39 protein-coding genes (1 of these 39 running past the window's edge) are annotated in these 57,671 nt (G+C 39.0%); 19 read left to right on the top strand and 20 right to left on the bottom strand.

The annotated features are described in order from the left end of the window. Both R1T16_RS18005 and R1T16_RS18010 read left to right on the top strand, forming a co-directional pair. On the top strand, window positions 1-187 hold a 187-nt coding region (locus R1T16_RS18005), incomplete at its 5' end, for a hypothetical protein (protein WP_317502527.1). Then, window positions 144-815 carry a hypothetical protein gene (locus R1T16_RS18010; protein WP_317502528.1) on the top strand — a complete coding sequence of 224 codons (672 nt, stop codon included), beginning with the start codon at window positions 144-146 and terminating at the stop codon, window positions 813-815. The genes R1T16_RS18005 and R1T16_RS18010, both read left to right, overlap by 44 nt. 32 nt (window positions 816-847) lie before the next feature. On the opposite strand, the gene R1T16_RS18015 is transcribed toward R1T16_RS18010, so the two are convergent. Then, window positions 848-1,705, bottom strand: coding sequence for a LysR family transcriptional regulator (locus tag R1T16_RS18015; RefSeq protein ID WP_317502529.1), 858 nt, complete (start codon window positions 1,703-1,705; stop codon window positions 848-850). Window positions 1,706-1,887: 182 nt separating this feature from the next. On the opposite strand from R1T16_RS18015, the gene R1T16_RS18020 reads away from it, so the two are divergent. Next, window positions 1,888-2,757 (top strand): alpha/beta hydrolase, encoded by an 870-nt coding sequence (locus R1T16_RS18020; protein WP_317502530.1) that lies wholly within the window; start codon window positions 1,888-1,890, stop codon window positions 2,755-2,757. Between the two features lie 79 nt (window positions 2,758-2,836). On the opposite strand, the gene R1T16_RS18025 is transcribed toward R1T16_RS18020, so the two are convergent. From R1T16_RS18025 to R1T16_RS18040, 4 genes are read right to left on the bottom strand one after another with little or no spacing between them, the layout of a single operon-like run. Continuing rightward, complete coding sequence (locus R1T16_RS18025) at window positions 2,837-4,204, bottom strand: alginate export family protein (protein WP_317502531.1); 1,368 nt, start codon at window positions 4,202-4,204, stop codon at window positions 2,837-2,839. Window positions 4,205-4,209: 5 nt separating this feature from the next. Further along, window positions 4,210-4,641 carry a DoxX family protein gene (locus R1T16_RS18030; protein ID WP_317502532.1) on the bottom strand — a complete coding sequence of 144 codons (432 nt, stop codon included), beginning with the start codon at window positions 4,639-4,641 and terminating at the stop codon, window positions 4,210-4,212. Between the two features lie 3 nt (window positions 4,642-4,644). Beyond that, complete coding sequence (locus R1T16_RS18035) at window positions 4,645-6,516, bottom strand: amidohydrolase (protein ID WP_317502533.1); 1,872 nt, start codon at window positions 6,514-6,516, stop codon at window positions 4,645-4,647. A 21-nt stretch (window positions 6,517-6,537) separates the two neighbouring features. Further along, entirely contained in the window at window positions 6,538-7,227 is a 690-nt protein-coding gene (locus tag R1T16_RS18040) for a hydrolase (protein WP_317502534.1), read from the bottom strand. A 617-nt stretch (window positions 7,228-7,844) separates the two neighbouring features. Between R1T16_RS18040 and R1T16_RS18045 the strand changes: the two genes are divergently transcribed. Next, complete coding sequence (locus tag R1T16_RS18045; protein ID WP_317502535.1) at window positions 7,845-8,606, top strand: NUDIX hydrolase; 762 nt, start codon at window positions 7,845-7,847, stop codon at window positions 8,604-8,606. 27 nt (window positions 8,607-8,633) lie between these two features. On the opposite strand, the gene R1T16_RS18050 is transcribed toward R1T16_RS18045, so the two are convergent. Further along, complete coding sequence (locus tag R1T16_RS18050; protein WP_317502536.1) at window positions 8,634-9,188, bottom strand: NAD(P)H-dependent oxidoreductase; 555 nt, start codon at window positions 9,186-9,188, stop codon at window positions 8,634-8,636. A gap of 186 nt (window positions 9,189-9,374) precedes the next feature. Here R1T16_RS18050 and R1T16_RS18055 point away from each other — a divergent pair, with 186 nt between their 5' ends. Continuing rightward, the gene (locus R1T16_RS18055) at window positions 9,375-11,189 is read left to right on the top strand and encodes a hypothetical protein (protein WP_317502537.1); all 1,815 of its coding nucleotides are present in this window, start codon (window positions 9,375-9,377) and stop codon (window positions 11,187-11,189) included. Here the strand turns inward: R1T16_RS18055 and R1T16_RS18060 are convergent. Beyond that, window positions 11,181-11,858: a Crp/Fnr family transcriptional regulator gene (locus R1T16_RS18060; RefSeq protein WP_317502538.1), complete on the bottom strand. Its 678-nt coding sequence runs from the start codon at window positions 11,856-11,858 to the stop codon at window positions 11,181-11,183. The two genes, R1T16_RS18055 and R1T16_RS18060, sit on opposite strands and share 9 nt — an antisense overlap. Before the next feature lie 427 nt (window positions 11,859-12,285). Here R1T16_RS18060 and R1T16_RS18065 point away from each other — a divergent pair, with 427 nt between their 5' ends. Both R1T16_RS18065 and R1T16_RS18070 read left to right on the top strand, forming a co-directional pair. Further along, on the top strand, window positions 12,286-13,281 hold the full coding sequence (locus tag R1T16_RS18065) for a bifunctional methionine sulfoxide reductase B/A protein (protein WP_317502539.1): 996 nt from the start codon (window positions 12,286-12,288) through the stop codon (window positions 13,279-13,281). Further along, the gene (locus R1T16_RS18070) at window positions 13,281-13,784 is read left to right on the top strand and encodes a peptide-methionine (S)-S-oxide reductase (RefSeq protein ID WP_317502540.1); all 504 of its coding nucleotides are present in this window, start codon (window positions 13,281-13,283) and stop codon (window positions 13,782-13,784) included. The genes R1T16_RS18065 and R1T16_RS18070 overlap by 1 nt, the downstream gene beginning before the upstream one ends. A gap of 56 nt (window positions 13,785-13,840) precedes the next feature. Here R1T16_RS18070 and hisIE read toward each other — a convergent pair whose 3' ends face one another. The 8 genes from hisIE to hisG are packed head-to-tail and all read right to left on the bottom strand — an operon-like array spanning window position 13,841 to window position 20,715. Continuing rightward, complete coding sequence (gene hisIE / locus R1T16_RS18075; protein ID WP_317502541.1) at window positions 13,841-14,434, bottom strand: bifunctional phosphoribosyl-AMP cyclohydrolase/phosphoribosyl-ATP diphosphatase HisIE; 594 nt, start codon at window positions 14,432-14,434, stop codon at window positions 13,841-13,843. Then, the gene (hisF, locus tag R1T16_RS18080) at window positions 14,431-15,183 is read right to left on the bottom strand and encodes an imidazole glycerol phosphate synthase subunit HisF (protein WP_317502542.1); all 753 of its coding nucleotides are present in this window, start codon (window positions 15,181-15,183) and stop codon (window positions 14,431-14,433) included. Before hisF ends, hisIE begins: the two co-directional genes overlap by 4 nt. Further along, window positions 15,177-15,890 carry a 1-(5-phosphoribosyl)-5-[(5-phosphoribosylamino)methylideneamino]imidazole-4-carboxamide isomerase gene (gene hisA / locus R1T16_RS18085; protein WP_317502543.1) on the bottom strand — a complete coding sequence of 238 codons (714 nt, stop codon included), beginning with the start codon at window positions 15,888-15,890 and terminating at the stop codon, window positions 15,177-15,179. The genes hisF and hisA overlap by 7 nt, the downstream gene beginning before the upstream one ends. Next, a complete protein-coding gene (gene hisH / locus R1T16_RS18090; protein ID WP_317502544.1) occupies window positions 15,887-16,465 on the bottom strand; it encodes an imidazole glycerol phosphate synthase subunit HisH in 579 nt (192 codons plus the stop codon). Before hisH ends, hisA begins: the two co-directional genes overlap by 4 nt. Next, window positions 16,462-17,550: a bifunctional histidinol-phosphatase/imidazoleglycerol-phosphate dehydratase HisB gene (gene hisB, locus R1T16_RS18095; protein WP_317502545.1), complete on the bottom strand. Its 1,089-nt coding sequence runs from the start codon at window positions 17,548-17,550 to the stop codon at window positions 16,462-16,464. Before hisB ends, hisH begins: the two co-directional genes overlap by 4 nt. Beyond that, window positions 17,547-18,569 carry a histidinol-phosphate transaminase gene (gene hisC / locus R1T16_RS18100; RefSeq protein WP_317502546.1) on the bottom strand — a complete coding sequence of 341 codons (1,023 nt, stop codon included), beginning with the start codon at window positions 18,567-18,569 and terminating at the stop codon, window positions 17,547-17,549. The genes hisB and hisC overlap by 4 nt, the downstream gene beginning before the upstream one ends. Next, complete coding sequence (hisD, locus tag R1T16_RS18105) at window positions 18,562-19,851, bottom strand: histidinol dehydrogenase (RefSeq protein WP_317502571.1); 1,290 nt, start codon at window positions 19,849-19,851, stop codon at window positions 18,562-18,564. The genes hisC and hisD overlap by 8 nt, the downstream gene beginning before the upstream one ends. Window positions 19,852-19,857: 6 nt before the next feature. Further along, window positions 19,858-20,715: an ATP phosphoribosyltransferase gene (hisG, locus tag R1T16_RS18110; RefSeq protein ID WP_317502547.1), complete on the bottom strand. Its 858-nt coding sequence runs from the start codon at window positions 20,713-20,715 to the stop codon at window positions 19,858-19,860. A 405-nt stretch (window positions 20,716-21,120) separates the two neighbouring features. Here hisG and R1T16_RS18115 point away from each other — a divergent pair, with 405 nt between their 5' ends. The 5 genes from R1T16_RS18115 (at window position 21,121) to R1T16_RS18135 (ending at window position 36,309) form a co-directional block, all read left to right on the top strand. After that, window positions 21,121-21,447: a DUF6660 family protein gene (locus R1T16_RS18115; protein ID WP_317502548.1), complete on the top strand. Its 327-nt coding sequence runs from the start codon at window positions 21,121-21,123 to the stop codon at window positions 21,445-21,447. 93 nt (window positions 21,448-21,540) lie between these two features. Continuing rightward, the gene (locus tag R1T16_RS18120) at window positions 21,541-25,881 is read left to right on the top strand and encodes a CusA/CzcA family heavy metal efflux RND transporter (protein WP_317502549.1); all 4,341 of its coding nucleotides are present in this window, start codon (window positions 21,541-21,543) and stop codon (window positions 25,879-25,881) included. A gap of 7 nt (window positions 25,882-25,888) precedes the next feature. After that, the gene (locus R1T16_RS18125) at window positions 25,889-27,157 is read left to right on the top strand and encodes an efflux RND transporter periplasmic adaptor subunit (protein WP_317502550.1); all 1,269 of its coding nucleotides are present in this window, start codon (window positions 25,889-25,891) and stop codon (window positions 27,155-27,157) included. Between the two features lie 79 nt (window positions 27,158-27,236). Further along, window positions 27,237-29,036, top strand: coding sequence for a tetratricopeptide repeat protein (locus R1T16_RS18130; RefSeq protein ID WP_317502551.1), 1,800 nt, complete (start codon window positions 27,237-27,239; stop codon window positions 29,034-29,036). A 181-nt stretch (window positions 29,037-29,217) separates the two neighbouring features. After that, entirely contained in the window at window positions 29,218-36,309 is a 7,092-nt protein-coding gene (locus tag R1T16_RS18135) for a choice-of-anchor L domain-containing protein (RefSeq protein ID WP_317502552.1), read from the top strand. Window positions 36,310-36,607: 298 nt separating this feature from the next. Here R1T16_RS18135 and R1T16_RS18140 read toward each other — a convergent pair whose 3' ends face one another. The 4 genes from R1T16_RS18140 to R1T16_RS18155 all read right to left on the bottom strand — a co-directional run bounded on the left by R1T16_RS18140 (window position 36,608) and on the right by R1T16_RS18155 (window position 41,512). After that, window positions 36,608-38,035: a TolC family protein gene (locus tag R1T16_RS18140; RefSeq protein WP_317502553.1), complete on the bottom strand. Its 1,428-nt coding sequence runs from the start codon at window positions 38,033-38,035 to the stop codon at window positions 36,608-36,610. Then, window positions 38,007-39,356: an HlyD family secretion protein gene (locus R1T16_RS18145; protein WP_317502554.1), complete on the bottom strand. Its 1,350-nt coding sequence runs from the start codon at window positions 39,354-39,356 to the stop codon at window positions 38,007-38,009. The genes R1T16_RS18140 and R1T16_RS18145 overlap by 29 nt, the downstream gene beginning before the upstream one ends. A gap of 4 nt (window positions 39,357-39,360) precedes the next feature. Beyond that, complete coding sequence (locus R1T16_RS18150; protein ID WP_317502555.1) at window positions 39,361-41,016, bottom strand: peptidase domain-containing ABC transporter; 1,656 nt, start codon at window positions 41,014-41,016, stop codon at window positions 39,361-39,363. Window positions 41,017-41,116: 100 nt separating this feature from the next. Continuing rightward, window positions 41,117-41,512 (bottom strand): hypothetical protein, encoded by a 396-nt coding sequence (locus R1T16_RS18155; protein WP_317502556.1) that lies wholly within the window; start codon window positions 41,510-41,512, stop codon window positions 41,117-41,119. 728 nt (window positions 41,513-42,240) lie between these two features. Here R1T16_RS18155 and R1T16_RS18160 point away from each other — a divergent pair. From R1T16_RS18160 to R1T16_RS18185, 6 genes are all read left to right on the top strand, one after another. After that, window positions 42,241-43,083 carry a hypothetical protein gene (locus tag R1T16_RS18160; protein ID WP_317502557.1) on the top strand — a complete coding sequence of 281 codons (843 nt, stop codon included), beginning with the start codon at window positions 42,241-42,243 and terminating at the stop codon, window positions 43,081-43,083. 451 nt (window positions 43,084-43,534) lie between these two features. Then, window positions 43,535-44,725 carry a HEAT repeat domain-containing protein gene (locus R1T16_RS18165; protein ID WP_317502558.1) on the top strand — a complete coding sequence of 397 codons (1,191 nt, stop codon included), beginning with the start codon at window positions 43,535-43,537 and terminating at the stop codon, window positions 44,723-44,725. A 76-nt stretch (window positions 44,726-44,801) separates the two neighbouring features. Continuing rightward, window positions 44,802-46,256 (top strand): glycosyltransferase, encoded by a 1,455-nt coding sequence (locus R1T16_RS18170; RefSeq protein WP_317502559.1) that lies wholly within the window; start codon window positions 44,802-44,804, stop codon window positions 46,254-46,256. 4 nt (window positions 46,257-46,260) lie between these two features. Continuing rightward, a complete protein-coding gene (locus R1T16_RS18175) occupies window positions 46,261-49,110 on the top strand; it encodes a tetratricopeptide repeat protein (protein ID WP_317502560.1) in 2,850 nt (949 codons plus the stop codon). A 6-nt stretch (window positions 49,111-49,116) separates the two neighbouring features. Then, a complete protein-coding gene (locus R1T16_RS18180; protein WP_317502561.1) occupies window positions 49,117-51,243 on the top strand; it encodes a DUF4838 domain-containing protein in 2,127 nt (708 codons plus the stop codon). 6 nt (window positions 51,244-51,249) lie between these two features. Then, complete coding sequence (locus R1T16_RS18185) at window positions 51,250-51,768, top strand: DUF1573 domain-containing protein (protein WP_317502562.1); 519 nt, start codon at window positions 51,250-51,252, stop codon at window positions 51,766-51,768. Window positions 51,769-51,785: 17 nt separating this feature from the next. Here R1T16_RS18185 and R1T16_RS18190 read toward each other — a convergent pair whose 3' ends face one another. Next, window positions 51,786-53,183, bottom strand: a complete 1,398-nt coding sequence (locus R1T16_RS18190; protein ID WP_317502563.1) for an NAD(P)/FAD-dependent oxidoreductase — start codon at window positions 53,181-53,183, stop codon at window positions 51,786-51,788. A 442-nt stretch (window positions 53,184-53,625) separates the two neighbouring features. On the opposite strand from R1T16_RS18190, the gene R1T16_RS18195 reads away from it, so the two are divergent. Next, window positions 53,626-57,671, top strand: the 5' portion of a protein-coding gene (locus tag R1T16_RS18195) for a fibronectin type III domain-containing protein (RefSeq protein WP_317502564.1). 3,628 nt of this gene lie beyond the right edge of the window; only the first 4,046 of its 7,674 coding nucleotides appear in the window; its start codon is at window positions 53,626-53,628; its stop codon lies beyond the right edge, outside the window.

Genomic DNA, 57,671 nt, shown 5'->3' on the forward strand with positions numbered 1-57,671 from the left:
TAAAGAACAAAAGAACCGGGCTGCCATTGGCAGCCCGGTTTGTTTTAGGCCTAATATAGAGAAGACTGAAGTTCAAAAAAGGAGCGTTCAGTTATCGCTTGTACCTGCCGGCAGGCATTGCGCAATATTCTGCCCTTATGGTTATGGAAAAAGAATATGGAAAGGACAAAATGAAAAAATTCCTTGAGTATGAAATGGATAGCTACCTTAACGGACGCAGCAGTGAGAGCGAAGAGGAGGAGACACTTATGAAAACCCAGGGGCAGCAATACATTCATTATAACAAGGCGAGTGTTGTGATGTACTACCTTAAGGAAATGATAGGGGAAGATAAAGTTAATCTAACCCTAAGCAACCTGGTAAAAAAGTATGGCTATAAAAATCCGCCGTACTCAACATCTATTGCTGCGGTTAATGAGTTTAAAAAAGTAACGCCGCCAGACATGCAGTACCTGATTAAAGATATGTTTGAGAACATAACAATTTTCTCTAACCGAGCTTTAAAGGTTACCTCTAAAAAAGTAGACGGAGGTTATGAGGTTACGCTTAAAACGACTTCTGAAAAGTTCAGGGTAGATGGCATGGGTCGTGAAACAGCAATAGCTGTCAATGATTATATTGATGTAGGTGTATTTACTGAGCCTGATAATGACCTGAATGCAGGAAAAGTGCTTGCGTACAAAAGGGTAAAAGTGAATAAAAAAGACAATACCTATACTTTTACAGTTGAAGAAAAGCCATATCAAGCGGGTATAGATCCTTATAATTATTTGATAGACAGAATACCGAGCGATAATCTTGAGCTGGTAGATTAAACGTAAGCGGCTGATGAAAATCAGCCTTTTTTTTATTTAAACATTTCTGTAAATATTTTTAAAGCATTTGATTTTGGTATATCATTTCGTGATACTATCACAGTTGTCATTAATCCAAGTTCTCCTTTAACAGTAAACGAATTTATATTTCGGTTATAATAAAGCTTATTAATTACATCTTCGGGTAAAAGTGTGATGCCAATACCTGCTTCTACAAAATTGATCATGCCTTCAAGGGTATTGATAATAGTGTATTGATAGTTTAGAATACCATTGGTCTTAAGCCATACTTCAAGTCGGGCGCGATAGCTGCAACCTTGGTCAAATACAACAATTTTTACAGTATCCTTTTTTAAGTGGCTCTTTAAATTGTTATAAGCTTTAGAAGTCACGAGTACCAGTCGTTCTACATTTACTTTAACAGTATCCAGTTCAGGCATTATAACAGGCGCAACAACAAATGCCGCGTCAAGTTTATATGTAAGAACGTCGTTAATAAGATTAGTGGAATTGTCAGCTTTAAAACTGAGGTTTATCTTTGGATATAAATCGGTGAAATGATTGATCAACCCCGGTATTTTAAGTGCCATTGTGGTTTCAATACACCCTATTTTTAGGTTTCCTGATATCTCTTTATCATTCTGTAATTCGTTTTTAATCTCTTCAGTCAGAAGAGTTATACTCCGGCAATATTGTAAAAATAGTTTGCCCTGTTCTGTAAGCTCTACTGATCTGGAAGTCCTCTTAAAAAAAACAGCATTAAATTCCTGTTCAAGATTTTTTATTCTCGAAGTCACATTAGATTGTACCGTATACATCATCTCTGCCGCTTTAGTGAAATTAGCAGTCACTGCGACAGTTTCAAATATTTTCAAATCATTACTATTCATCTCTAATTGTGATTTTACTTATAATTATTAATCGTTTATAATAATTAAAAGTACAACGTAGATTTGTATTATCAAAATCAAGTTAAATGAAACCAAATAAATTGATTGCTACATTCATAGCAATAATGAGCCTTTGTCAGCTATACGGGCAAAAACAAATAAATAATAAAAACGGAAATTTAATGAAATCAAACACGATTCACTACCGTACCATAAAAGCGGGAGACATGAATATTTTTTACAGGGAAGCGGGATCCCAGGATGCACCGGTTATCTTACTATTACATGGTTATCCTACATCGTCATTTATGTTTAGGAATCTTATACCCCTACTTGCGGAAAAATACCATGTCATAGCACCGGATCTTCCTGGTTTCGGGTATTCTGATTCACCTTCAGCTACGGATTATAGTTATACATTCGATAATCTTGCAGAGGCTATGCAGGACTTGATAGATACGCTGAAGCTCAAAAGATTTGCTCTTTATGTCTTTGATTACGGAGCACCAACAGGATTTCGTTTGGCTATGGCTAATCCAGAAAAGATTACAGGTATCATTTCACAAAACGGAAATGCTTATGAAGAGGGATTAGGGGCAGCCTGGAGCGACGTAAAAAAGTACTGGGCAGATCCTTCTCAGGAAAACCGTGATGCACTCAAAGATTTTGTCTCTATAAAGATGACACGTTTTCAGTATGAGGAAGGTGTTGCGGATGTTTCGCTAATAGAACCGGAAGCTTACACATTAGACCAATATTTTCTTGATAAACCCGGGCACCTGGATATCCAGTTGGACCTTATGCTGGACTACCGGAACAATGTTGCGATGTATCCGAAATTCCAGCAATACTTTAGGAATAAAAAGCCAAAATTACTTGCTGTTTGGGGTAATAAAGATCCTTTCTTTTTGCCTATTGGCGCAGAATTGTATAAGAGGGATATTCCTGATGCAAAAGTTAAATTTTATAATACCGGCCATTTTGCTCTCGAAACGCATGCAAACGAGATAGGCCATGAGATCCTGGATTTTATGAATGGTTTAGATAAATAAAATCCGCACAGAAAAAAGAGCCTGAAGTTTCCTTCAGGCTTTTCAATTTTAATTCAGTGGGTAATATCTATCTATCGGCTTAAAATTTAATAGTTGTCGTAAACGCTCCGTATAAATAGTCTTTGCCTGACCCTGCTTCTTTTAAGAACGAGCCCGAACCGAACCAGGCGCCTTCTAAAGCAAACGATACAAATGTGTTTAGGCTATATTCAAAATCGGCGGCTAATTGTGTGCCTATAAAACTGCTGTTTGTACCGTCACCGGAATATAACAACTGCATATTCGGTGCATAGATGCCATCGTTATTGCTCAGTCTCCAGAATATGTCATAATCCACGCCAAAACTAAGGTCATCAGTCAGTTCAAGATTTACCGACGGGTGTATGTCACAAAGGTTGGCAGGGCCTATAAGGGCAACGAGGCCAAAATAAGCACCTCTGGGGTATAGGGCATTAAAGGTTTGTATCTTGTTATCATTCTTATTATTATCTCCTGAAATTATTTCAGTCTTCAATCCAAATGTAGGTTTAAACATTACACTTTCCAGATTGTAATTGATGTTGGAAGACACCGTCCATGCAGCAATATCTTTACCTGCCAGTCGGCCAAATTGGTAAACGGCTTCAAAGTCATATTGAAAAGGCCCTTTGTTCTTCCATACTCGTGTTCCGAAGGTATGCCTCATTTCACCTCCTGTAGCGTCATCAATCCTGACTTGTCTTTTCCATAAACCAAAGTAATACAGGTCTATATTTTTCAGGAATTTTATATTATTAAGTACAGTGTAGCTTCCCCAAAGCTTTGCATTATCGTTAATTTCATCATTAAAAGCTCCCGGTATATTTGCAACGGGCTGCATGTAAAATGCATCGGTCTGGAAACTTTGCTTTGATAAAATAAATTTTAAACCATCCATAGCCAGCCTGTTATTTGGTTTTTCGCGTACACCTATGAGACGCTGAGAACCGTACTGCATTTCCTGTCTTCCTAAGCGGGCAAGTAACTGAGTATTTTCAGTATTCAAAATTTTATAGTCTGCAAAAAGCTGGTGCACTTCCGCCGTATTTTTATCTATTGGGCTTGGGTCTGGCAAACTATGCGACAAACTGCTCTGAAACTGTCCAAATACTCTTAAATTGCCCAAATGAATATCTGTGTGAAAAAGATATCGCGACAAGAAATAGCCATTTTTAGCGTCAGGTTCATCACCCCATTTGTTATTTTTAGTACTGATGTACTGGCCACGGGCTTCACCTCCTAATGAGATATAATATTTACCTGATGTGCTTAGCGGAATATACTTTATGCTTTCGTACCAGTTTTTTACGCTGTCATTTTGCAGGTAACTAAAATCGTCATTAAAGCGAAGCGGCTTAAAGCCGGGGTGTTGCTGTGCCCATCCTGATATACATGATACCAGAAATAAACAGAGTAGTATTTTTTTCATGACGTTTAGTTTAATTTCTTCGTCAGGTAACCATCTACCGAATATTTTCCTCCGCCTACAATTGCTATTGTAAGCATAGCGATGCTGTACATGAATGGGATGTCCCGCTCTATGAGTGAGTCAGTTCCATGCATAATAAAATATCCGGTGGCTGTAACAATCAGCGCGGGAATGGCAGCAAGCCTGGTAAATAATCCTAAGACGACAAATACAGGCAAATAAACATTAGCCGCTATGGCTAAAAAGTCATTTAGTATTGACGGAAATCCGAAAGGATTAGGGATGTCTTCCGGAACCGCTACGCCAATACCAATTTTTTTGAGTCCGTGTACCACAATTAGTTCTGTAGCCACGGCAACTCTAAAGAATAAGATTCCGAAATTTGCGGTTGTAGAATGCAGGTCAGAACTTAATATAAGTTTGATAATTTTTTTCATGGCTTAATTTTTTTGGTATCCGCCAAAATAATTTACAGGACTCCATGCCGGAATTGCTTTTGGAAGTGGAGCTGCAAAACTCCTGAAGTCATTATCGGCATACACAACTTTACCGTTTACAACGGTAAGCTTAGCTTCCATAGTAAGAATGTTATCTTCAGCAGTTGTAAAGTAGTCATCGCTAAGAATTACAAAATCGGCGAGGTAATTTTCGGTAAGTACTCCTCTGTCTTTATCAAGATCTATAAGCTGTGCACTGCCTTGTGTGAAGAGTTTAAGTGCCGTGGTACGGTCAACGATATTTTCAGCTGCCATGTATTTTAATCCTCCAAGCGATTTTCCGGTAGTCAGCCAGTATAGTCCAACCCATGGGTTATAACTTGCCACACGTGTACCATCTGTACCCATGCCAACCTTAATACCCATGTCCATAATCTTTTTAAGAGGAACGGTGTTTGCCGCAGCTGTTTTACCGTAACGTTTTATAAAGGCTTCAGCCTGATAAGCCATCCTGTGCTGTATTGCAATACCTCCATTAAGCACCTTGATACGTTTAAGATTATCCTCAGAAACCGTTTCGGCATGGTCAAAGAACCATAACAAACCATTTAAAGGAGTGTCCTTATTTATGTCTTCTATAACATTAAGGAATTGGCTAATGCTTTCATTGTAGGTTGCGTGTATCCTAAATGGCCACCTGTTTTTAATCAATAATGACAAAACCGATTTTAGCTGTCCTTCCATAGCAGGGCTAAGTTCCGGCCTTGGCTCATCAAAATTCTCAAAATCTCCCGCGCTCATTACAAGATTTTCTCCGCCACCCTGAACGTGGTATTCCATTTGTGGCATCTTACCGAATTTCTTTATACCGTCGTTAGGTATATCGCAGCCGGCACCTATTTCTACAGAACTGATCCATCGTGTGTAATCGGCAAGTTCGTTTCCTGCTTTCTGTGCAAAAAGGTAGTAAGGCATACGGATGGTAAGTTCGTTGTTCTCGCAAAGTTTAGTGGTTACGCCGTAATCGTCAGGGTAATTCTGGAAACCACCTCCTGCGTCCATAATAGCAGTTACGCCAAGCCTGTTCATTTCGCTCATGAACTGTTTTGTTGAATTTACTTTTTCGTCCGGAGTAAGTTCAGGAAGCTTAGAAAGTGTTGAGTAAAGAATAAAAGCATTTGGCTCAGCTACAAGCATGCCTGTAGGGTTACCGTTTATGTCTCTTTCTATAAGTCCGCCATTTGGGTTAGGTGTATTGGCATCAAGCTTAAGAGCTGCGATACCGGCTTTATTTAAATATGCATGGCCGTAAAGGTGCAGTACAAATGCAGGTACATTTCCTGTAGCTTCGTTTATTTCTTCAAGGGTTGGCAGTCTTTTTTCTTCAAACTGGTAGGCATTCCAGCCACCAACAACACGTACCCATTGCCCGGCAGGTGTTCTTTGTGCCTGTTCTTTCAGCATGGCTAAAGCTCTTTTTAATGAGCGGACGCCATCCCAACGAAGTTCTGTATTAAAAAAACGGCCACCGCGGATGATGTGCATATGCGAATCAAACAATCCCGGAATAATAGTTTTTCCTTTGGCATCAATTACTGTAGTACTTTTTGTTTTTAGCTTAAGGATATCGCTGTTTGTCCCTGTCTTTATTATTTTACCATTGGCTACAGCGATAGCTTGTGTAATAGTGTTTTTAGTGTCAAGGGTATGCACTTTTGCGTTGTGCACAATGAGGTCAGCTTTTTTTTGTGCCGATACTGCTGCAGTAACTATCAGGCACAGGAATAGATGTATAAATGTTTTCATTATGGTAATCTTAAAAATGATAGTTGTGTTGTTGTAGTGAAAGGCTGTATGCTTCCTTACGACGGTCATACAGCCTTTTAGGTTTAGCTATTAATGCTTAAGCATTTCATGAGCATACTGAACACCTACACCGTAAGCGCCGCCATATTTCTTAACAAGGTCGGTTACCGCTTTGTATGATTCCTGGCGTGCCCAGTCGCGTTGAAGCTCTAATAAATATTGTAACGATGTCATAGGGTGTGCACCTGCCTGAACCATACGTGTTATAGCCATTTCGTGAGCTTCTTTAGAAACGTCTGCGCTTGCATCTGTTATAATATAAACATCATACCCTTCACCTATAGCCGATAGCGCCGGACCTACAATACATACGCTTGTCCATAAACCTGCAAAAACAAGTTTCTTTTTGTTCTTTCCTGTTATAGCTTTATAAGCAGCTACATCTTCCCAAGTGTTCATAGAAGTACGGTCAATATAATTTGAAGTTTTTTGAGGATAGAATTCTTCTACTTCACGGAATACCGGTCCGCTGAATGATTTTTCAGCCACAGTCGTAACGACTGTAGGTACATTAAAGATTTTAGATGCACCCGCTACAAGCGCTACGTTGTTGCGCAGCTGGTCTATTGGAGAACTCCCTACTGCAAATGCCATCTGGCTCTCATGATCTATTAATACAAGTGCGTGGTTTGACGGGCTAAGTAATGCCGCTCCCGGTTTTTGTGCTACTGCTGTAAGCGATACTACTACTGCCGCTACTGATAAGAATAAGTTTTTCATAATGATTAAGATTTGTGATTACTATTGATAAATGTTTTTGTTTTGTTTTAATATGCTGTTTATTGTTTTGTTATTACATTGCAAAGTTGCGATATGGTGATCAGCCATACATTGAACTGGGACAAGAAAACAAAAAGCAAAACTTTAAAATGGAAATTGCTACAGGCCTGTTACTTATTTCATCAAAACATTTACCATATGCCAAAATCGATGCCTTACAAATAACTTATTGATATACAGTTTTTTGTGTTTTATGGTTGATTTAGGGAATGACGGTATATCGTTAAATTTTTGGTAAGTTTAGATATGCTACACAGATTTGAGCCGAAGCCAGAAGGATTTTTAGTATTTTTATGTGAGAGGTAAATACAAATAAAAAACCATCGACTCCGGGAGCCGATGGTTTTTAAACAAATAACAATTTTAACTTAACGACAAAACCTTTACGGTTTGGCAGTCACACACTGCTTATGAACAGATAAGCAGTGCATTATGCAAATATAAGATAATAATTTGTTAATGCTTCATTTTAAATCAATATTAGTTTTAATATTTAATAATTGACCGGCAGAATTTTAATATGTAAGGGAAAGATGTAATTAACTACCTTTGTACTAATGGAAAGAGAAGAAAGTTTGAGAGAGATATTAGAAAGAAGATCAGAAACAGCATGGAAAGAATTCATGCCATCTGTATCTATTGATTGTGTTGTGTTTGGTTTTAACGACGGTGCTCTGAAAGTACTGCTTTTAAAATTAAAAGGTCAGGATTTATGGTCGCTTCCCGGCGGATATATGGGTAAAGAAGAAGATGTAAATACAGCTGCGGGACGTATCTTATTTGAGCGTACAGGAGCACAAAATATTTTTTTAGAGCAGTTTAATGTGTTCACATCCCTAAATAGAAGTGAAGGATTCTTTAAAGACTACCCTGACACGCTATGGCATAAACAACGATTTTTATCCATAGGGTGTTATGCCCTTGTTGATTATACTACGGTGGAACTTGTTACAGATGAACTTTCATCGGTAACTGAATGGTGCGATATAAACAGTATTCCCGAGATGATGATGGATCACCGCCAGATTTTTGATGAAGCACTTATTACCTTAAGAAGGCAGCTAAACTACAAGCCTATTGGCTATAATTTGTTGCAGGATGAATTCACTATGCCCGAACTACAAAAGCTATATGAAATCATTCTTGGCAAAAAGCTAAACAGGGGTAATTTTTACAGGAAGATGACGGCTTACGATATATTAGATAAAATGGACGAGCCCCGAAAAGGAGGGGGGGCGCACAAAGCTCCAAATCTCTACAAATTTAATACAGAAAAATACCAGGCTGCCCTTAAAGATGGTTTAAAGGAAGGCTGGTAAATGCTGTTTTGAGGATGTTTATCTCTCTTACGATTGATTGTTGGCTATCCAATTTGTAAAAGCGGCAATAAATTTATTCAAAAATTCGGTAGTTGAATCATTTTTAATGTTTCCATTGCTGTCAAATAATTTATCAGCTTTGCCTATATAGGCTTCAGGCTGCTGCAATACAGGTACATTTAAAAATACAAGCGACTGCCTTAAATGATGGTTAGCACCAAATCCGCCAATGGCTCCAGGACTTACACTTATTACTGCTCCGGGCTTCCTGTCCCAAACACTTTTACCATAAGGACGCGAACCTACATCAAGTGCATTTTTAAGCGCTCCGGGAACAGATCTGTTGTATTCGGGTGTAACAAATAGAACGGCATCAAAAGTGATCATTGCATTACGGAATGCTGTCCAGGCTTCAGGGACGTTTTCCTCAAGATCTTCGTTGTATAGAGGAAGATTTCCAATTTCTACGATTTCTGCTTCCAGATTTTCAGCAGAAAGTTTGATGAATGCCTGTGCCATCTTTCTGTTTAGCGATTCTTTTCTAAGGCTCCCTACCACTATGGCCGTTTTGTATTTCTTCATGTTACTGTTGTTTGTTGATTACTCATAAAGTTACACACCAGTGTGCTGTACACTCTCAAAATTAACATAAGTTTATTCCTGTAGGCGTAACTTAATTAATAAGCCAAAACTTTAATTGTATGATATTTATCAGGTTTTAAATAATCACAGAGTGTCATATTTGCAGATTACTTTTAATCAGGAAATATGATAAATAATAAATTGCACAACTTCCACATTCCCGTAATGGGCTTGGCATATACCATAGACAGCCCACTACGTGTGGCGCATTTTGGAATAGATTCTGTTGTATCCATAGTAGATGATGAGCTTATCGAAAAAATGCACGCTTTCTACAGTAAAAAATTCAGCCTTCCATATACTGAGATTACTCAAAAAATGCAGGATTACAGGGCTAAACGTATTACAGCTTACCTTAACACCCTTGATACCCTTGTAAAAAATAAATTTGAAGCTTTTTGTAATGAATTGGCTGAAAGTAAAAATTCCCTTGACAATTTTATGCAGATGCTTCCCTCTACATCAGAAATTAAAAAAGGATTTCAGGAGATAGTATCGGGAGGACTTGATATGGCTGATTCGCTGAAAAATTTTATAAGTGAACATTTGCAATCCGGTAGTATCGATGTAAATATCATGACAAAAGTAGATAAGACCAATTTTAATAAAAATATGCCATTACCAGCTATATACAACGATGCCCACGCAGCATTGAGGGGTTTTGCCAATAGCAGGCTAAATTCGTCACTTGTTTTGTCTGCAGGCATGAACCCGTCATTGTTTAGCTACATAGCAGAATTTAGTGACTTTTTACCTGATGCGAAGCGGCAACTAAATAAAAAGATAATCCTGAAGGTGAGCGATTTTAGATCGGCAATGATACAGGGAAGTTTTTTGGCTAAGAAAGGCGTGTGGGTTTCAGAATACAGGATAGAATCGGGACTTAATTGTGGTGGGCATGCTTTTGCTACCGATGGTCTGCTTCTTGGACCTATTATGGAGGAGTTTAAGAACAGAAAAAAAGAACTTGTAACATCTACCTTTCAATTGGTACAAAAAGCACTGCAGCAAAAGGACATCGTATTGCATGAACCGCCTCAGGTTAAGATTACTGTGCAGGGTGGTGTAGGTACAGCTGAGGAGCATGAATTTTTATTGGAACATTACGAGGCAGATTCAGTCGGCTGGGGATCGCCGTTTCTTTTGGTACCCGAAGCGACAGCTACAGATCCCGCAACGCGTAAACTTCTTGCAGAAGCCAAAGAAAATGATTTTTACAGAAGTAATATTTCGCCGCTTGGCGTACCTTTTAATACCGTTAAAGGTACCACCAACGAAAAATTAAAAAATCAGAGGATTGATAACAACATGGCAGGTAGTTCCTGTCCAAAAAAATTACTGGCACTAAGCAGGGAATTTGATGAGAAAGGGATATGCACAGCTTCACGCAAATACCAGCAGCTTAAATTGCATGAGCTGGAAAAACTGCAGGATAATTTATGTATAGAAGAATATGAGAGCAGGGTTGAAGATATTACAGTAAAATCGTGTCTTTGTGTAGGACTTGCCAATCCCGCTTATCTTGAGAACAATATAGTAATAAAAGGAGAAGCGCAGGGCGTTGTTGTTTGCCCGGGACCTAACATGGCCTACTTTGATAAGGAGGTTTCGCTGAAAGACATGGTATGTCATATCTATGGATATAAGTCTGTACTTGCAGCTACATACCGACCAAATATGTTTATTAAGGAACTGGTTTTATATATAGATTATCTTATAAAAGATATAGAAGCAGCAGCAGGATTCTGTACTTCAGCACAAGTTAAAAAGTGGAATTTGTTTAAAAAGAACCTACTGGAAGGAATCAGCTACTATAAGAATGTATTTAGTATATCAGGTTTCTTTACGCAGTCAAAAATTGAGATATTGGAACAATTCCAATACCTGTATGAAAAAGTATCTTTTCTGCACATCCCATGTCAGGAGGAGATACTAGCTTAATTTTAAAAGTTTATTCCTGTCCGGTATAATGATCTTTTTGCCGGACAGTTCTACGACACCCAGCTTATTGAATTCTGACAATAACCTGATGCAGCTCTCTGTTGCAGTGCCTACCATCCCTGCAATCTCCTCGCGGGATAATTTTATATTCAGGCTTTTATCGGGATTGATGCCAAATGTGTCAAGGAGGTAAACAAGTGTTTCTGCAAGGCGCTGCTTAACTGATTTTTGTGCCATGGTTACTAAATGCTCGTCGGCGTCTTTAAGGTCGCCGCAAATAGCTTTCATAACATTCATAGAAAACTGGTTGTTTTGTTTAAAAAGTCCCATAATCTCAGTTTTCGGAATAAAGCACACTTCCATATCTTCTATTGCAATGGCACTAAGGTTTACAGGTTCTTCACTTATCATGGAACGCTGACCAAGCAGTTCTCCTTTAGTAATGAGCTTTACGATTTGGTCGTTGCCGTTTGCACTCAGTTTGGTAAGTTTGCATACGCCATCTTTAATACAAAAAATGCCATTTACATTTTCACCTTCGGTAAAAATGGGTTCACCTTTTTTAATGATATACGATGATTTACAATCAGCAATTTTGAGCAGTTCTTCTTTATTCAGCGCCTTTAGCGAGCTGAATTCCCTAACGATACATTGTTCACACTTACTCATAATCATTACCTCAATTGGTTATGCAAATTTACTGAAGCTGCATGACATATATCATAGTTTATTGCAGGTAATTAAGGCAATTTTGTGTCAGGTAAAATTGAGCAGATATGAACACACAACATTGTTATCATTGTGGGTTGCAAATTGTAAAAAGGGAAGAGGTTCTTTCTTTTGGAGCTAAAGAAAGCAGGCGTGCCTCCGCCTAAATGAAGTTCTTTTATGAGTGGGAGCCGGGGCAGTAAATCGCAGTATAAAAATATGCGAAACGATAAATCAGGTTTTAAGTTAAAGGTTAATTTCTATGACATGATTGACAATAACCTGACATTATAGCGGTAATAAAGTCGTTAGATCATATATGAGTTTTTTGGCATAGTATTTATACTTAATGTGGTAACTTCACATTAATAAAAGAAAGGAAATTATCATGCTAAAATGGATTGATATTGTAAAGTTTGCAAGTACAGGTAACCCAAAGCCGGATCATCGTGTTGAAAAAACAGAGAAAGAGTGGAAAGCACTTTTGAGCGATGAAGAATTCAGGATTACGAGGCTTAAAGGTACAGAGCGTGCTCATAGTTCTGAAATGTGTTCGCTTTTTGAACCAGGAATATATTCCTGTGTTTGCTGCGGCACGTTGTTATTTGATGGAGGAGAAAAATTTGAGAGCGGTACAGGATGGCCTTCATTTACCCAGCCAATTAAAGAAAACGCTGTTGCCTACCATAAAGATGTAAGTTATGGAATGGTTCGTATTGAGGCATTATGCAATACCTGCGATGCGCACCTTGGGCACGTTTTTCAGGATGGGCCTCCACCAAGCGGCCTTCGCTACTGTATGAATGCAGTTGCTCTGAAAAAGGTAACCACAAACGATAAGAAAGCTACATTTGGAGGTGGCTGTTTTTGGTGTACTGAGGCTGTATTTACATTGCTCAAAGGCGTAAGTAAAGTTGAAAGCGGATATACCGATGGTAAGATTGATAACCCAACCTATAGGGAAGTATGCAGTGGATTGACCGGCCACGCCGAAGTTATCGAAGTGACATATAATCCTGACGAAATATCTTATGAAGATTTGCTGCGCATACATTTGAGTACGCACAATCCTACTACGCTAAACAGGCAGGGTGCCGATGTGGGTACGCAATACCGCAGCATCATCCTGTACCGCAATGAGCAGGAGAAAATGGCAGCCCAAAATGTTGTTGAAGAATTGCAGGAAGCGTATGCGGAGCCAATCGTAACAGAGCTTAAGCCGTTCAGCCATTTTTACAAGGCCGAAGAATACCACCAGGATTATTACAAAAACAATTCGCAGGAAGGTTATTGCCAGGCTGTGATAGACCCTAAGCTTAAAAAATTCAGACAGCTGTTTAAAGAAAAGCTAAGGGATGAAACGGACACGGAAGTAAATAAGTAATGGTTAAAAAAGCGGGATTTGGTGGTGGCTGCCATTGGTGTACCGAAGCTGTTTTCATGGCTTTAAAAGGTGTGCAGTCAGTGCAGCAGGGATGGATTGCCTCAGATGAAGGGAATAATTCCTTTTCTGAAGAAGTAATTGTTGAATATGATCCTGAAGTTATCGGCTTTGATACATTAATCGCTGTACATTTATATACGCATGGCAGCACCTCACAGCACTCAATGCGCGGTAAATACCGCTCTGCGGTATATACTTTTCAGGATGAAGATAGTACTGAAGCAAAATCGGCAATTGCCAGGTTACAATTAGAATTTGAGCACCCTATAATTACACAGGTTCTCTCTTTCGCCGACTTTAAAATGAGCCGTTATGAACTGTTGAATTATTATTTCAGCGATACGCAAAAACCGTTTTGTGAAAATTACATCAACCCGAAGCTAAAGCTGCTGATGAAGAAATTTGCATCGGTCACCCGCGTAGATAAACTTAGACATTTATAATATAAGAACAAGAATAAAAACCGCAGCTGTAAACTGCGGTTTTTTTTGTCCCTGTTTTATTTACTACCGGCTCTCTTTTGCAATACATCTTCAATAGTATTGAGGTTCATTTTTTTAGCTTTTAAAAGTATAAGGAAATGGTAAAGAAGGTCGGCGGCCTCATTCTTAAATAAATCATCGTTATCATCTTTAGCTTCTATTACCAACTCTACCGCTTCTTCGCCCACTTTTTGCGCAATCTTATTAATACCTCTTTTAAATAAGGTGTTTGTGTATGATGTATCCAAATCCGATGCAATCCTGTTTTCAATTTTTTTTTCAAGGGTATAGAGAAAACCTTTACTGCCTTTGTTACCAAAGCAGGAGATATTTCCGGTATGGCATACCGGCCCTTCCGGATAAACAGTTATAAGCAGCGTATCATTATCACAATCTAAATTGATAGTAGCTACGTTTAAATAATTTCCGGAAGTTGATCCCTTGGTCCACAACTCGTTACGGCTGCGGCTAAAAAAAGTAACTCTTCCTTCGGCCTTAGTCTTTGCAAATGCTTCCTTGTTCATATAGCCAAGCATCAGTACTGTAAGGCTAACGGCATCCTGAATGATAACAGGAAGCAATCCATTTGTTTTTTCAAAATCAGGTATCATCGTATGGGGATATTTTGTTGGTTTAGATATTCTTTTAGTTGGGGAATGTTTATTTCTCCATAATGAAAAATGCTTGCGGCCAATGCAGCAGTAGCTTTAGTATTGGTAAAAACTTCTTCGAAATGTTCTTTACATCCGGCACCTCCTGAAGCAATTACGGGAATGCTTACAGCATTGCAAACGCAGTTAACAGCGTCCATTGCAAATCCGTTTTTAGTGCCATCATTGTTCATAGAAGTAAGCAATATTTCACCGGCTCCCATTTTCTCGGCGTGTTTCGCCCAACTAACGAGTTCTATGGAAGTTGCCGTTTGCCCGCCATTAATAAAAACCTGCCAGGTACCATTTACAAGTTTTGCATCTATAGCAACAACCACGGCCTGACTTCCCAATGACTTTGCGATATCATATATAAGCTGTGGATTTTTTACAGCAGATGAATTCAGGCTTACCTTATCGGCTCCGCAGTTAATGAGCAGTTTGGCGTCTTCAACGCTGTTTATTCCACCGCCTACGGTAAAAGGTATGTTTATCTCTTTGGCAATTGCCGAAACGAGCACAGCCAATGTTTTTCTTTTTTCTATAGTGGCGCTTATGTCAAGAAAAACAAGTTCGTCGGCACCCTGATCTGCATAAAGGGCTGCCAGCGTAACAGGGTCTCCGGCATCTTTAAGGCCTAAAAAATTTACGCCTTTTACAACCCTGTTATCTTTAATATCAAGGCACGGAATTATTCTCTTCTTTAGCATAGTTTACTGATTTGTTTTAAACTGATCTTTCCTTCGTATAAAGCCTTGCCTATTATTACCCCATCGCAGCCTATCTGTTTCATGGTATAAACATCTTTGATGGATGATATGCCACCGCTGGCAGTAAGTTTAACTCCCGTTGAGGTTATAATTTCCAGATATAGCGGAGTAGAAGGACCTTGCAACATTCCATCTTTCGCGATATCAGTACAAATTACATTTTTGATGCCCAGTTTTTCATACTTTTTTATAAAGCTCATAATATCAATATTGCTGTCTTCTTCCCAGCCGTTAATGGCAATTTTTCGATTATTACAGTCGGCACCCAGCACAATTCTGTGCGATCCATATTTAGATATCCATTGGGTTACAAGTTCAGGGTTTTTTACAGCAATACTGCCTACAGTAACTTTGTAAGCACCGCTGTTAAAAGCCAGTTCAATATCTGTGTCTGATTTTATGCCCCCGCCAAAATCAACTATAAGTTTTGTCTGGCTGCATATTGTTTCCAGTACCTTATGATTAACTATTCCACCAGATTTTGCACCGTCAAGGTCAACAAGGTGTAAATATCTTATACCGGCATATTCAAATTGTTTTGCTACTTCTACCGGGTTTTTATGGTATACCTTTTCGGTCGCATAATTACCTTTAGTGAGGCGCACACATTTGCCATTTATTATGTCTATAGCTGGTATTATCTTCATAGTTCTAAAAAGTTTTTAAGTAATTGCTCACCTGCACTCCCTGATTTTTCAGGATGGAACTGCACTCCATAAAAGTTATCTTTTTTCAATGCTGCGCTAAAGGGTAAAATGTAATTGCATTCGGCTACAGCATATTTGCTTATTTCAGCATAATAGCTATGAACAAAGTAGAAGTTATCATCTGTGTTTATATTATAGAAAAGATCTAAATTGTCGGCTTTAATTCTGTTCCAACCCATATGAGGAACAATATCCTGTGGAGGAAATTTTTTAACCTCCGCGTTAAAAATGCCAAGTCCGTTTGTGTTTCCTTCTTCAGAAAATCGGCACATAAGCTGTAAGCCAAGACATATTCCCAGTACAGGTTGTTCTAGCGACTTAATAATTGTATCAAGGCCATTCGCTTTTAAATGAGCCATTGCCGATCCTGCTTCGCCCACACCTGGAAAAATGACTTTATTGGCGTTTACTATCTCGTTTACATCGTTGGTCACTACACAGTTATAGCCCAGTCTGGTCACTGCATTCACTACAGATTGCGTGTTGCCGGCGTTATATTTTAGTATTGCTATCATAATATTCCTTTTGTGCTGGGTATGTTGTAATTATCTGTTTGTTTAACGGCCATTTTAACGGCTTTTGCAAACGCTTTAAATATCGCTTCTATCTTGTGGTGTTCGTTTGCACCTTCGGCTTTGATATTGAGGTTGCATTTTGCGGTATCGCTAAACGATTTAAAAAAATGCAGGAACATTTCGGTAGGCATTTCTCCAACCTTTTCACGGGTAAAATTAGCATCCCAAACTAACCACGGCCTGCCGCCAAAGTCAATTGCCACCTGTGCCAGGCAGTCGTCCATAGGCAATAAAAAACCATAGCGCTCAATTCCTTTTTTACTGCCCAGGACTTGCAGGAAAGCATTACCAAGTGCCAATGCGGTATCTTCTATGGTGTGGTGCTCATCTATTTGCAGATCACCAGCAACTTTTATGGAAAGATCAATACCGCCGTGGCGTGCCAGCTGATCCAGCATGTGGTCAAAAAAGCCTAATCCTGTGGTAATATTACTCTGGCCTGTACCATCAAGGTTTACCGTAATGGCAATATTGGTTTCATTTGTCTTGCGTACAACACTTGCTTTTCGGGGCAGTTGTTTCAGGTGCCTGTAAATTGCTTCCCAACTTTGTGTCACTAATGTTGCGGTTTCACATTCCTGACCCATAAAAACAGACTTACACCCCAAATTTCCTGCAAGTTCAACATCGGTAAGCCTGTCACCAATTACATAAGAGTTTTCAAGGTCATAATTTCCTTTTATAAAGTGGGTGAGCAGGGCAGTTCCCGGTTTTCTTGTAGGCAGGTTTTCGTGCGGAAAGCTTCTGTCAATAATTATTTCGCTAAAAACTATACCCTCATTCTTAAAAGCTTGTATCATTTTGTTGTGTGCAGGCCAAAACGTATCTTCAGGAAAAAAATCTGTTCCTAAGCCATCCTGGTTCGTAACCATAACCAATTCATAATCGAGTTCTTTCACGATTTTTGAAAGTCCCTGAAAAACACCCGGATAAAACTCCAGCTTTTCAAGGCTGTCCAATTGATAGTCAACAGGGGGCTCTATAACCAGCGTGCCATCCCTGTCTATAAATAATACTTTTTTCATGATTCAATAGTTTTCAAAGCAGCTACTAATTCCTGATTTTCCTGTGGAGTACCTACAGAAATTCTCAGGCAGTTGTTAACTACTTTGTTTCGGTTCCTGATAATTATGTTTTTTGCTGCCAAGGCATTGTAAATCTTGTCTGCATCGGTAACTTGTATCAATAAAAAATTAGCCTGAGATGGATATACTTTTTTGACCATTGGCAGATTTGCTAAAGCCGCAGTGAGTTTTTCCCTTTCTGAGATTATCGTAGACTTTTGTAATTTGTAGATTTCTAACTTATCCAGGGCATCCACGGCTGCAGTATAATTGAGCCTGCTGATATTGTAAGGTGGTTTAACTTTATTGAATAGTTTTATTATGTCAGCAGATGCAAAGGCAATCCCTATGCGGGCTGCTGCAAGTCCCCATGATTTACTAAGGGTTTGCAGTATTATAAGGTTAGGGTATACATCAATTTTATCGATTAAAGATGTATTGCTAAAATCGGCGTAGGCTTCGTCTACAACAACAATTCCATTAAAGCTCTTCACGATATCCTCAACGTTATTAATCGTGTTTCCGGTAGGATTATTTGGCGAACAGATAAAGATTAGTTTTATCATATTGTCTTCTAATGCATCTTTTGCGGTATCGCTATCAATCTGGAAATTAGAATCCAATTCAACTTTTATCAGTTCGATATTGTTTACGTTTGCCGAAACCTCATACATACCATAAGTAGGGGTAAAGATTAGCGCTTTGTCCTTACCCGGTTTACAAAAAATACGGAAACACAGGTCTATGGCTTCATCGCTGCCATTGCCAGTAAAAATATTTCCGGTATCAACTGATTTTATTGCCGATAACTTTTGTTTAAGTTCTTTTTGCAGAGGATCAGGATAACGGTTTAAGTTTCCAAAAGGATTTTCGTTAGCGTCCAGAAAGATGCCTTCACTTCCCGAAAACTCATCCCTTGCCGAAGAATAGGCTTCAAGGGCAAGGATATTTGGGCGTACAAGTGTATTTAAATTAAACATTTTTAAGATCTTTTAATCGTATTGAAACTGCATTTTTGTGGGCATCGAGCTGCTCAGCTGCGGCCATTATCTCTATGGCCGGGCCAATGTTTTGTAAGCCTTCAGGGGTTATCTTCTGGAACGTTATTTTCTTAATGAAACTATCCAGCGACACGCCGCTGTAATTTTTTGCAAAGCCATTTGTAGGGAGCGTGTGGTTTGTTCCGCTCGCATAGTCACCAGCACTCTCGCAACTATAGTTGCCTAAAAACACAGATCCTGCATTAGTAATATACTTAGTATACTTTTCGGCATCATTACAGGCGAGTATGAGGTGTTCGGGAGCGTATTGATTGCTAAATTCAGCGCAATTTTCGATAGTGTCTAACACAATAGCTTTACTGTTTTGCAATGCTTTAGTCGCCACCTCTTTTCGCGGAAGCATTTCAATTTGAACAGATAGTGCTTTAAGCGTTTCATTAATTATATTCTCGTTATTGCTAAGAAGGATGACCTGGCTGTCTGCACCGTGTTCTGCCTGAGACAATAGATCGGCAGCTATATATTCAGGATTAGATGAGGCATCGGCTATTATTAATAGTTCGCTCGGTCCGGCGGGCAGGTCTATAGCCACGCCAAAGTCTATGGCGGTTTGCTTTGCGGCAGTTACATATTGATTGCCGGGGCCAAAGATCTTATCTACTTTTGGAACACTCTCTGTGCCGATTGCCATAGCACCGATGGCCTGGATACCGCCAATGCAGTATATGCTTTCTATGCCTGTAAGCTGTGCTGCATACAGTATTGCATCGTTGATTTTTCCGCTTTTATCAGGCGGTGTACACAGAATGATCTCTTTACATCCTGCAATTTTAGCAGGTAAGCCCAGCATAAGTACTGTAGAAAATAATGGGGCAGAGCCTCCAGGAATATAAATGCCTACCTTTTCTATTGCACGGCTTTCTCTCCAGCAGCTAACTCCCGTAGTTGTTTCAATTATGTTCTTCTCTTCTCTTTGTGAAAGGTGAAATTTTTCTATGTTGGCCTTTGCTAATTGTATGGCAGCCTGTAATTCCTTAGAAGTCTGCGATGCCCCGGTACTGATCTCTTTTGGTGTAAGCTTAAGGTTTGGCGGAATTGTACCATCAAAAAAACCTGTATATTTTTTTACAGCTTCGTCACCTTTGGTTTGTATTTCTTTAAATATCTGGTTTGTGAGTTCCTCAAGATTAGCGGCAGGCAGTTTTGGCCTTATGCTTAAAGAAGCCCAGTTTTCTACGGTAGGGTTTATTATCTTTTGTATCATAGCTTAAAGGATCATTTTTTCTACATTAACAATCAGTATACCTTCGGCACCAAGGGTTTTAAGGCGGTCGATGTTATCCCAAAAATCATCTTCATTAATTACAGAGTGGATGCTGCTCCACCCGGCTTCCTTTAGCGGAAGTACAGTAGGGCTCTTCATACCCGGCAATATGCCTGATATTTTTTCTATTGAATCATTTGGCGCATTAAGCAGTATGTATTTGTTTTCAGATGCGTTTTTTACAGACTGTATCCTGAAAAGCAGTTGATTCAAAATATCCTGCTTTTCGTTATTGAGGTTTATATTGCTTATCAGGACCGCTTCACTTCTAGTAACAGTTTCTACTTCTTTCAACCCGTTCATTTGTAGCGTACTGCCTGTACTCACGATATCAAAAATAGCGTCGGCGAGCCCTATACCGGGAGCAATTTCCACGCTGCCGCTAATGGTCTCTATTTCGGCTTCAATATTATTTTTATCTAAAAATTGCTGGAGTATTAGCGGATAGCTGGTAGCAATTTTTGTTTGATTGAAATAGGCAGGACCGGTATAGTTGACCTCTTTAGGAACAGCTAACGACAACCGGCAGTTTGCAAACCCAAGTTTTGTTGTTACCGATACGTTCTTATCCTTTTCCCAAACTTCATTCTCGCCAAGTATGCCTATATCGGCAACGCCCTGCTCGACATATTGCGGAATATCGTCGTCTCTCAGGAAAAGTATTTCTATAGGAAAATTAGAAGATGTGGCTTTTAGGGTACGCTCTCCGTTAGAGAGTTTTATGCCACACTCTTTTAGAAGCTGAAGCGACTTTTCGCTTAGCCTGCCATTCTTTTGAATAGCTATTTTTAATGTACTCATCGTATTATTTAGAATAATGCCTGAGTAAAAAAAGAAGGGGAGCGCAATTAAATAAAAAACCCGTCTGATTTTACTCAAACGGGTTTAGAAAATATCTTAGTTAACTACATATCATTTCCTTCTCGCATCTGAGCCAGTGTGAAAATGATGATGATGTAGCTGATTAAAAATCATATTTATTATTTCTGTGAGCTGCAAATGTATGTAAAATCAAATTACAGTTTATGTAAAATGATTACAAAAAACTTTTGCATGACTATTTAATTTGTGACAAAACTACATTTTTTGAATTTTTATCGCAGCTGTAATATAGTATGATAAGGAACTCTCGTAGTTTATCATACTATAAAATAAATAGGCACCTAAAATTAGAATTATAGCAAAATCTTACTAATTTTACAACCAATGAAAAAAACAAGGCAGATATTAACCGCTATCTTATCAGTTTATTTACTGATACTTATGGTTATGCCTTGCAGCGATGCCCATACACAAATGCAGCGCAGAACCGAAACCTATTTATCTCATAATGATAGTGACCAGCATCATGACGTAGAACTGTGTACGCCTTTCTGCGTTTGCGGAAGCTGTGTTACTGCAATTGTATTGCAGTCTACTTTAGAGTTTGAGACATTGCATTTTGAACCTCAGTTTCAGGAAGCACAAAGTTTTTACCAATCGGTAAAATCTACCTTTCATGGCACCATCTGGCAGCCGCCCCAGTTAGCATAATGAAATACCGGCGATGAGCCGGGTAAAAAGGCGTGGATAATTTTCACGTAAGGCATTGCCTTAAACCCTATTCATTATACTAATACATAATCTATGTTAGATAAGATTATTCACTTCAGTATCAATAATAAATTTATTATTGGGCTGTTCACCTTAGCATTAACCATAGCTGGAATTTATTCGTTATATAACCTTCCGATTGATGCCCTGCCTGATATTACGAATAATCAGGTGCAGATAATAACAACCTCCCCCACACTTGCCACCCAGGAAGTAGAGCAGTTTATTACCTATCCTATTGAACAGGCCGTAAAACCGATTCCTAAAGTTATTGAGCTTCGCTCCATAAGCCGTTTTGGGTTAAGCGTTGTTACCGTTGTTTTTGAGGAAGATGTAGATATCTATTGGGCGAGGGCCCAAATTTCTGAACGCATTAAAGAAGCTGAAGATATAATTTCTAAAGACCTTGGCACTCCCGAGATGGCTCCCATAAGTACCGGATTGGGTGAAATATACCAATATGTGGTTTTTCCTGAGAAAGGATTTGAAGAAAAATTTAATGCGACAGACCTGAGGACTATTCAGGACTGGATTATTAAGCCCCAGCTTATAGGTACTAAGGGTGTCGCCGAAGTAAATACTTTGGGAGGTAACTTAAAACAATACGAAATTGCAGTACAGCCCCACAGGCTTAAAAGCATGAACACTACCATTGCCGAAATTTTTCAGGCGTTGGAAGCTAATAATGAAAATACCGGCGGTGCCTATATAGATAAAAAGCCGTATGCCTATTTTATAAGGGGTATCGGGATGGTAAGCGGTATAGAGGACATAAATAAGATCGTTATCAAAAACCAGAACGGAATTCCTATCCTTGTGCGCGATGTGGCTACGGTACACATAGGCAGCAGCATTCGCTATGGTGCTGTTACTAAAGATGGCAAAGGCGAAGAAGTTAGTGGGATGGTCATGATGCTGAAGGGGGAAAACAGCGGACAGGTAGTTGAGCGGGTGAGAAATAAAATGGAGCAGATAAAGAAATCACTGCCTAAAGGTGTTTCTATAGAACCATTTATGGACAGGACAAAGCTGGTAGATAATGCGATAAGCACTGTCCAAAGAAACCTGATTGAAGGTGCCCTGATTGTAATCTTTATACTTGTACTATTGTTAGGTAACTGGAGGGCTGGTCTGGTAGTAGCTTCTGTTATACCATTAGCGCTATTATTTGCCATAACAATGATGAAGCTGTTTGGCGTAAGTGGTAATCTTATGAGTCTTGGCGCGATAGATTTTGGTATTATAGTAGATGGCGCAGTTATTATTGTGGAAGCCATTATTCACAGGCTGCAAACCAGAAAAGCAGGACAGTTGACTTCGCAGGAAATGAATGATGAGGTTTATGAAGCCTCTTCTAAAATAAGGAGCAGTGCTGCCTTTGGCGAAATTATAATACTTATAGTTTATTTGCCTATTCTGGCGCTTGTAGGTGTTGAAGGTAAGATGTTTGGCCCAATGGCGCAAACCGTCTCGTTTGCGATTTTAGGCGCCTTCATGTTGTCGTTAACATATGTACCAATGATGAGTTCTCTCGTGCTTAAACGGGAAGCAGGGCATACACCAAACATAAGTGACAGGATTATTAATTGCATCTACAATTTTTACAGGCCATTACTCAACAAAGCTTTAGAATTAAAGGGCATTATAGTTGGTGCTTCGGCTGCGCTCTTTGTCATTTCGTTATTTATATTCAATTCTCTTGGAGGCGAATTTATCCCGACACTTGATGAAGGCGACATCGCAACGCATTTGATTATAGCTTCAGGCAGTTCGCTATCGCAGGAAATTGAAGCAACCACTAAAGCAGAGAAAATACTTAAGGCAAAATTTCCTGAAGTAAAAATGGTGGTAACGAAAATAGGAAGCGCAGAAATACCAACCGATCCTATGCCAATTGAAGCAGGGGATATGATAATTATATTAAAAGACAGGAGCGAATGGACATCGGCAGAAACAAAGGAGGAGCTGATGGAGAAGATGGAAGAAGCGCTAAACGATATTCCGGGTGCTGCAACCGAATTTTCGCAGCCGGTACAAATGCGTATGAATGAGTTAATGACTGGAGTGCGCAGCGATGTTGCTATAAAAATATTTGGAGAAGATATCGATTTGCTGGTAAGTAAGGGCGATGAGGTACTGGAACTGATAAAAGGTGTTGAAGGTGTTTTTGATGCTAAAGCAGAAAGAGTATCGGGCTTGCCTCAAATAACAGTACGTTATAATAAAGACAAAATGGCTTTGTATGGCCTGAACACGGGCGACTTAAACAGCGTTATCAGGATGGGTTTTGCAGGAGAATCTGCTGGGCTTGTGTATGAGGGAGAAAAACGTTTTGACCTTGTAGTGCGCCTTGACGCCGACAGCCGACAGGATATTGCCAATGTAAAATCGCTATTTGTTACGCTGCCTTCGGGAAGCCAGATACCGCTGGAACAGGTTGCTGATATACAATATGAAAATGGCCCGATGCAGATTAGCCGCGAAGATGGAAAACGAAGAATTGTTGTAGGCTTTAACGTTAGGGGTAAAGATATTCAGGGAGTTGTTGAAAAGGCTCAGGATAAACTGGAAGATCACCTTAAGCTGCCCGATGGTTATTATGTGACCTACGGCGGACAGTTTGAAAATCTTATTGATGCAAATAAACGCCTTATGATTGCAGTACCTGTGGCTTTGTGGTTAATATTTGTGCTGCTCTACTTTACATTCCATTCCATAAAACAATCAATATTGATTTTTACTGCGATTCCGCTATCTGCCATAGGGGGAATATTTGCCTTATGGCTAAGGGACATGCCGTTTAGCATTTCGGCAGGAGTAGGGTTTATAGCCCTGTTTGGGGTATCTGTATTAAACGGAATTGTATTGATAGCTTATTTTAACCAATTAAAAAAAGAAGGAATGGATAGTATCTACGAGCGTATTAAACAAGGTACAAAAGTAAGGCTGAGGCCGGTTATCTTAACGGCATCGGTTGCTTCACTGGGCTTTTTGCCAATGGCACTAAGCAGCAGTGCAGGTGCAGAAGTGCAGAAACCACTGGCTACTGTGGTGATAGGCGGGTTAATAACCGCTACACTCCTTACGCTTATAGTATTACCTATAATATATTACTATTTTGAAAAAGGCTTTACAGCTAATTCTAAAAGAAATTCAGTACTACCGGCTATTATTTTGTTTCTGGTTTCTTTTGGCGGAAATGCGCAGGAGAAGTTAACCCTTGAAGGAGCTATAGAAAAAGGGCTAAAGAATAACCAATTGGTACAAGCATCGCAACTGGGTGCTAAAATGCAGGAACAGCTTGAAGGAACGGCTTATGAACTCCCTAAAACAGAGGTCAACGGGATGTTTGGTCAAATGAACACCAAAGCACAGGATAAGAACATAAGTGTTTCGCAGAGCTTTAGCCCGTTCCAGTTTGGAGCCAAAAGGAAACTTTTTACGGCAAACAGCAATGCAGGACAGTTAAGATTAGCTGTTACTAAACAGGAGATCACATTCAATATAAGGCAGTCATGGAACACTATTTTGTATTACTCCAAGCTTAACGCAATCCTGCAAAAACAAAATACGCTTATGGAACGGTTTGTAAGAGCAGCTGTCTTAAAATTTGAAACTGGCGAGACTGGTTCACTTGAAAAGGTAACCGCTACAGCAAGACAGCAGGAATTGCAGCAGCTCATTAAGCAAAACGAAGCGCTGCTTAAGGTGGAAAAATCTAAAATGAATGTTTTTTTAAACAGTAATGATGACTTCATTATTGCCGATACATCATACTCAGCACTTCCTTCTCTTATTGAAATTGATACTATACGTATTAAACAAAATGCAAATGTGCTTTTATCTCAGGAGGAAGTTAAGGTTGCAGAGGCAAACAGCAGGGTAGAAAAGTCCACCCTTTGGCCCGACCTGTCGGCAGGATATTTTATCCAATCGCTAAAGGGCAACCAGGAAGTTGATGGGCAAACGCACTACTATGATGGTTCGCTGCGGTTTCAGGGATTTTCTGTAGGTATTACACTGCCCATTTTTGCGGGCGGCAGTATCTCCCGCATAAATGCTTCAAAAACAAATGTAGAGATCCAGCAGAAGAATGCCGAATACATGGAAAAACAGCTGAAAAGCCAGTACCAGCAGCAAATGGAACAATTGATTACTTATCAGTCATTGCTTGATTATTATAAATCTACTGCATTGCCTAACGCAGAAATCATAACTAAAAATGCAACAAAGGCGTACATGAACGGAGATATTGCCTATGTAGAATATGTACAGGGACTGGAAACGGCCCTAAACATCAGGCTGAACCACATTAACGCAATCAATAAATTTAATGAGACTGTAATAAACCTTCAGTACTTATTAAACCAATAATTTAAATATGAAAAATATAAAAATAGCAACTGTATTTTATGTCATTCTTGGAATGGTGATAGGAGGACTTATGGGTTTCTATCTGTTGAAAAAAACGAATGAACCGGCAAGTGTAAATGAGGCAGAACATATTGAGCATAAGGAAGAAGCAGCCTCGACGATTAAAGAGGTGGCGCTTAATGAAGCGCAGTATACTGCATCTGATATAGTGTTAGGCGGCTTTAGCATGAAAAACCTGAGTGACGTCGTTAATGCTAACGGCTATACGAAACTGCCGCCACAAAATCAGGCTGATATTTCGGTACATTTATCGGGTGTGGTAAAGACTATAAATGTCATAGAGGGTCAATTTGTAAAGAAAGGCCAGTTGCTTGCCACACTTGAAAGCCTTGAATATGCCAAGTTACAGGAGGCATACCTTACCTCAAAAAGCAATCTTGAATTTCTTGCTTTAGAATATGACAGACAAAAGATACTAAGCGATGAAAATGTCAACTCGAAAAAGGTTTTCCAAAGGACTAAATCAGACTTTGAGATTGAAAAGGCCCGGTTTAGCTCGTTGCAAAAACAATTGAGCATACTTAATCTGGGTCACGATAAAAATGCAGCATCGGCAATGCCGGTCATAGCATCTATCTCTGGATATATAACGGAGGTAAATGTAAAAATTGGCAGTAACGCCGAAGTAGGCAAACCATTGTTCAACATCGTGGATAATTCAAAATTACACGTTGATCTTTTAGTCTATGAAAAAGATCTTGGTAAAGTAAAAGCAGGACAAAATATCCGTTTTACGCTCACAAATCAGGATAATAAAGAAATTACAGGAAAGGTATTCAATGTTAGCAAGTCTTTTGAGAACGACACGAAGTCGGTTGCCGTGCACGCAGATATAACCAATAACAATCAGGTACTTATTCCCGGTATGTATGTCAATGCTCTAATTGATGTAGGGACAAGGGAAGTAAAAGCCCTGCCTGCGGAAGCGGTTGTTAAGGCCGACGGAAAGGAATTTATTTTTATTCTTGAAGAAGAGCACGAAGATCATGAACATGAAGAAGCAGATCATGATGACGCAAAAGTACATTCTCACAATTACGAAAAAGCTTTTCACTTTCAGCGTATTGAAATAAAGACAGGTACTGCCCAGTTGGGTTATGTTCAGGTTATGCTCTTACAGCAAATTGACAGCGATACTAAAATTGTATTGAAAGGAGCATATTATATTCAGAGTCATTTACTTAAGAGCGAAGGTGGCGGGGGGCATCAGCACTAGGAAAGTTATATTCGCAACAAATTAACTAAAATTTCATTGGAGTAATTAAAATATTACTGTAGACTCCTATCTTTGAAAAATGAATCGGAGAGTGTTCAATTTTTTATTATCGTTATTTGCACTTTTGCTGTTTGCAACACTTTTTTCGTGTTCGGACGGGACAAAAGATACCAGTGTCCAAAAAAATAATGACGTAATTGATTTTGAATCTATAGCTGCGACGAATGTAAATGAAGCCCGTAAGATCACTGATGCTACTATTCGCGAAGCTGAATCAACAGGTAATGATTCTCTTTATTTAAAAGGATATTATTACAGGACACTTCTGGATGTAAACACCGGACTTACAGATCGGGTAATAAAAGATAGTGACCGTGCATTAGAATATGCTGAACGGCTAAATGAGAGTTATTATAAGTTCAAGATATTTATCATACTGGGCAAGTATTACGTTTTAAAGAACGAATATACTATTGCCTTAAACTATTACCTCAAATCAAGGGACTATTTTGAACAAGCCGGTGACATTAAAAATCTGTCATCGGCTTATAATGGCCTTGGTGTACTGTATTTTGAGATGGGCGATTATGATAACTGTATTCTTAATTTTAATAAAGCCTTTGATATTTATAATAAGTTAGGGGATACAAGGGGAATTGGCGTTTTTTATGGCAACATGGGAAACGTTTACATGATAAAAGAGGAATTTGCAACTGCAAAGGAATACCAGCAAAAGTCGCTTGCTACATTTACAAAGCTTAAGGATACTGTAAATATCCTTAGCATAATGGTAAACATAGGCAACATAGAGGCCAACTTAAAAAACTATGATGCTTCGTTCAGGATGCTTAATGAAGCACTTGCATTATCTGAAAAAATAAATAACAAAAGACTAAAAGAAAGGATACTTCTCAATTTGGGGAACAATCATTTTGAGAAAAATAACCTTTTGTTGGCGAGAAAGTATTTTAATGAAGAGATTCAGATGTCTGAAGATATAAATTATCCTAAGGGCAGGCTTGATGCTTTAAAACAATTAGCTGAACTATCCAGGATTGAGCAGAAATATGAGCAGTATGCACAATATACACGCTCATATTATAACCTTAAGGATAGTTTGTATGGGTCTGAAGTGAAGCAAAAGATAGAAGAGCTCAAATGGTCCAATGAGTTTGAAAAATCAGAACTTGAAAAAAACCTCCTTAAGAGTAAATATGATATCGAAAAAGAGAGGAGCAATTACCTTACAATCTCAATTATTCTAACCTCTTTCTTATCGCTGCTTATAATCGGTTTTGTATGGCTGTTCTATCGTAACAACAAAAAGAATTTAAAGATTAGCGAATTTGAAAATGAACGCTTACAGGAAAAAATTGCAAGAGAGCTTATAAATACAGAAAAAGAAAAGGCAGAAAACGAGATTTTAAAGCTTAGATCACAGCAGCAGGAACTGGAGCTGGATTCTAAAAACAGGGAGGTTACATCCATAAGTCTTCAGCTAATTGCTAAAAATAAACTGATGTCTGAAATCTCAGAGGTTTTAGAAAGCAGTAAAAAAACAAAGTCAGATATTGAGTCTGACCTCAAATCGATTTTATTCCAGAACCAGAATCAGGAAAAAGACTGGGAACAATTTAGAGAAGTATTTGAAAAAATACATCCCGGTTTCTTTGAAAAAATAAAGTCGGAATACCCACAACTTTCTACTACCGATGTAAGAATATGTGCATACGTAAAAATAAGAATGTCACTGCACGAGGTAGCCGGACTTCTAAATATTTCCTTGCAAAGCCTTCATACTTCCCGATACAGGATTAGGAAAAAGTTAAATTTAGCTTCAGATCAAAATCTTGATGATTTTATCTTTACTATCCAGTAAAACGACTTTGTATATTGTACTAAATATTTAATTATTTATTAAGTATTTGATTATTAAATAATTATATCATTTTTATTTTTTTGTTGTTCAGTATTTGTCTAGGAGCAATTTAATCTTGCAGACAAGTAAAAATTTATTTTTGGATTCTATTAACTACACTAGATTTAAAGATAAATTAACTATGAAAAAAATCACACTGCTCATCATGGTGTCGCTGCTTTCATTTTTGGGCTATGGACAGCTCCCTAATGAAAGTTTTGAAGACGCCTGGGTGACTCAGCCAAATGGCTACCCCGCAGCGCCTCCCGGAGGGTGGATTGTTGTTAAGGAAACAGCAACCGCAAATACCACATGGGTAAGAAGTCCGTTTAACAGTACAGCTATAACACCTCATTCAGGAAGTTATGCTGCATATCTCGATAGGGAAGGTGCATGTCCAACGTGTGCTGCTCCTAAGAACTGGCTGATCTCTAAATCATTCAATCTTCCTGAAAATGGCGAACTGCACTTTTGGTCAAGGCTTACCATTGCAGGAGCACAGGGAGGAGTTTACAAGGTAAAATATCTTTTAGAAACACCGGGATCTGACCCTTATGATCTTTCTGCCTATGTTGATCTTGGCACCTGGAGTGACTGGACGTTAAATCCTACGCAAACAGAGTATTTTGAAAAAGTGATAACCATGCCAAACGTTACAGGAAATGTGCGTGTGGCTTTTGTTATGGAGGCTGCTAACCAAGATCGCTGGCTTATAGATGATGTATCGTGTACGTCAGTATGCGCTGCTCCTACAGGAGTTGTGGCATCAAATCCTACGCTCAGTACAATTACGCTGAACTGGACAAATAACAGCAGTGCGCAAAAATGGAGAATAGAAGTTCTTCCTGCTGATGGTACGCCTACAGAAAATGGCGGTATCATTTATGAGGGAGCTAGCCCTCAATATGTTTACGGACTTAATGCAGGAGAAACATTAACTGCTGATACTAACTACAAAGTTTATATACAGGCAATTTGCCCTGATGGAGGGAAAAGCACAGTACCAACACCCACTTTCTTTAAAACAGGTAAGTTGGGGCAAACATGTAATGATCCAATAGTAATACCATCTGCGTTGCCTTATACTACGTCTAACAACACTACAAATTTTGCCGATGTTTATGAAGGTATTCCTGGAACAGGCTGTAATGCGATAGGAAGCTACCTTGATGGTAATGATGTTGTTTATAGATATACTCCTGCTGTAACAGGAAACATATATGTAAGCGTAACAGGAAATACTAGTTATACAGGTATGTTTGTGTATGCAAACTGTGCCAATATAGGAACTTCTTGTATTGCTGGCGTAACAGTAAGTTTTACAGCTGCGCCACTGATTATACCTTCGCTGGCAGTAACAGCGGGTACACCAATTTATATAGTTATTTCGAGTACCACTTCTTCGCAGACAACACCTTACACGTTGAGCCTTCAACAGGTAAACTGTGCTGCGCCAACAGGTGCTTCGGTAAGCGCTACAACTCAAAATTCAGCAACACTGTCATGGACAGCCGGAGCCTATACTGAATGGCAGGTTGCCGTGCAAAATGTTGGCAGTGGACTTCCTGCAGGCGCCGGACAAACGGTTACAACTGTAACGCCAACAGTTACGCAAACGACAGGAGCGTCGCCAGCAAACCTTGTACCATCATCAAACTACGAGTATTATGTCAGGGCAAGATGTACTGACGGAAGTTATAGTATCTGGACAGGCCCAATCGCATTTGCTACGACACAGATATCTGCACAATTGCCGTATACTGATGATTTCAGTGCGCCGCAATGGACATTGAATAATGGAACACAGGTAAATACCTGGCAGATAAACGCTACGGCAAATACCGGAGCCTCAGGCAGTGCCTTATTTGTGAGTAACGATAATGGGTTGAATAACCTTTATACCATAACGGCAGGATCTGTTGTACAGGCCTACCGCGACATACAAATTCCGGCAAATGCAACTTTTTGCGATTTTGCGTTTGAATGGAAAGGTATAGGCCAGGCAGGATCTGACTATGTAAGGGCGTATCTTGTTCCTACAACATTGCCATTAGTACCAGGTACGCAAATAGTAGCTAATACTACAACAAACATAAAACTTGCAGGCGATTTTGCTAATGGTCTAAACTGGACAACATTTAATGGTGTTGTTAACGTTGCGCCATTTGCAGGCACTACAAGAAGACTTGTTTTTGAATGGCGAAACGACACTTTTACAGGATCTCAGCCTCCGGCAGCAATAGATAACGTTTCTTTTGTAATAAGTGCATGTACTCCTCCACTTAATGTTGTTCCGTCTGCCATAACAGATACTTCTGCAACAATATCATGGAACCCTAACGGGAGCACGGCAACTTCATGGGAAGTTGTATTGCGTCCTGCGGGATCACCTGCTCCGCTTGGAGATGTTACTGGTTCAGTTGTTGCTAATCAGGCTTCGTATCCTTACACAAACCTTCCTAATACTACTTCGTATGACGTGTATGTAAGGGCGATATGTTCTCCTACTAATAAGAGCTACTGGATAAAAGGAACTTCGTTTATGACGGCTTGCGGTATTATTACACCTCCGTTTACTGAGACATTTAATAACGGATCGCCAAGCGAGGTATGCTGGACCGTTGTAGATGCAAATGCTGATAACCTTACATGGAACCTTAATACAACCTATTTTATGTATGAGGGAGACCAGGCAGCATCACTTACAAAATACTATAACAGTACAAGCAATAATGATTGGCTGATAAGCCAGGGTATTCAGCTTAATGGTAACCAAAGGCTTAAATTTAGGTACAGGGTAGTTTCTGCAACCTATCCTACAGATATGGAAGTGCTGCTTTCTACTACGGGATCTGCTCCTGCAAACTTTACCAATGTGCTGATGCCTCAGCAAACGATAAATAATCCGGCTTACCAACAAAAAATAGTTTATCTTGACAATTACACAGGTGTTGTGAATCTTGCTTTCCACGTGCCAAATGTTTCTACAAACTCATGGACACTGTTTATCGACGAAGTTATTATAGAGGATATACCGGCCTGTCCAGATCCTACTGCACTTACAGCATCTAATTTAGGGAACAACAGTGCAACCTTATCCTGGACTCCCGGTCATAACGAAACACAGTGGGAAGTAGCAGTACAGCCTCAGAACTCCGGAGTGCCTACGACAGATGGTACATTGGTTTCTTCTAATACCTATAGTGCAACAAACCTTAGCCCGGCTACTATTTATGAGTATTATGTAAGGGCAGTATGTTCTGCAACTCAAAAAAGTCAGTGGGTGGGGCCATACGTATTCAATACATTAGTTTGTCCTGCCGCCGACAGATGTAATTACAAACTTGTAATAAACGCTACTTCTGGCAGCGGAACGTTTGGCAGTATAAGAGTCCTGCAAAATGGAATACTAGTTGGTACTGTAAGTGCATTCTCCCTTACTAACACAGGTACTATTGCCATATGCCCTAATATACCGTTTACACTTGAGTGGGACTATGCGAACTGGGCTACATATACAGCAAGTGTAACGCTTTTTGATTCTTATGATGAAACCGTTTACAGCTATGTAAAAGATGTAACGCCTATAAACACACCATTTTATTCGGGTGCTGCAACGTGTACCCCTGTAGAATGTCCTAAACCTCAAAGTACAGCGGTTACTGCAACGACGACTACCACTGCAACTGTAGAATGGACAGAGCCGGGAACTGCGTCTTCGTGGGAATTGTATGTAGTGCCTACAGGGCAACCAGCTCCTGATGCAAATACAGTAGGGCAGGTGGTAACATCTCATCCATATACAATTGCAAACCTTACGCCGGGTACTCGTTATTCTGTTTATGTAAGGTCAGTATGCGGCGGTGCTTCAGGAAAAAGTACATGGACGCTGGAGAAAATATTTGTAACCAAAATTACAAATGATAATTGTGATACTGCTTATGTATTACCTGTAAGCACATCTGCTTATTGCGATACGCCATATCATGCGACACTAGCGGGTGCAACGGCATCACCACAGGGCAATGTGTGCGGTATAGCTACCTATGCTAATGATGACGTATGGTTTGAGTTTACAGCGTCATCAACATCACATATCATATATATCAACAACAGGGCAGGTTCTAATACAAACCTAAACTTAAGTAAGGTGTTATACAGCGGAAGCTGTACGAGCCTTCAGCAAGTACTGTGTACACAGGGAACGACTGTAGCTTATAATACCAACTTGTTCCTTACCGGTACAAATAATAATAACGATATACTGGTAAATAACCTTATAGTAGGTACAACCTACAAACTTAGGATATTCTCTAACTATAGCACGGCAAATGATACACGTTTTGATATTTGTATAGCTACGCCTGCCAAGGCAATAGCTATCAACGAAAGTACATATACGCCATCGCAATTAGTGACAGATGTTCTTATAAACGAAAATTGTGCCCAGATTGCAAATGTTACTTCTTCAACAGGAACTAATTTCGGTGCACCGCATAATGGTATCGCTTATTTTAATAAGAATGGTTCTGAGTTTCCTTTTAATGATGGTATAATATTATCAACAGGTAAGGCAAGTAATGCTACAGGACCTAAAACGGCTATACAGTCTGTTACCTATGCACAGACAACACCGCCATATTCTATATTATGGCCGGGCGACCAGGATCTGTTTGATTATATAACAGCAACGGGAACGTCGCAGGGACTTGAGAATTTTTACAATGCATCGTCACTGGAATTTGATTTTATGACCTATGGGAATGAATTGTCATTCAACTTTCTTTTTGCATCAGAAGATTACGGACTTTTCCAATGCCAGTGGGGTGATGCATTTGCCTTCTTCCTTACAGATGAAAATGGTAATACTACGAACCTTGCAGTAGTTCCGGGTACAGACTCTCCTGTATCGGTGACAAGCATCCGTGATAAAAAATATAACTATGATACTACAGGGAACTGTGATTCAAGCAACCCAACATCATTTGATAAATTATATGACGGATATAAAGGTGTATCTAGATATGCTTCTTCAGCTAACTTCCTTGGTCATACAATTCCATTACAGGCACAGGCAACTGTAGTACCTGGAGCAGTATATCATATTAAAATGGTTATTGCAGAGAAAAATGACGGTAACTACGACTCAGCTATTTTCCTTGATGGCGACAGCTTTGATGTAGGCCATATTAACCTTGGAGACGATATGCTTGTTAGCGATAACACTGCACAGTGCTCAGGAACCAATAAAGTTCTGGATACCGGATTAAGCACAAACTATTTCAGTTTTATATGGACGAAAGACGGAGCTGTAATTAATGGAGCGACAAGCTCATCATACACAGTTACAGAAAATGGAGATTATAACGTTACTGCCACAGTTCTTACATCGGGCTGCCAAACCAGCGACAGTATAAGAATAGAGTTTTATGCGCCTATAGTCGTGAATGCACCACAAGATATAACGCTGTGTTCTGCTACTGCCCAGGCAGTATTTAACCTTGACCTTACAACAACTGCTATTTTATACAATGTGGCTAATGCAGCAGACTATGCAGTAAGCTATTTTGAAACTGAAGTGTTAGCAACAACAGGAAACCCTGCGGATGCTATTACAGGAACGTCAGCTTATCAGTCTGCAAATGATGCAGTAATTTATGCAAGGGTAGAAAGCGCATCAACAGGATGTTTTATGCTTTACACATTTAAGACAATCGTTACGCCAAATACAAATGCTGTTATCGCATTTTCGTATGCCGACGGTGTCTGCGGTATTGCTTCAGCAAATCCGGCTCCTGTTAAAGAGACAGGTTTTGCAGAGGGCGGAATATTTAGCACCGCTGATGCTAATATTACGATAGATCCGGTAACAGGTATTGTTGACCTGTCAGCAACGCAACCCGGGACCTATCAGATTATCTATACTATCGCTGATAGCAATTGTGTAACAGGAGGTACTTACCAAGCAGCAATAACTATAGCAGCACCGGCTGAACCGGCTATCAGTTTTACATATGATGATACTTGTGTTGCGGCTAACGATAACCCAATGCCAATACTGCCTTCTGAATTTGTAACAGGAGGAGTGTACAGCTCAACAACACTTACTGTAAATGCACAAACGGGTGAAATAGATCTTAGCACAGCTGCAGTAGGTTCTCATACTATTGTTTATAATGTTGAAGAGGATGCCACAGCATGTACAAGTGCATTTAGCCATACGGCAACAATAGCCATACTCGAAACGATAGCACCGATAACACAGTTTGAGTACGAACCTGAATATTGTAAAGATGCGGGACTTGTAATACCAGACCTCGCTGTAGGGTTTACGTTAGGAGGAAACTTTACATCTACAACAGGTTTAGTGATTGATGACTTAACAGGAGCTATAGATATTACTAACAGTGCAGCAGGTACATACATTGTTACTTATGCTTACGAAGGTACAGATGCTTGTGAAGAAGATGGGAACACCACATTTGAAATTACCATTAACGCGTTACCTGAATTTAATTTAGGAGGGCCTTACGTTGTATGTGATGCATCAAATGCGACAATCCAGGTAACTGGTGCAAACTTTAATACCGGGACAGCTACGTACAATTGGACATTTAACGGCAGTGCCATTGCAGGTGGTGCTTCGGTTCAGACGGAAGGTTTTGGAACGTATGAGGTAACTGTAACTACAGATGGCGGATGTATTGCGGTACAATCTGTCGAAGTAATTCAGAATACTGACGCGGTTTCTATAAATACAACAGAGGGTTGCGATGATAATGTTTACAAATTAAGCGTATTGCCGGTAAATGGATCATATGATGAAAATGCAGTTATCAGCTGGACAGGGCCTAATGGATTCAATTCTTCTGAAGCTACAATTTCTGTTACCGATAAAGGAACTTATACGGTTGTTATTACTACAGCTGGCGGATGTACCGGAGAAAGCACGGTTGAAGTAAGCAACACGAGCTGCCTTATACCAAGAGGTATATCGCCAAACAACGATGGTATGAACGATGCATTTGATCTTTCCGGATTTGAAGTAACCAAAATAAGCATCTTTAACCGTTACGGACAGGAAGTATTCAATTATAAAGGAGCATACACAAACCAATGGTACGGACAGGGAGATAACGGAGATAAGCTGCCTACGGGAACTTATTACTACTCTTTTTCTACATCAAATGGCGAGAATAAAACTGGCTGGGTATATATAAACAGACAGGAATAAATGTTTTTATTAATTAAAAGCGTAAAGAATCAGGCAGTTTGAAGGCTATTTTTGCTGTCTGTATTCTCTACAAAGTTTAGGTTTAAAATTGTTTTGAGTGAGGCCGGTTTATCCGGCCTCACTTTTTTTATACCTTAAATTGAATACGGAAATCGTTATTTATTAAAGAGCATTAGATATGGTAGCAAGGTTTTATAATGTAGGTTTTAGTAGTGATTTTAAAATTCGCTTCGACTTAAGCACAAAAAAGCCCGGATAAATCATCCGGGCTTTTTGCCATCGTGAAAAATAACTAAGACTAATCAGGGTTGGCAAATGTCCTGAATAGTTTTGCGTTTGATAAGTAGTATTGATTTTCGATACTTATTTGTGAGAGCTTTGCGTTAACAAGGTTATTTTCCCTGGAGTTAATAAGGAACATGGAACTTTCTCCAAAAGAAAACAGCTTCTCTTCTGAATTTAGCATTGTTGTGTAATCCTTTACCAATGCATCTATAACACTTTTCTGCTTTTTTAAGGACTCAATTTCGGTTTGCTGGGCTTTGATCTTGTTTTTAAGTTCAACCCTCTGATAAGCCAGCTCGTACTCCGTATCCTGAATCTTAAATTTCGCGAGCTTAAGATTTCCTCTTTCTTTCCTTAAGAATACCGGAATACTGAAGTTGACATTAAATTTATAATCGCTCGTATTAAAACTGTCAAAATAGGTTGGTTCTGAAATGTAATTATAGCCTACATTCAGCTTGGGCAACAGGAGATTGGCTTTAAGCTTCCTATTGATCTCCAGCATGGATAGTTTTGTTTCGAGAGACTGTATCTTAGGATGCGTATCAAGGTTTGTGACTTCTACAGCCATATTATCTGTGCGAAGCGTTTCCTGTAATGTCTCTAAAAGATTTTCTTCAGGTTTTACGGTTTCATCCAGTTCAACAGGAACATCTTCTATCCATAGATAATTAGACAGGTTTAATTTGGCCTTAGCCAGTTTTAGTTTTGCATTCTCAAGGTTAAGTTCCCTGCTACGCACGGTTATGCCTGCTTCTATACTGTCTATAGCGGGTGAGTCACCCAATTCTATAAGCTGTTTTACACCCTTAAAACGTGTGCTTGCAAAGCCATAGTAATTTTTATAGAGCTCAGCCTCGTTATGGTATTGTTTCCATTCAAAGTAAGCTTCGCTTGCCATATAAAGTACTTCAATGGCTTTTAACTTACGCTGGGCATCGCTTAACTGTACCTGTAGCTTTCCTTCCCTCACGTCGGCCATACGCTGGTTGATAAATAAACCCTGTCCTAAAGGTACACTTATGCCTAACGATGTAAGCCCGGCTTCGGGGGTACGGCTCTGCGGATTAAAATATTGTCCTGATGTATCATCAAACCCGGCTTTGATTTCAATACCATACCATGTAGGTATTTTAAAGCTGCTGTTTAAAAGAGAGTAATACTCGGTACCTTTAAATTGTTTTTTATCATAATCAACGTCTATTTTAGGGTCAAAACCACCGCGCGCAGCCATAAGCATTGCCTGGGCATTGCTAATTTCAAGATTAGCCTGTTTAACCATTGGATGGTATTTTTTTATATACCCTAAATACTCACTGTAACTCAGCTCATCATCTTTAAAAGCCTGCCCGCTTGCATTTGAAAATGTAAATGCAAGGAGCAGTATATATATCCTTATAAAATATGTCATCTTATTTCTTTTCCTTGCTGTTTTTATCATTTGCATCCTTGTAGAAATTTGGAGGGAAACCGTTCAGGTTACGCCAGATTTCATACCATACGGGAACAGTCTCTAAAAGGGCTATACTTTGCGCGCCTGCGCCTATACTCAGTTCCTTAGGCCATTTTTCTGCATCACCATCGGGAGACACGAGCACCCTATACTTTCCGTTAGGGCTGATGAAATTTTCGATTGCCACCACGCGTCCGCCAAAGGTGCCATAGGATAATCCCGGCCATCCTGAAAATACGATACGGGGCCATCCGTCAAACCAAATCCTTATTTTTGCCCCGCGATGTACCAGCGGAAGGTCTATAGGGTCTACATAGGTTTCTACAGCAATGTCATAACCTGCCGGCATAATGCTCACAATCGCCGTACCCTCTTTAATTGTTTCTCCGATACCGGCTAGTAACGCGCGGTTTACATAGCCGCTTTGTGGCGCAGTTATGTAATACAGCCCGTTTCTTATACTATAGTTTACATACTGGTTTTCAAGTTTATTAACCTGTGCCTCGGTATCATACTGCGTACTTAATGCCGTAAACTTATCGCTTTGCGACTTTGATATTTTTTCGGCATACTCAGCTGTAATACGGTTTATTTCAACTTTAGCATTGATAAGCTCGTTTTTGCTGCTCAGTAATTTATTATCCTGCGTGATTATATAGGCTTCGGCTTCTTGCAGCTTGAGGCGCTTTTGCTCAACATCTGTAAGCGGCTTTAATCCTTCTTTGTTAAGCGCAGTAGACCTGTCAAATTGTGTCCTTGCAATCCTGAGCTGTGTTTTAATAGCTTCAAGATCCATACTGTCACTCTTGATCTTTAAATGTGCCTGCTTAATTTTATTATGTGCCTGCTGCAGCTTAAGCTGTCTCTCTGTTGCTAAGGATTCTGACTGCAGTTCAAGTGAATTTACTTTATTGCCATACGAATCAAAGGCCATCTTTTTAGCATTTACCTGCTGTTTTGTATTGGCTATAAGGTTAGGGTCAAAGTAATCTTCTTTGGTCTCTGAAATAAAAAGGATGGTGTCTCCTTTTTTTACATAATCGCCTTCCTGCACAAACCATTTCTCAATCCTCCCTGCAATGGCGTTGTGAACTGTTTGGGGCCTGTGGTCAGGCTTAAGTGTTGTAACCGCACCGCTTCCGCTTATGTTCTGTGTCCACGGCAGAAAAAGGCAGGCAATGAGGAATATCAAAAAGCCTATTATTATCCTGTTAAGCAGTTTGTAATGTGGCCTTCGGGCAACGCTTGTGATAGACGTGTATTTGCCCGGAGTTATAAGTATTTGATTGTCTTTAGAAATATTAAGCATATAATTACAGCTTTACGTCATTAATAATTTTGCCTTCGCCTACTGTTATCATGCGGTTACATTTATCCTTAAAGATTTTGTTCTTTGATGCAACTATCACCGTCCAGTCATTTTCTTCAGATAATAAAAAGTCTATAATCTTACCCGAAGTAGCTTCATCCATTTTATCCGTAGGCTCTTCAAGGAACAGTATATTTGGCTTATGAACAATACTTCTTGCAAGCAATATCTTTTGAATATCTGAAGCAGAAAGCTCCCTTCCTCCGGGATGGATGTGGGTATCAAGTCCGTTTGGGAAAGTTTTTATGTAGGGGGTAAGGCCTACATTGTCTAAAGCCCATTTTAAGTTTTCGGTTTCAATATTTCCTTTGCCAAAGAGTATGTTTTCTAATATGGTACCGTCAAATAAAGTTTCGCCCTGTAACAATGTCCCTGCCTCAGCTCTGTATGTGTCTTCGTCAAGCCTGTTCATCAAGCTATCGGTAATGTATACTGCTCCGCTCTCCGGTTCTAACGAACCCGAAAGCAATCTTAGAAGTGTGCTCTTGCCTGCGCCATTAGTACCGGTTACAAGTATTTTTTCTCCGTGGGATATTTTAAGGTCAATGTTTTTTAGCGATTTTTTCTCGGCATCAGGGTATGAGTAGCCCATGCTTTCAGTCTCAATACTTATACCGCCATCGGTCTTAGTTGAGATGCTTGGTATGCACGAAGTTTCCATATCGGTAACCTGGCCGATCTTTTCTACCGATGTAAGCACATCGTAAAATGATTCAAGCCCAAATATTATCTTCTCGACAGAGTTGATAAGGAGTACTATAACTATTTCGGCAGCGACAAACTGGCCAATGTTCATTTGATCGTTTATTACGAGGAATCCTCCTATAGATAGCAGGGCAGCAGTAACGATAACCTTAAATATTACAAGCTGTATGTATTGTTTGCGCATAACGGCGAAGTGTTTTTCGCGGTTGTTTACATAATCGCTTACATATTTATCGTTTCTCTCAAGAGCATACTCAAATTCTCTTTTTTTACGGAAAGTATCGCGGTTACGCGCTATTTCCTGAATCCATGCGGCAACCTTGTATTTATATTTTGATTCATCCAGACTGGTTTCAAGACCGCTCTTATAAGAAAATTTAAATATGATATATAGGATGGCAATAAACAAAAGGCCTATTATCATAAAGAATGAGTGGTATGCTACAAGCAGTATGATACCAAACCCTACCTGAAGAAACGCAGTAGAGAAATCAAGCAATAATTTTGCTGTACCTTTTTGTACCATTAAGGTATCAAAGAATCTGTTAGCCTTTTCGGGGGCATAATTGGCATACATTTCTTTAAACTTGATAAGGGGCATCCTGTATGCGAATTCAAAAGAAGAACGCACAAAGATGCGTTGCTGCAGGTTCTCTACAATACGCAGCTGCATAATATTCAGGACACCTGCAAAGCCTACCGCAAGCGTAACAAGGATAACGAGCACAATCCAGGATACACTAAGCTGCCCGCTTTGAATAAAATTAATAATGGTTTGGATTCCAAGGGGTAGAGATAAATTTACTAAACCTGCAAAAGCCGCATAAAATATTATTTGGTATACGTCCCGTTTGTCAAGTTTTAATAAATTATAAAAACGTTTAAAAGGCGTCATAATTTATGAATACAAGAAATTAATAGATGTAAAAAGGGTGTAAAATCACCACAAGCAGAGCTATAGTAATAGTCTGCGATAATGCCAACAGGCATTTAGCTTAACAAATACGTTCGGGAGGGGGCAGGTGTATATCGCTGCAAAAGGCAAACAGGAAAATGGAGTTAGCCATTAGTGTCTTGTCTTTTACGCTATCAATAGTGTAGCTGCCAATAACACCTTCACTAAAGGGGATGAGGTACTCCTGAAGTAGTAGACCTTTGTTGGTTTTTTCGGCCTTATTGTCGTAATCGTCCAGTTCTTCAGGACAACCGGAACATTTAAATATTTTTTTTAGGATTACACCTATAGCCCCGTTAGCAGAATGGACTTCTGTATCATCAGAGATATAATTGCCTAAAGAGCTGGATAAATTTATGCTGCTAATTAAAAAATAGCCAATTAGGAGCACCGTAAGGTACTGACTGATCATACTATTTCTAATCGTCTTAATCATATTGACAATTAATTCAAATTTTGTGCCAATTGCTTAAAAATATAATTAATAAATGATTAAATTAGATATAAAAAGTACAAAATTAGATTTTTTAATATTGAAAATTAAAATTTTTAATGTGTATTTAATTTTAAGATATGTTTGATTTACGCAATTATGAGGAAAATAAATTTTAGCCAAATTATTGGTATGCAGACTGTATGTTCATTTTTTTCTTTCTTAAAATACATTTTTCTATATATGTTTAATCTCTAATAGGATATTGAATTTTAATATTCGAATGCTATAAGCCTTTAATTTTAAGGGCAATAGAAATGACGGAAGTAATATTAGTTATTTACACTGGTAGTTTTTGAAGATGGCAGTTAAAAAAATTACGCCAAGCTGTCATGCTATTGATTTGTAATCAGTAATACAATATTAAAATAGCAAATTTGCTACAATAGGTGTTTTTAACATACATTTATTAAAAAATCAATAATAAATTACTAATCTATTGCGATGGTTTTATCGTATGTGGATGATATACATGCAAATAACGTATTATAATCGACCAAATGCTTCAATAGTTCGATATATACAAGGATAATTTTTTCAGAGTTAGTTAAAAAACTACTATTCTTGTATCGAGAAGCATTATAATACGTAAAACATAAATTATAATTTATTTTATAATTAGAATGTAGGAATATAATGCTGTTTTGTTTAATTAAAATGATACGGGGAATATGAATTTTAAAACAAGACTTTCGTATAACAATAGGGTTATATTTGTTTACAAGAATGGAGAAACCAAACAGACTCCATTTACTGAAGTTTCATTTTTTGGCGATAACTATATTTTAGCTAAATCCGAAACAAATACTTTTTACACCGTTCTTGATTTAAATGGCGATCAAAATGATGAACACGACATTGTACATCGTTTTCAAAATGGACTTCTTTTGGTTTATAAGCCCTTCGCCAAGAAATACAAGTCATCAGACAATGTTGAGTATTCAATAAATTACAATGTTTACAGTATTTTAAATTATGATACAGGTAAACAGTATATTATTGGTATTATCCAGTCGGATGAAATTAAGCAGGAAGAAGAGATAAGTATATTTGGCAGCAAATATAGCAAGACTATTATAATGCATTTTTTAAATAAGCCATTATACTGCTTCAAGGACTTTATATTCTCTGAAATTCTGGACAATCAATTTGTTGTAACAGGTAGCCCGTTAATGGCAAACCCATTACAAATTGCACCCGGTATAGAAGGATATCCTGATTTTGATTCTTATAAAGACAGGAAAGTGTGGTCTGTTGTAGATGTTTTTACTCAGAAAAGCCACGCTGAACAGACAGATATTATAAATTCAACATATTCGGGGTTAACATTTAAAGAAACAGAATTGAAGCTTATGGATGTAATTACTATGCCTGAACTACCTGAAACTGAAGTATCGTTAAATGGCGCTTTGTACAAAGATTTAAAAACACAATACAATATATTTAAAAGCTGGAAAAAGAAAAATAAATGGCAGCTTATGATCAATAATGTTTTGTCATTTAAACGTAATTAGCTTTTTTATGTTTTTATTAAGAGACGGCGTCCTACAAAATACACTTAAATAACTAATTGAAATTTAGTTGTTTGGATTAAACGTCTGTTAAAATATCTTAATAATATTGTAAAAATGTCGTAAGAAATATATTAATATTTAAAAGTTTAGAATATTTAAAATTTGACTTTTAATATCATAAGTATCTGATAATTAGATTTATATTTAAAATTTAATTATCAGATATTTTATTTTTCGTGTATTTCAACGATAAAATCTTACACTTTATAGAAATTATAACGTTTTGTATCATAGAGTTAATCAACTATTCATGTAATTTTATTTCAGCCCCTATCACCTATTATATAATGATTTACAGATGCTTCTTCTTCTACTCAAAAGGAGCTGCATATAAAAAACTGTATTCATCCAAGTAATATGGGGGAATAATCTGAATATAAATATTAATGAAATGACTTCAATTATTGATTATGCAGAATACTGGTGGTTTTCGTTTAGTTCCTATCCTTTAGTTGTTAAGATAGCTATATGCGTGATAGTATTTAGTAGTGCGGTAACGCTACTTTTAATGGCCCGGATATTTATAGTAAGACGAAATAAAAAACGTAAAAGGGAAATCATAACACGCCTAAGGCCGCAATTATTTTCTTTTTTGCGTAACATAATACTATCTCGTGATATTTACACTGGCGAAGATGTACATACATTATATGAGCAGCAATTCGGAAGATTAGAAAAAAGAGCTTATTTATCGTTGATACCCGCATTGGAAGATGTTGTTTTTCAGGAGAAAGGTACGCTTGATTCTGATAATTACAACAGCGTAATCATTGGATTAAAAATCAACAAGTGCCTGGAAGAAAGACTTGATTCTTCAAGTAAGCGTATGCAGCTGCTTGCCTTGCAGGCCCTTTCACGTCTTGGCCTTACCGTAGCTGACTCTAAGATACTTCCTTATGCTTATTCTAACGATAAGGTGTTAAGAAAAGAATCACGTGCATCATACATGGGTGTGAGCAATAACAATCCATTTAAGTTTTTTGACGAAGAAGATACTTTTAATGAATGGGAAGAGATTAACCTTATGCAGCAATTTGAGATGCACCACAAAGATCATTTACCGGATTTTAGTAAATGGATACGTTATTCTGAAGATGATGAAAAGATAAAATTCTTTATCAGGCAGGCAGCTTATTTTAATCAGCAGACAGCCTTAAGTACCATCGTTGCCATTTTACAGCATGACGATTACAGGGTAAGAAAAGAAGCCATCATTGCAATAGGTAAATTGAATGCTGCCGATCAGGAAAGCAAACTTATAAATCTGTATTTTTCTCAGCCACTTGTTTGCCAGTTTGCCATTATAGAAGCGGTATCGTTTTTAAATACAGGCAATTCGCTTGAATTTTTAAAGAATGCCTATGAACTTTCGGGTAACCCGGACTTAAAACGTCTATCTGCAGAAGCGATCTACTTTTATGGTGATCAGGGAAGAGAACTGTTTGAAGTTCTATTAAAAACTGAAAGTGCTGCAAATAAAAAGATATTAGAACACGTACAGAATAAGCTTATTACATCGACCCTTAAAACATTTCATGGTTTTGCAAAATCGTATGACCAAAATGTAGCCCCAGGTTTTTAATACATACTTGGCAACAAACCTCTATAAATAACCGCAGGGCGTCCTGCAATCACCAAAAAACTCATTTTACAGCCCCATGGAAGACACAAATTTATTTGAGGCCTCTGTATTTATCTATGCATCATCGTTAATAGTTCTCTACTTGCTTTTAGCCTTGTTCTCGTTTTTAAATACAAGGCGCTACAGGACATACAATACCCGACTGGACGACAGATTCCTGATGGAGTCGCCGCTTACACCGGGTATATCCGTTATTGCACCGGCATATAACGAAGAAAAAACTATAATAGTAAGTACAAGGTCGCTGTTAAAATTAAACTACCCGCTTTTTGAAGTGGTTATAGTAAATGATGGCAGCAGCGATGCTACACTCGACCTTATGATAAGGGAGTTTGAACTCGAAGAAACACCCTTTGCCTATGTCGAGCGCATCAAGACCGAACCTTTCAAACGTATATTCAAATCGGTAAATCCTGCATATTCCCGTTTAATTGTTGTAGACAAAGAAAATGGAGGTACTAAATCTGATGCTTCGAATGCAGGAGTAAATGCATCACAGTATCCTTACTTTTTATGTACTGACAGCGATTGCATCATTAACCGCGACACATTGCTTAAAATGATAAAACCGGTGCTTAATTCTAATAAGCGTGTAATATGCGTGGGTGCAACCTTAAGGATGTCTAACAGCTGCGATATTACTGATGGAGCAATTGAGCGTGTCAAGCCGCCAAAGAAATGGATTCCAAGATTTCAGGAGCTTGAATATTTGCGAGCTTACTTATTTGGTAAAATGGGATGGAGTTTTATAAACTGTGTGCCTAATGTATCTGGAGGGCTGGGCTTGTTTGACAAGGAAATAGCTATAAATAGTGGTGGATATGACCCTGCATCTCACGCCGAAGACGAGGATATTATGGTTAGGATGTCTGCCTATATGATGAACAATAAAGAAAAATACAGCATACAATATATACCTGTTTCCTGTTGCTGGACCGAAGGCCCGCCGGACATCAATATTTTGGGAAGGCAAAGGGTACGATGGGCGAGAGGGCTTGCACAGCTTTTCTTTGTGCACAGGCGAGTGCTGTTTAACCCTAAATACAAACGTCTTGGGCTGGTAATTTTTCCTATACAGCTGCTAACTGAATTTTTAGCACCAATTATTGAAGCTGCAGGCCTTATTTACTTTATATACCTGATTATCGCAGGCCATATCAACTGGAGCACGGCAGGATTTATTTTCCTTTATTCTTATTCTGCTGCTGTCATGTTTGGAGCATTGGTAATACTCATGGATAATGTAATAAAAAGGCAATACGAAACGACGAAAGAAATATTCCAGCTTTGGATGATGGCATTCCTTGAGCCGTTTCTTTACCACCCGTTGCAGATATTCTTTTCGTTGAGAGGATACTTTAGCTTCTTTACATCAAGTGATATGGAATGGGGAACAATGACGAGACAGGGATATACCCATACTACAGTTAATAACGCTGAAACTAAAGGAATAACAGAAAACAACATTTAGATACATGTTTAAAAGATATATACATATATTGCTATTCACATTATGCTTTGCATCGGGCTACGGCCAGGAGCTTAGTGCACCCGAATATTTTGCACTTGCCAAGAAAGAAGCAAAAAAAAACAACTTTGAAAAGGCTGCGCAATATTGTGAAAAAGCACTGAAAGAAGAACCAAAGAACATGGATATTAAGGAGTTCTTAGGTAAATGCTACATGGAGACCCAAAGGCTTCCACTTGCAAGGGTCACACTTCTTGAAGTGCTGAAGGAAAATCCTAAAAGGACAGATGCCCGCTACTACCTTATAAATATTGAAAGCCAGACAAAACGCTATTCAAGTGCGGTATGTTATGTTAACGAACTTCTGGAAGTGAAGCCTTATGACAAATCCTTGTGGATGAAAAAAATAGGTCTTTATGACCTTATTGGAGATAATGTAGAATCTGAAAGGCAGCTGAAAAGATTATACCAGATTTTTCCCGAAGACGCTGAAGTTAAGGCAATGTATGCCAGCACTCTTAAAGAGAGCGCGGTTAAGCAGGATAAGAGAGGCGAAATTGAATATTCTGCAAGGCAATATGAGCAGGCACTTCAGGTAAACAGAAAAGACGCAGAGTCGTACCTAAACCTGATAAATGTTTACATCAAGGCAGGAAATTACCAGTTGGCATTGGCAACGGCCGAAAAAGGGCTGAATGCATTGCCCGGAAATACCGAAATAACAAATAAAAAAATTGCTGTTCTAGAGCAGATGCATGAGTATCAGAAAGCAATTGATATTGTAAAAGCGCAGCAAAAAAAAGGAAATAGTGCCTACTATAACAAACTGCTTGCCTACTTAACCGGTGAGGCTGCGAGGTATTATAAAAATTCTGATCCTTATGAACTGTACGTTCAGCTATATGAAAAAGATAAGACCAGCAAAGAGGCAAAAGATTATCTGCTGAATACATCAGTAAGCCGTGGCTATTATGGAGATGCACAGGAACTCCTCAACACCGAACTCAAAAAAGATCCTAAGTCAAAGAAATTACTTTCAAAGCAGCTGTACGTGTATGAAAACCAGCAGAACAGGCAGGGCGCCCGTGCTACGATTCAAAAGTTATATGACTCGTATCCAAATGACAGCGACATAAGTGACAAATACCAATACTATATTTTTCAGGACGCTAAAGAACAATTCAGAGATGGAAATTATAGTGAAGCACTGCCAGTTTTTGAAAGCCTTACAAGTTCTACAGAATATGGCAAACCTGCTAATAACTATATCTATTCTATTTACCTGGAGCAAAAAGCCTATGGTAAAGCGTTAGATCATATAGAGAAACTTATTGCAGCCAACCCGAATGAACAGGATTACATCCTGAAAAAAATAGACCTTTTGGCAGACATGGGCGATTATGAAAACGCGTATGCAATGGCAAAAAATTATTATGACCAGAATAAAGACAATTTAGGTTACAGGTACATGCTTAATGATATCTCACTTGAGTATATGAAATACCTTCAGGAAAAAGAAGATTATAACACTATAAAGTCTATTGCAGATGAGCTTATTGCCGCCGACGCGAAAAATCTTGAGGCATACCAATATGCTATTTCTTCAAGGACGTACATGAAACAATATGATGAAGCGGCAGCTATAGTTGAGCAGGCTTTACAATATTATCCCGATTCTAAAGAGCTTCGTCTTAAACAGGCGGGATTGTACTCTGCATCAGGTGATCATAAAAAGGCGGTAGAATCCCTGCTAGCAATGGAAAAAGACTATCCATACAACAGTATGATCAGGAATTCATTAGTTGAAGAAATGATGATGCAGGCAAAAGACAAGGAAAAAAATGACGATGACACTGAAGCAATGAATATTTACAGGGAGGTCATTATGCTAAAACCGTCTGATACCTTAGCCCCTGTAAAATTGGCCAGTCTGCACATAGAAAGAAAGGAATATAATGAGGCGATGCAGGTTTTAGATAATGCTTTAAAATCCAACAAAGAAAATCAGAATCTTTTATACCTTAAAGGTGTTGTTTATGAGAACATGGACGATTTTAAAAAGGCTAAAGAATACCAAAGCCAGTACAATCCTCCTGCAAATAAAGTAGCAGACCATAAAGACCACATGGAATACCTGGATTCAAGGCTGCTTAAAAATCAAATAAGCGTCACATATCTGAAAGCAACTGCCGATACGCTGCCATTTAACCTGTCTGTAGGAACTTTAGAATATTCACGATTTGCCAAAAAAGATATTTATGTAGCGAGGGTTAACTATACCGGAAAAAATTCGGGTGTAGGTATTCAGGGAGAAGCCGACTGGTATCATAAGTTCAATAACAAATCTTCATTTTTAGCCAATGTTGCGGTAGGTAGCCAGTTCTTTCCAAAGTTTAGGGGAACACTTTCATACTATCAGCCATTTGCCAAAACATGGCAGGCAGAAATAGGAGGAAGATATCTCTACTTACAAGATAACAGGAGCCTATATACCGGGATTTTAGGTATAGAAAAAACTATAGGCGATGTTTGGCTTAATGCAAGAGGATCTGTTATTACACAGGGCGATGATGTTTACTATAATGTATTAGCGCAGTCGCGTTTTTACGTTCGCGATGCAAAAGATTACCTTCAGGCAATGGCATCGGTAGGTAATGCGCCCGAAGATCTTAGCCTCGACTTCCAGATTAACAATACCCTTTCGTTTCCTACAACAATGGTAGGGGCAGGATACTTTCATTCGGTAGGCTATAAAACTGTATTTGGAATATTAGGTAACTGGTATAATTACCATATTACCGATGATTTGTATATGGATCAGTATACATTACTATTAACGGTAAGAACAAAGTTTTAGTAATTGATGAAGAAATTGTTCAATATTGTTATTCTATTAGTGTGTATTGGGTGTAATTCGCAGCCAAAGGATATTATCATTTATAAAAAGGGAGAAGTTATTCCGGATGTCGCTGTGAAAGATAAACAGCTTATGGCATCAGCAGATTATTTGGTCAGCGTATTTGGAAAAACGTATGGCGAAAAACTTACTGTTTTGAGGGAACCGGGTAACAAACCGTCTATACAGTTAGAGCTATTAAAAAAGAGTAAAGAGGCAGGCTATTTTAAAATAACTGCTGGAACAGGATATGTAAAGATTGAAGGTACAACCCCTGAAGAAGTGAATAATGGAATGGTTTATCTATTCACGCATTATGGATCGGCTTCTTATATTTCGGGTAAAGGGATTATGTCTGCGGAAAATAAAATTATTGCTGTTCCTCACGATCTGTCGTATACACAAACCTGCGCATTTGAGTATCGTGAACCTTACTTTCCGGATAACTACGATGTAGAATTCAGGAAATGGTACAACACCCACACGATGGAAGACACTTGGGCTATGTGGGGGCATAACCTTTCTAAAGTTGTTACTCCATCTGCTCAAATGATGGCAAAGGTAAACGGCAAGGTTAATGAGGAACAGTTTTGTTTTTCCAGTCCTGGACTGGAAGCAGCATTGATTGCTTATATAGAAAGAATGAATATTGATGAGCCGCTGCGTTCCAAATTTATGGTGCAGCCAAACGACAATGATATTGTTTGCCTATGCGATAAATGTAAGGCGGCAGGAAATACATCTAAGGATGCAAGCCCGGCAGTTTTTGGATTATTGAATAAGCTGGCGATGAAATTTCCGAAACAGGAATTTTTCAGTTCTGCATACATTACTACGATGCATCCGCCTAAGTTTAAGCTGGCAGATAATGCAGGAGTAATGGTGAGTACAATGGCATTTCCTAAAGGAGTTGCAATTGAGCATTCGGGGAAAAAAGCAATGGTCGATAAAACGTTTGCTGACTGGAAAAAAGTTACAAACACCATATACTTATGGGATTATGCTGTAAACTTTGATAATTATTTTGAAGCCTATCCTACATTACTTGTTGCGCAGGCAAATTTACATTACTATAAGACTAAGGGAGTTAAAGGGGTATTTATGCATGGAAGCGAAGACAAGTATTCTGCCTATGGCGACCTTAAGAATTATATATATGCACTACTGCTGAATGATCTTGATAGTAATGTAAAAAAAGAAACACATTCATTTTTTAAAGCAAAATATCCTGCAGTTGCCGATTTATTGTCAGATTATTACCTAAAAATAGAGCAGCGCAGTTTTGAGAAAAAAGTGCAATTAGATATTTACGGAGGGATTGAGCAGTCCAGAAAAAAATATCTTGATGAGGCAGAATTCAATTTGTTTTACGAGGCGTTAATAAGGAAATCAGAATCGCTTACTGCTAAAGAATTGAAAGATATAAAGCCATTATTACTGTCATTAACATTTATAAAACTCGAAATCCTTCGTACTAATGGAGTAGCGGAGAATGGATACAAACCTACCCCCGATGCCTCAATAAATAAGGAAGTGGATATCCTGTTCAGGCGGTTTTATGAGCTTTCGCAGCAAACGAGTATTAAAACGTATAGCGAAACCGGGCTGCTTATTCAGGATTATTTGGAACAATGGAATTCGGAGATTGTTAAAAAACAGTACAGCAATCTATTATTCGGTAAGAAAGTAAAGCTTGCATTTACTCCCGATGAGGAGTATAATAATGCAATTACGCTTACTGACGGCGCAATAGGGTTCAGTGACTATTATAACAACTGGATGATATGTTCGCAGGAGGCATTGGTAGTAGACTTTGCAGCATCAGATGTTCAGGGAGCAAAAAGTGTAGAGATAGATTTCCTTCAGGACATAAAACATAATATTTATCCGCCCCAAAAAGTTGAGGTTATCGTAGATGGAAAGGTTTATACAGCAAATCCTGAAGTCAATGAGGATACCAAAGTTTTTAAAAGGCATATACGTATTCCTGTGGATGTTAATTCGTCTTCTAAAACAATACAAGTAAAAACGATAAAGGCAGCAGAATTTAAAAATAAGTCGATGGCCTGCGATGAGATATTCTTTAAAAAGTAAAAAATTATGATACGATTAAAATATACCTATACGGCTGCGGCGGCACTGCTTGTGCTTACAGCATTAAACAGCTGCAATAAAGTAGGCGAACACGAAATTACCAGTATTAAGATTGAAGATCCGGTACGCCATTACAGCCCGGTAATGCAGGGAACGAAGCAAAATATAACAGTTAAAGTTACTAATACCGGAGACCAGCCATTAGTGTTTAAAGATGTAATGCCTTCTTGTGGTTGTACTATAGCAAAATTTCCCGGTTATGCGATAGCACCCGGCAATAGTGCTGATATTGAATTGGAATACGACAGCCGTAAGAATACGGGATATACTTCTATTTATACAGAAATAACAGCCAATACAGCTGAAAAAATACATAATGTCTTTTTTGATATTAATGTGGTTCCAAACTCTCATTATATTAAAGATTATGAAGAGATACATCTGGATAGCAGGAACAAAATCTTTGATACCACAAAAGATCAGATTGATGAGGATACACACATAAAGGCATATACAGTTAATTAGAAGGTATCGTTTATCTTTTATGATTTTCTGCATCTGCCCCTTGGCGAGTCGCTTTCTATAAGTACATTTTCTGAATGCAGAACTTGTGCAGCTTCAGCTGAACCTTTTACTTTGGCTGCGCTTCGTTCAAACATTTCAGATTCGAATTCATTTAAGACACATTCGCGCAATCCCTTTTCCCTCCATTGGGATGATGGCCGGCATCCTTTTGTAATTTCCCTGGCGAGCGAAAGTGCATCAAGTAGTGCCTGGTTAGCGCCTTGTCCTTTAAATGGGCTCATAGGGTGAGCAGCATCGCCTATAAGTGTAACCTGTTCTCCGGCTTTTAGTAATTCAGGAGTAAGCAATTCACGGTCGTAAACAGGATAGCCGGAAATATTAGCCACAGGTGTTGCTGCTAAAATTTGAGGTATTGGATCATGCCACTGCGTTCTGCGACAAGCTTCGTCCTTAAGTGCCTGCGCACCATTTGCACTTAAAGTTTTTGCTTCTTCCTCAGGTAAAGGGAAGCTAAGCTGCCACATTACTGAATCTGCCGTGTAGGGCATCATATAAATTCGTTCATTACCATTTGCAGTCTGAAATACCGTAGCTGAATCAAGTAAGGAATTTTCAAGATTATTTATTGCGCTTAAAGGACAAATACCTAATATCACAATACAATCCAGATAACGCAATGGTGTAGCATTCTCTCCAATAACTAGTCGGCGTACAGCGCTGCGGATACCGTCTGCACCCACAACAAGATCTGCTTTTGTATTTTTTATCTCATTATTTACCTGAAAGGTTAAACTGAAACTTTTGTCCTCGCATTCTTTGAGGTTTGTCAACTGATGTCCCCATTGCACTATGCCACTTTGTCCAAGCTGTTTAAGCAACGCTAACCGTAACGACTGGCGTGCAATATGAATATTGGAGTGCTTAGGTGGTTTTATTTCATCTGTCTGCTTCCATTTTCTAACACCCCATTCACCAATTACTTTTCCATCAACATTATGAACAATATGTTTTGTAGAAACAACTCCGTCTTCTAAATACAAAATTCCCAATGCCTTAATCGCTTTACCGGCTTGCTGTAAAGTAAGTCCGTATCCCTGAGACCTGGCATCAAAATCGTTGTCTCGCTCGTATATTGTAAAAGGAATTCCGCGGTGCAAACAGGCAATTGCCAAGGCTATACCGCCAATACCGCCACCAATAATGGCAACGTGAGGATAGATTTCTGTATCTGGAACAGGGGCAGTTAAAATAGAAACAAGTCCTGATCCGGAGCAGGCTGTGCAGGTGTAAAAATGTCGTTTAATAGTACGAGAAATTGCATCTGTGTTCCCTGTTTTTTTACCGGATGCTTTACTTTTTTTACCAAGTCCTCTGCATTTTTTACAAATAATCCAGTTTGTATTTTCATTTTTCATCTACAACGTTATAATATAATGTATTCAAACTGGATCTTATCAAGATTACAGCCAATTATCATTTCTTGCAAATTTACTATAAATTCTTGCCCCCTTCAATAACAATTTTGGATTTGAAAACTATGTGATTGTAGTAATTAAAATACAGATTTACAGTTTTTTGTGAATACAACTCTATTCGGTCATAATGACTTCATGTATCGCGTTTTTGTAAAAATTTTAAGATAATATTATGAATTTGTATTTTGAAACATCTATGTTATATTATCATTTTTTTTGTGCAAAGTAAATAAATAGATGCATTTTTGTTAAATAAGCGGATTTATTATCGTGTTTTGTTATTAATTGTCTAATTGCAATATAAATTGTGAGTATACTCTAAAAGACCGAAATTGTGTGATAATTTTATAATTTTATCTAAAATTTAAACCATTCATAAACAATGAAAAAAATTACTTTAATGATCGTCGCATCATTGATGTCTTTTTTTGCGTATGCGCAGCTACCGGTAGAGCATTTTGATGCTCCATGGACAGGCAACCCTGCTGCACCGCCAGACTGGACAGTGATCAATGAGTTTGGCCCTAACATTACATGGGTACAAACAACGCCGGGTAACACTCAGCAACCGCCATTCGGTGGTTCAGGGTATTCAGCTTATTTAGCCAAAGAAGCAGTAGCTCCCACTGCTGCCATCCCTTCTGACTGGCTCGTTACAAAATCTTTCCCAATGCCTGCAAATGCAGAGTTAAAGTTTCAGTCGAGACTTACTATTTTGGGAGACCAGGGGAGTATCTACAAAGTGTACGTGATGCCTGCAACTTTAGCACCTACAGTAGCTAACTTTACAAGCGATGCGGCCTACCTTTTAGCTACTTTTAGTGAGCTTCAGCTTAACCCTTCACAAACTGACTGGACAGAAAAACTGATTAGTATTCCTAACAACGCATTGTGGTCAGTGGGAACTCAGGTTCGTGTTGCTTTCTTAATGCAGGGAGCTGATCATGACCGTTGGTTTCTGGACGATGTACTTGTAGCTGCAGCGTGTGTTGCGCCTACAACAGGAATTGTAGCGTCTAAAACAATGGACAGTGCTTCGCTAACATGGACAAGCGAGGGTGTAACTGCATGGGAGATTGAGGTCATTGCTGCAGAAGCTACGCCAACAGGTACGGGTGTTCCTTATTCAGGTGCACTTCCTTATGTTGCCGGAGGATTAACGCAATGCAAGGATTATAAATTCTATGTGCGTAATAACTGCGGTGATTCAAAGAGCCCATGGCTTGGCCCAGTATATTTTAAAACAAGCTGTCTGGGTGAAACCTGTGCATCGCCTATAGTAATACCGGGAGGTAATTATAGCGATACAAACAACACCGAAAATTTCAGCGATTTCTATGAAGGAATTCCCGGAACAGGCTGTAACAGTTCTGGCAATTACCTTGCAGGTAATGATGTTGTTTATGCATATACTGCAAACGCTACAGGTAACTATAGTGTAACACTTACAAACACAAACGGCCCTGCCGGAATGTTTATATACAGTGCCTGTGCTAATATTGGTTCAGCATGTATAGGCGGTGGTACTGCAACAGCAACCGCACCGGTTAATCTTTCTTCGTTTGCAATGACAGCGGGAACTACATATTATATAGTAGTTTCAACAAACGGTTCGCCGCAAACTACTCCATACACACTTACAATCCAACAGGTATTTTGTCCGCAGCCTACAGCTGGTTCAGCTACAGGTGTTACCGGTACGTCGGCTATTTTAGGCTGGACTCCGGGGAGTACAGGAGCTAGCTCATGGCAAATGGTAGTACAGCCCCAGGGAACTGGACTTCCTGCATCAGGGCCTGTTGTTGCTACAAGTGCAGGTAACAACGTTACTACTACGACGGGAGGAACGGCTCTTGTACCGGCAACGACGTATGAGTTTTATGTTAGAGAAAGCTGTGCCGGTGGTAATTACAGTATATGGGCCGGCCCATTCCTGTTTACCACAAGCCAGGTAGCTACACCAATAGATTACTATCAAAACTTTGATGGTGCCGATCCAGGCTTTACACTCGCTAACGGTACCGAAACAAATAGATGGGTTGTAGGTACTGCTACAAGCAACAGCCCTACTAAATCGCTTTACATATCTAACGATAACGGTGTAACAAATGCATATGCTAACGGAACGACATCTTTAGTTCATGCTTACAAAACGTTATTAATGCCGCCAACTGTAGATCAGCTAAGCCTTTCGTTTGACTGGAAAGCTTACGGTGAGAGCTGCTGTGACTTTATCAACGTTTGGGTTGTACCAGATTCTTATACACCTACACCAGGTATTGCTATTACAGAAGATGATGGTGTAAGGATAGGTGAGAGGAGAAACCTTTCTGCCACATGGCAAACATCAAATACAGTTATTACAGCACCGGCCGAATGGGACGGGGCACTTGTAAAACTTGTGTTTGAATGGACTAATGACTTTAGTGTAGGATCTAATCCTCCCGCTGCAATAGATAATGTTGCCTTTAAAGTAGTTACTTGTCCTCAGCCTTCAGACCTTGCTGTGCAGGATCTTAACGTTACACAGGCTATTATTGAATGGACTGCTCCATCTGTCATTCCTGCAATATATGATATCTATGCGTCGCAGAGTTCAACACCTCCGGGTGCGGCAACTGCTCCTACGCAAACGGTACCAGGTACTCAGACAACGGCAACGATAACGCCGCTGATAACATCGGCTAATTATTTTGTATGGGTTAGATCTCATTGTAGTGATACTGACCAAAGTTTCTGGACAGGCCCTGTGAGCTTCAATACGCCCCAAATTCCTGCAGATATGCCATATGCTCAAAATTTTGATGCAGGTGCGCATAACTTTACCTTGTCTAACGCTACTGCAATTAATCAATGGGTTGTAGGTACTTCTACCAGCAGCAGCCCAACACAATCACTATATGTAAGTAATGATGGAACAACTTATGGTTACGATTCATTCAATTATACAGTGGTTCATGCTTACAGAGATATCCAGCTTCCGGCTAACATTCCTTCAGAACAAATACTTCTTAACTTCGACTGGAAAAGTCTTGGCGATCAGTGGGGAAGTGATGTAATGAAAGTATATATTGCTCCTGTAACATTTTCTCCTACAGTTGGGACAGAAATCAATGAGGGTGGAGATATTGTAAGGTCAGGTCCCGATTATAATAATGGTGATGACTGGCAAACTGCCAACAACGTTATTGATGTACCAACAACATGGAATGGTACTGTAAGGAGAGTGATTTTTGAATGGAAAAACAGCTGGGGCGGCGGTGTTATGCCTGCTGCAGTTGATAACGTGGGATTATCTGTAATTACATGTCCTGCGCCTAGCGATATAACTCTTGACGGACTTACAGTAGATTCGGCTACGATATCATGGACTGCACCTGCTTCGGCACCGGGTTCTTATGATTATTATTTTTCTACAGATGCTACAAACCCAGTTGAGACCACAGCACCTACAGGCAGTACGGCTGATACGAACGTAATGATTCCCGGGCTTGCAGTTTCAACCTATTATAATTTCTGGGTTAGAAGTGACTGTGGTGCCACTGATGGAAACAGCTTCTGGGTAGGCCCGCTCAAATTTGTAACACCTCAAACGCCTGCTACGATGCCGTATGCAGAGAATTTTGATGGTGCAGCCCCAAATTATTCGTTCAATACGTCAAATGATAATGAATGGGTAGTAGGCACTGCAACAAGCAATAGCCCAACTCAGTCCCTTTATGTGACTCAGGACGGGGGTGTTACAAATTCTTATAACGGTAATGACGGACTTAGTATAGTTCATGCTTATAGAGATATTCAGCTTCCTGCAACTATAGCCTCAGGTCAGGTCCTTCTGAACTTCGACTGGAAAAGCGTAGGTGTAGAGTGGGGTGCAGACGTTTTACGTGTGTATGTAGCACCTGTAACATTTGGTCCTACTGCGGGTGAGCAGGTTGGCGCTAACCCCGATGTAATAGCAGTTGGGGGTGATCTATATGATAACAATGTATGGATAACAGCTAACAATGTTGTTGATATTCCGGCAGCGTGGAACGGTAACATAGTAAGAGTAATCTTTGAATGGGAAAACAGCTGGAGCAGTGGAAATACTCCTGCAGCGATTGATAACGTAGGGTTCTCTGTAATCACTTGTTCTGCTCCTACAGATGTAATTTTAGCATCTATAGACGAAAACAATGCTACATTTACATGGACAGCACCTGCAGATGCACCGGATAGCTATGAGTACTATCTTACTACAAGCCCTGTTCCTCCTGTAGCGGGCACAGTTCCTACAGGAACGGGTATTACAGGTACAACGCTTGTTATACCGGGACTTCCGGCTAATACTAATTATTTTATATGGATAAGAAGTAATTGTGGTACAGCAGATGGAAACAGCTTCTGGGTAGGTGGCAATAATTTTAATACACCGCAGGTTCCTGC

This window comes from Flavobacterium sp. DG1-102-2, assembly GCF_033042555.1.
Lineage (GTDB): Bacteria > Bacteroidota > Bacteroidia > Flavobacteriales > Flavobacteriaceae > Flavobacterium.

Bases quoted from the DNA above. Each gene is read 5' to 3' on its own strand.
- R1T16_RS18145 (WP_317502554.1), bottom strand. From the start codon at position 39,356: ATGCTTAATATTTCTAAAGACAATCAAATACTTATAACTCCGGGCAAA.
- R1T16_RS18155 (WP_317502556.1), bottom strand. From the start codon at position 41,512: ATGATTAAGACGATTAGAAATAGTATGATCAGTCAGTACCTTACGGTG.
- R1T16_RS18160 (WP_317502557.1), top strand. From the start codon at position 42,241: ATGAATTTTAAAACAAGACTTTCGTATAACAATAGGGTTATATTTGTT.
- R1T16_RS18125 (WP_317502550.1), top strand. From the start codon at position 25,889: ATGAAAAATATAAAAATAGCAACTGTATTTTATGTCATTCTTGGAATG.
- R1T16_RS18140 (WP_317502553.1), bottom strand. From the start codon at position 38,035: ATGATAAAAACAGCAAGGAAAAGAAATAAGATGACATATTTTATAAGG.
- R1T16_RS18115 (WP_317502548.1), top strand. From the start codon at position 21,121: ATGAAAAAAACAAGGCAGATATTAACCGCTATCTTATCAGTTTATTTA.
- hisB (WP_317502545.1), bottom strand. From the start codon at position 17,550: ATGAAAAAAGTATTATTTATAGACAGGGATGGCACGCTGGTTATAGAG.
- R1T16_RS18060 (WP_317502538.1), bottom strand. From the start codon at position 11,858: ATGAGTAAGTGTGAACAATGTATCGTTAGGGAATTCAGCTCGCTAAAG.
- R1T16_RS18015 (WP_317502529.1), bottom strand. From the start codon at position 1,705: ATGAATAGTAATGATTTGAAAATATTTGAAACTGTCGCAGTGACTGCT.
- hisF (WP_317502542.1), bottom strand. From the start codon at position 15,183: ATGCTAAAGAAGAGAATAATTCCGTGCCTTGATATTAAAGATAACAGG.
- R1T16_RS18020 (WP_317502530.1), top strand. From the start codon at position 1,888: ATGAAATCAAACACGATTCACTACCGTACCATAAAAGCGGGAGACATG.
- hisA (WP_317502543.1), bottom strand. From the start codon at position 15,890: ATGAAGATAATACCAGCTATAGACATAATAAATGGCAAATGTGTGCGC.
- R1T16_RS18150 (WP_317502555.1), bottom strand. From the start codon at position 41,016: ATGACGCCTTTTAAACGTTTTTATAATTTATTAAAACTTGACAAACGG.
- R1T16_RS18190 (WP_317502563.1), bottom strand. From the start codon at position 53,183: ATGAAAAATGAAAATACAAACTGGATTATTTGTAAAAAATGCAGAGGA.
- R1T16_RS18050 (WP_317502536.1), bottom strand. From the start codon at position 9,188: ATGAAGAAATACAAAACGGCCATAGTGGTAGGGAGCCTTAGAAAAGAA.
- R1T16_RS18025 (WP_317502531.1), bottom strand. From the start codon at position 4,204: ATGAAAAAAATACTACTCTGTTTATTTCTGGTATCATGTATATCAGGA.
- hisG (WP_317502547.1), bottom strand. From the start codon at position 20,715: ATGAGTACATTAAAAATAGCTATTCAAAAGAATGGCAGGCTAAGCGAA.
- R1T16_RS18175 (WP_317502560.1), top strand. From the start codon at position 46,261: ATGTTTAAAAGATATATACATATATTGCTATTCACATTATGCTTTGCA.
- R1T16_RS18135 (WP_317502552.1), top strand. From the start codon at position 29,218: ATGAAAAAAATCACACTGCTCATCATGGTGTCGCTGCTTTCATTTTTG.
- hisC (WP_317502546.1), bottom strand. From the start codon at position 18,569: ATGTTTAATTTAAATACACTTGTACGCCCAAATATCCTTGCCCTTGAA.
- R1T16_RS18165 (WP_317502558.1), top strand. From the start codon at position 43,535: ATGACTTCAATTATTGATTATGCAGAATACTGGTGGTTTTCGTTTAGT.
- R1T16_RS18065 (WP_317502539.1), top strand. From the start codon at position 12,286: ATGCTAAAATGGATTGATATTGTAAAGTTTGCAAGTACAGGTAACCCA.
- R1T16_RS18170 (WP_317502559.1), top strand. From the start codon at position 44,802: ATGGAAGACACAAATTTATTTGAGGCCTCTGTATTTATCTATGCATCA.
- R1T16_RS18070 (WP_317502540.1), top strand. From the start codon at position 13,281: ATGGTTAAAAAAGCGGGATTTGGTGGTGGCTGCCATTGGTGTACCGAA.
- R1T16_RS18055 (WP_317502537.1), top strand. From the start codon at position 9,375: ATGATAAATAATAAATTGCACAACTTCCACATTCCCGTAATGGGCTTG.
- R1T16_RS18030 (WP_317502532.1), bottom strand. From the start codon at position 4,641: ATGAAAAAAATTATCAAACTTATATTAAGTTCTGACCTGCATTCTACA.
- R1T16_RS18130 (WP_317502551.1), top strand. From the start codon at position 27,237: ATGAATCGGAGAGTGTTCAATTTTTTATTATCGTTATTTGCACTTTTG.
- R1T16_RS18010 (WP_317502528.1), top strand. From the start codon at position 144: ATGGAAAAAGAATATGGAAAGGACAAAATGAAAAAATTCCTTGAGTAT.
- R1T16_RS18035 (WP_317502533.1), bottom strand. From the start codon at position 6,516: ATGACCGTCGTAAGGAAGCATACAGCCTTTCACTACAACAACACAACT.
- R1T16_RS18120 (WP_317502549.1), top strand. From the start codon at position 21,541: ATGTTAGATAAGATTATTCACTTCAGTATCAATAATAAATTTATTATT.
- R1T16_RS18040 (WP_317502534.1), bottom strand. From the start codon at position 7,227: ATGAAAAACTTATTCTTATCAGTAGCGGCAGTAGTAGTATCGCTTACA.
- R1T16_RS18180 (WP_317502561.1), top strand. From the start codon at position 49,117: ATGAAGAAATTGTTCAATATTGTTATTCTATTAGTGTGTATTGGGTGT.
- hisH (WP_317502544.1), bottom strand. From the start codon at position 16,465: ATGATAGCAATACTAAAATATAACGCCGGCAACACGCAATCTGTAGTG.
- R1T16_RS18185 (WP_317502562.1), top strand. From the start codon at position 51,250: ATGATACGATTAAAATATACCTATACGGCTGCGGCGGCACTGCTTGTG.
- hisIE (WP_317502541.1), bottom strand. From the start codon at position 14,434: ATGATACCTGATTTTGAAAAAACAAATGGATTGCTTCCTGTTATCATT.
- R1T16_RS18045 (WP_317502535.1), top strand. From the start codon at position 7,845: ATGGAAAGAGAAGAAAGTTTGAGAGAGATATTAGAAAGAAGATCAGAA.